At 73.0% G+C, this 57,671-nt stretch carries 41 protein-coding genes and 2 pseudogenes (1 of these 43 running past the window's edge); 21 read left to right on the forward strand and 22 right to left on the reverse strand.

What is annotated here, in order from left to right; genetic code table 11:
* Positions 1 to 454: 454 nt before the first annotated feature.
* Positions 455 to 1,000, reverse strand: coding sequence for a DUF4920 domain-containing protein (locus WME83_RS42985; RefSeq protein ID WP_437315500.1), 546 nt, complete (start codon positions 998 to 1,000; stop codon positions 455 to 457).
* A gap of 190 nt (positions 1,001 to 1,190) precedes the next feature.
* Between WME83_RS42985 and WME83_RS42990 the strand changes: the two genes are divergently transcribed.
* Positions 1,191 to 2,021, forward strand: a complete 831-nt coding sequence (locus WME83_RS42990; protein WP_437315501.1) for a hypothetical protein — start codon at positions 1,191 to 1,193, stop codon at positions 2,019 to 2,021.
* A gap of 8 nt (positions 2,022 to 2,029) precedes the next feature.
* Positions 2,030 to 2,620 carry a hypothetical protein gene (locus WME83_RS42995; protein WP_437315502.1) on the forward strand — a complete coding sequence of 197 codons (591 nt, stop codon included), beginning with the start codon at positions 2,030 to 2,032 and terminating at the stop codon, positions 2,618 to 2,620.
* A gap of 14 nt (positions 2,621 to 2,634) precedes the next feature.
* Here WME83_RS42995 and nadA read toward each other — a convergent pair whose 3' ends face one another.
* Positions 2,635 to 3,594, reverse strand: a complete 960-nt coding sequence (gene nadA, locus WME83_RS43000; protein WP_437315503.1) for a quinolinate synthase NadA — start codon at positions 3,592 to 3,594, stop codon at positions 2,635 to 2,637.
* A gap of 193 nt (positions 3,595 to 3,787) precedes the next feature.
* Here nadA and WME83_RS43005 point away from each other — a divergent pair, with 193 nt between their 5' ends.
* The 4 genes from WME83_RS43005 to WME83_RS43020 all read left to right on the forward strand — a co-directional run bounded on the left by WME83_RS43005 (position 3,788) and on the right by WME83_RS43020 (position 9,616).
* Complete coding sequence (locus tag WME83_RS43005) at positions 3,788 to 4,126, forward strand: DUF3634 family protein (protein WP_020740483.1); 339 nt, start codon at positions 3,788 to 3,790, stop codon at positions 4,124 to 4,126.
* Positions 4,127 to 4,168: 42 nt separating this feature from the next.
* Positions 4,169 to 5,560 (forward strand): ABC1 kinase family protein, encoded by a 1,392-nt coding sequence (locus WME83_RS43010; protein WP_437315504.1) that lies wholly within the window; start codon positions 4,169 to 4,171, stop codon positions 5,558 to 5,560.
* Positions 5,561 to 5,678: 118 nt separating this feature from the next.
* The gene (locus WME83_RS43015) at positions 5,679 to 7,721 is read left to right on the forward strand and encodes a protein kinase domain-containing protein (RefSeq protein ID WP_437315505.1); all 2,043 of its coding nucleotides are present in this window, start codon (positions 5,679 to 5,681) and stop codon (positions 7,719 to 7,721) included.
* Positions 7,722 to 7,738: 17 nt separating this feature from the next.
* Entirely contained in the window at positions 7,739 to 9,616 is a 1,878-nt protein-coding gene (locus tag WME83_RS43020; RefSeq protein ID WP_437315506.1) for a hypothetical protein, read from the forward strand.
* A gap of 78 nt (positions 9,617 to 9,694) precedes the next feature.
* Here WME83_RS43020 and WME83_RS43025 read toward each other — a convergent pair whose 3' ends face one another.
* Positions 9,695 to 11,632: a ribonuclease R family protein gene (locus WME83_RS43025; RefSeq protein WP_437315507.1), complete on the reverse strand. Its 1,938-nt coding sequence runs from the start codon at positions 11,630 to 11,632 to the stop codon at positions 9,695 to 9,697.
* Positions 11,633 to 11,968: 336 nt separating this feature from the next.
* Between WME83_RS43025 and WME83_RS43030 the strand changes: the two genes are divergently transcribed.
* Positions 11,969 to 12,460, forward strand: coding sequence for an FHA domain-containing protein (locus WME83_RS43030; protein ID WP_437315508.1), 492 nt, complete (start codon positions 11,969 to 11,971; stop codon positions 12,458 to 12,460).
* 19 nt (positions 12,461 to 12,479) lie between these two features.
* Here WME83_RS43030 and WME83_RS43035 read toward each other — a convergent pair whose 3' ends face one another.
* Positions 12,480 to 14,423, reverse strand: coding sequence for a PEGA domain-containing protein (locus WME83_RS43035; protein WP_437315509.1), 1,944 nt, complete (start codon positions 14,421 to 14,423; stop codon positions 12,480 to 12,482).
* Positions 14,417 to 17,185, reverse strand: coding sequence for a serine/threonine-protein kinase (locus WME83_RS43040; RefSeq protein ID WP_437315510.1), 2,769 nt, complete (start codon positions 17,183 to 17,185; stop codon positions 14,417 to 14,419). The genes WME83_RS43035 and WME83_RS43040 overlap by 7 nt, the downstream gene beginning before the upstream one ends.
* Positions 17,186 to 17,617: 432 nt before the next feature.
* On the opposite strand from WME83_RS43040, the gene WME83_RS43045 reads away from it, so the two are divergent.
* On the forward strand, positions 17,618 to 19,015 hold the full coding sequence (locus tag WME83_RS43045; protein ID WP_437315511.1) for a cytochrome-c peroxidase: 1,398 nt from the start codon (positions 17,618 to 17,620) through the stop codon (positions 19,013 to 19,015).
* 51 nt (positions 19,016 to 19,066) lie between these two features.
* Here WME83_RS43045 and WME83_RS43050 read toward each other — a convergent pair whose 3' ends face one another.
* Together WME83_RS43050 and WME83_RS43055 are read right to left on the reverse strand one after the other, a co-directional pair.
* Positions 19,067 to 19,393, reverse strand: a complete 327-nt coding sequence (locus WME83_RS43050) for a hypothetical protein (protein ID WP_437315512.1) — start codon at positions 19,391 to 19,393, stop codon at positions 19,067 to 19,069.
* Positions 19,394 to 19,511: 118 nt separating this feature from the next.
* Entirely contained in the window at positions 19,512 to 20,021 is a 510-nt protein-coding gene (locus tag WME83_RS43055) for a hypothetical protein (RefSeq protein WP_437315513.1), read from the reverse strand.
* Positions 20,022 to 20,591: 570 nt separating this feature from the next.
* Here WME83_RS43055 and WME83_RS43060 point away from each other — a divergent pair.
* Both WME83_RS43060 and WME83_RS43065 read left to right on the forward strand, forming a co-directional pair.
* The gene (locus WME83_RS43060) at positions 20,592 to 21,317 is read left to right on the forward strand and encodes a caleosin family protein (RefSeq protein WP_437315514.1); all 726 of its coding nucleotides are present in this window, start codon (positions 20,592 to 20,594) and stop codon (positions 21,315 to 21,317) included.
* Positions 21,318 to 21,396: 79 nt separating this feature from the next.
* Positions 21,397 to 22,734: a glycosyltransferase family 87 protein gene (locus WME83_RS43065; RefSeq protein WP_437315515.1), complete on the forward strand. Its 1,338-nt coding sequence runs from the start codon at positions 21,397 to 21,399 to the stop codon at positions 22,732 to 22,734.
* A gap of 124 nt (positions 22,735 to 22,858) precedes the next feature.
* Here WME83_RS43065 and WME83_RS43070 read toward each other — a convergent pair.
* Together WME83_RS43070 and WME83_RS43075 are read right to left on the reverse strand one after the other, a co-directional pair.
* Positions 22,859 to 22,945 (reverse strand): annotated as a pseudogene (locus WME83_RS43070) (hypothetical protein); the annotation flags it as partial.
* Between the two features lie 63 nt (positions 22,946 to 23,008).
* Entirely contained in the window at positions 23,009 to 24,406 is a 1,398-nt protein-coding gene (locus WME83_RS43075; protein WP_437315516.1) for a hypothetical protein, read from the reverse strand.
* Between the two features lie 115 nt (positions 24,407 to 24,521).
* Between WME83_RS43075 and WME83_RS43080 the strand changes: the two genes are divergently transcribed.
* On the forward strand, positions 24,522 to 24,977 hold the full coding sequence (locus WME83_RS43080) for a PIN domain-containing protein (RefSeq protein WP_061623091.1): 456 nt from the start codon (positions 24,522 to 24,524) through the stop codon (positions 24,975 to 24,977).
* Positions 24,978 to 25,271: 294 nt separating this feature from the next.
* On the forward strand, positions 25,272 to 26,573 hold the full coding sequence (locus tag WME83_RS43085; protein ID WP_437315517.1) for a putative metal-binding motif-containing protein: 1,302 nt from the start codon (positions 25,272 to 25,274) through the stop codon (positions 26,571 to 26,573).
* Here the strand turns inward: WME83_RS43085 and WME83_RS43090 are convergent.
* Positions 26,533 to 27,093, reverse strand: coding sequence for a hypothetical protein (locus WME83_RS43090; protein ID WP_437315518.1), 561 nt, complete (start codon positions 27,091 to 27,093; stop codon positions 26,533 to 26,535). The genes WME83_RS43085 and WME83_RS43090 overlap by 41 nt on opposite strands.
* A gap of 364 nt (positions 27,094 to 27,457) precedes the next feature.
* Between WME83_RS43090 and WME83_RS43095 the strand changes: the two genes are divergently transcribed.
* Entirely contained in the window at positions 27,458 to 27,628 is a 171-nt protein-coding gene (locus tag WME83_RS43095; RefSeq protein ID WP_437315519.1) for a hypothetical protein, read from the forward strand.
* A gap of 30 nt (positions 27,629 to 27,658) precedes the next feature.
* Positions 27,659 to 28,843: an aldo/keto reductase gene (locus WME83_RS43100; RefSeq protein ID WP_437315520.1), complete on the forward strand. Its 1,185-nt coding sequence runs from the start codon at positions 27,659 to 27,661 to the stop codon at positions 28,841 to 28,843.
* Between the two features lie 40 nt (positions 28,844 to 28,883).
* Here WME83_RS43100 and WME83_RS43105 read toward each other — a convergent pair whose 3' ends face one another.
* The 6 genes and pseudogenes from WME83_RS43105 to WME83_RS43130 all read right to left on the reverse strand — a co-directional run bounded on the left by WME83_RS43105 (position 28,884) and on the right by WME83_RS43130 (position 38,355).
* Positions 28,884 to 31,073, reverse strand: coding sequence for a sensor histidine kinase (locus tag WME83_RS43105; RefSeq protein ID WP_437315521.1), 2,190 nt, complete (start codon positions 31,071 to 31,073; stop codon positions 28,884 to 28,886).
* A 177-nt stretch (positions 31,074 to 31,250) separates the two neighbouring features.
* A complete protein-coding gene (locus WME83_RS43110) occupies positions 31,251 to 32,849 on the reverse strand; it encodes an FAD-dependent oxidoreductase (RefSeq protein WP_437315522.1) in 1,599 nt (532 codons plus the stop codon).
* A 215-nt stretch (positions 32,850 to 33,064) separates the two neighbouring features.
* Positions 33,065 to 34,018, reverse strand: a complete 954-nt coding sequence (locus tag WME83_RS43115; protein WP_437315523.1) for an ABC transporter substrate-binding protein — start codon at positions 34,016 to 34,018, stop codon at positions 33,065 to 33,067.
* 81 nt (positions 34,019 to 34,099) lie between these two features.
* The gene (locus WME83_RS43120; protein WP_437322109.1) at positions 34,100 to 37,390 is read right to left on the reverse strand and encodes a metallophosphoesterase; all 3,291 of its coding nucleotides are present in this window, start codon (positions 37,388 to 37,390) and stop codon (positions 34,100 to 34,102) included.
* A 126-nt stretch (positions 37,391 to 37,516) separates the two neighbouring features.
* A pseudogene (locus WME83_RS43125) lies at positions 37,517 to 37,840 on the reverse strand (WD40 repeat domain-containing protein); the annotation flags it as partial.
* Positions 37,741 to 38,355: a hypothetical protein gene (locus tag WME83_RS43130; protein WP_437315524.1), complete on the reverse strand. Its 615-nt coding sequence runs from the start codon at positions 38,353 to 38,355 to the stop codon at positions 37,741 to 37,743. The gene WME83_RS43130 and the pseudogene WME83_RS43125, both read right to left, overlap by 100 nt.
* 267 nt (positions 38,356 to 38,622) lie before the next feature.
* Between WME83_RS43130 and WME83_RS43135 the strand changes: the two genes are divergently transcribed.
* From WME83_RS43135 to WME83_RS43160, 6 genes are all read left to right on the forward strand, one after another.
* Positions 38,623 to 39,390, forward strand: coding sequence for an SDR family NAD(P)-dependent oxidoreductase (locus WME83_RS43135; RefSeq protein WP_437315525.1), 768 nt, complete (start codon positions 38,623 to 38,625; stop codon positions 39,388 to 39,390).
* A gap of 246 nt (positions 39,391 to 39,636) precedes the next feature.
* Positions 39,637 to 39,999: a GFA family protein gene (locus WME83_RS43140; protein ID WP_044989406.1), complete on the forward strand. Its 363-nt coding sequence runs from the start codon at positions 39,637 to 39,639 to the stop codon at positions 39,997 to 39,999.
* Between the two features lie 178 nt (positions 40,000 to 40,177).
* Positions 40,178 to 40,936, forward strand: coding sequence for an NAD-dependent deacylase (locus WME83_RS43145; protein ID WP_437315526.1), 759 nt, complete (start codon positions 40,178 to 40,180; stop codon positions 40,934 to 40,936).
* Positions 40,937 to 41,117: 181 nt separating this feature from the next.
* Entirely contained in the window at positions 41,118 to 42,191 is a 1,074-nt protein-coding gene (gene ada, locus WME83_RS43150; RefSeq protein WP_437315527.1) for a bifunctional DNA-binding transcriptional regulator/O6-methylguanine-DNA methyltransferase Ada, read from the forward strand.
* Between the two features lie 80 nt (positions 42,192 to 42,271).
* Positions 42,272 to 42,952, forward strand: coding sequence for a 2OG-Fe(II) oxygenase (locus WME83_RS43155; protein WP_437322110.1), 681 nt, complete (start codon positions 42,272 to 42,274; stop codon positions 42,950 to 42,952).
* A 148-nt stretch (positions 42,953 to 43,100) separates the two neighbouring features.
* The gene (locus tag WME83_RS43160) at positions 43,101 to 43,907 is read left to right on the forward strand and encodes a hypothetical protein (RefSeq protein ID WP_437315528.1); all 807 of its coding nucleotides are present in this window, start codon (positions 43,101 to 43,103) and stop codon (positions 43,905 to 43,907) included.
* Positions 43,908 to 43,958: 51 nt separating this feature from the next.
* Here the strand turns inward: WME83_RS43160 and WME83_RS43165 are convergent, their stop codons facing one another.
* The 3 genes from WME83_RS43165 to ypfJ all read right to left on the reverse strand — a co-directional run bounded on the left by WME83_RS43165 (position 43,959) and on the right by ypfJ (position 50,574).
* Positions 43,959 to 44,546, reverse strand: a complete 588-nt coding sequence (locus WME83_RS43165; protein WP_437315529.1) for a Uma2 family endonuclease — start codon at positions 44,544 to 44,546, stop codon at positions 43,959 to 43,961.
* A gap of 185 nt (positions 44,547 to 44,731) precedes the next feature.
* Positions 44,732 to 49,369, reverse strand: coding sequence for a capsule biosynthesis protein CapB (locus WME83_RS43170; protein WP_437315530.1), 4,638 nt, complete (start codon positions 49,367 to 49,369; stop codon positions 44,732 to 44,734).
* A gap of 368 nt (positions 49,370 to 49,737) precedes the next feature.
* On the reverse strand, positions 49,738 to 50,574 hold the full coding sequence (gene ypfJ, locus WME83_RS43175) for a KPN_02809 family neutral zinc metallopeptidase (protein WP_437315531.1): 837 nt from the start codon (positions 50,572 to 50,574) through the stop codon (positions 49,738 to 49,740).
* 417 nt (positions 50,575 to 50,991) lie between these two features.
* Here ypfJ and WME83_RS43180 point away from each other — a divergent pair, with 417 nt between their 5' ends.
* Positions 50,992 to 51,576 (forward strand): peroxiredoxin, encoded by a 585-nt coding sequence (locus WME83_RS43180; RefSeq protein ID WP_437315532.1) that lies wholly within the window; start codon positions 50,992 to 50,994, stop codon positions 51,574 to 51,576.
* Positions 51,577 to 51,888: 312 nt separating this feature from the next.
* Here the strand turns inward: WME83_RS43180 and WME83_RS43185 are convergent, their stop codons facing one another.
* The 3 genes from WME83_RS43185 to WME83_RS43195 all read right to left on the reverse strand — a co-directional run.
* Complete coding sequence (locus WME83_RS43185) at positions 51,889 to 52,899, reverse strand: ADYC domain-containing protein (RefSeq protein ID WP_437315533.1); 1,011 nt, start codon at positions 52,897 to 52,899, stop codon at positions 51,889 to 51,891.
* Between the two features lie 137 nt (positions 52,900 to 53,036).
* Positions 53,037 to 56,978: an nSTAND1 domain-containing NTPase gene (locus tag WME83_RS43190; protein ID WP_437315534.1), complete on the reverse strand. Its 3,942-nt coding sequence runs from the start codon at positions 56,976 to 56,978 to the stop codon at positions 53,037 to 53,039.
* Positions 56,979 to 57,163: 185 nt separating this feature from the next.
* A protein-coding gene (locus WME83_RS43195; RefSeq protein WP_437315535.1) for a monooxygenase crosses the window boundary here: on the reverse strand, positions 57,164 to 57,671 show its end. 824 nt of this gene lie beyond the right edge of the window; 508 of the gene's 1,332 nt are visible here — the last part of the coding sequence; the start codon falls outside the window, past its right edge; its stop codon occupies positions 57,164 to 57,166.

Here is a 57,671-nt window from a genome sequence, read left to right on the forward strand (position 1 = left end):
CGGCTTCCGTCCGGAGAACGGGGCGGTATATGCTACCACTTCCGTCCTTCGTCAACCCGTCATCGAAGTTTCTTTGAAGCGTCGCTTCGCTGAAACTCCCCGCCTGGCAGAGATCGCCGGTAACGGGGTGACGGACGGCCCCGGTCGCTCAGCCCGCATGACGAGCCGCTCTCCCGGAGCTTTCCCGTCGGGCCGCCGCCGAAGCAGCGCGTCCCGAACAGGGCGCGCTTTCTACGTCCCCTCGCCGAGATGCGCAAGCACTTTTTTCGAGAGGGCGACCGGCTTCGTTGGCAGGGCTCTTCGAAGGCCTCGTCCGGCGGCGGTTTCGGCGCGCTTTCGACGAGCTGGGCGGCGCGCTTTCGACGAGCTGGGCGACGCGTTGGGCGCGCGCACCGCGCGCAGGGATCGTCGCGGCGGCCGGAGCGCCGCGACGAGCAGCCGCGCCCGCCCGCCGTCAGTCCAGGAACTGCACGCCGGTCGCCTCGAGCTCGATCTTCGCGACCCGTCCCGTCTGCTTCTCCGCCTCGCCCCGGCAGTTGTCCTTGGCGCCGCACGCGGCGCCCTCCTCGGCCTCGCCGGTGACCATCGTGCCCTGGACGACCGCCCGGTGGCCGGAGGCGTCCTTCGGAACGAAGAAGCTGTGCCCCGCCATCTTGATGTGCGCGCTGCCGGACTCGTCGGCGATCTCCATCCAGCAGCCCATCGATTTGCACACGGCGGAGACGACGCCCTCGGTCCGCACCGTCTTGCCGCTGAACTTGGCCGGATCCTCGAGCAGCGCCGGCAGGGGCGTGGTCGAGGTCTCCGTGATGGGCGCGCCGAACTGCTTCTTCTGGAGCGGCGAGATCCCCGACGCCGACGCCTGCATCGGCGAGGCGCCCTCGGCGGCAGGCGCGGGCGCAGCCGCGGGAGCCGGCTCGCTGTCGGGCTTGCGCTCGGCGGAACAGCCGAGCTGCGCGAGGACCAGGACTGACAGGGAGACGAGGAGCTTTGCACGCATGAACGCGAGTTTGCCCGACCCGGCGGGCCCCTGCCACCCGCCCGAGGGCGAGCGCCGCCGGGGGCGCCGGCGCGCGGCGGCCCCGCGGGAGCGGGCCGCGGGGCGCGCGGCTCCGCGGCATCGAGCCGCGGGGCGCGCGGCTCCGCAGCTCGGGGACCGGCCGCCGCCAAAGCCTGCTACAAGGGCGGGCATGCGAACCGCTCGCGCCCTCGTGCAACGAGGCATGGCGGCGGGCGCGGTCGCGCTCGCCTGCGCCGCGACCGCGCGCGCCGAGGAGCCGGAGACCGCCGGGCCCGCCCAGGACGCCGGCGCCGAGGAGCCCGCGAAGCCGCCGCGGCCGCCGCTGCCGCCCGCGCCCCCGCCGCCGCGCCTGCCGTGGGGCCGGCACGTCGAGATCGGGGCGGACGCGGCCCTCGTCAGCTGGCTCGGGACGCGCGACGACGCCGGCCGCCTGTCGCGCGTCCGCCTGGAGCCCGCGATCGGGCTCGGGATCCACGCGCGCTGGGAGATCGTCGAGCACCTGCGCTTCTCCGCCTTCGTCGTGCTCGCCCGGCACGAGCTCGCCATGCAGCAAGGCGCGCTCGGGCAGCCCGGCGCGATCACGGCAGAGCCGCGCGAGGACGGCGCGCCCGCGGCGAGCGCCCTCGCGCTCGGCGCGCGCCTCGCGCCGACGCTGCCGCTCGGCGAGCGCGCCCGCTCGTGGATCTCGGTCGGCGTCGGCTACGACAGGTTCGACTTCGATCGCATGCGGGTCTCCGATCCCGGGGGCGAGTTCACGATCCGCGAGCGCGGCGGCTCCTACGTCGCCATCCCGCTGGGGCTCGGGGTGTCGTTCGACCTCATCCGCAACTGGCTCACGATCGAGCTGGAGAGCTCGGGGGCCTTCCTCCTCGGCCGGGGCGGCGACGCCACGCGCGAGGCCCAGGCCATCGACGGCCTGGGGCGGCGGCGCACCATCGGCGGGCTGCCGCAGGCGCGGGGCTCGTTCATCCATACCCTCGGCCTCTCCCTGGTGCTGTGATCGCCGCGGTGAGCGAGCGCGCGAGGCGCCTCCTGCTCACCGCCGCGCTCTCCCTCGCGGCGTGCGGCGATCCGGCCCCGGGGCGCCCGCCGGCGCCGCCGCGAGCGCCCGCGGCGCCGGCGGCGCGCTCGCCTGCGCCGGCGCCGCGCTCGCAGCGCGACGGCGTCGGGACGGCGCGCGCCGCGAGCGCGGAAGGCCAGAGCGACGACCCGGCGGCGGCCAGGGCGGGCGACGACGCCGCGCAGCCCCGGGAGCAGGCGTTCCCGACCACGTGCGCGGTCGACGCGGACTGCGGCTACGACCCCGCGAGCGAGCGCTGCGGCGCCGATCCCCGGCTGAACCGGCAGCCGCCCGTCACGGACCAGGGGATCGTCTGCTACTGCGACGCCGGCGCGTGCGCGCTGCTCCGCGTGCTGCCCGTGCCGTGCGAGGGGGACCACGACTGCGCCGTGGCCCACGAGCCGCGCCCGCACCCGGTCCGCGCGACGCGGGAGCGGCCCCACGAGAAGGGGCGCCCCTGCCGCGATCTCACGATGTCGACGGCGTGCGAGCGGACCAACATCTGCACCCTGCACCGCCACGCGTGCCCGAGGCGGTGAGGCGCGCGGCGGGCTCAGCTGAGGGCCAGCATGCGATCGATCGGGATGCGCGCGCGCTCGCGCAGCTCGGGCGCCATCTCGAGGCGCGGGGCGAGGTCGCGCAGCGCGAGATAGACCTTCTCGAGCGTATTGAGCCGCATGAAGGGGCACTCGTTGCAGGCGCAGTTGCCCTCGGGCGGCCCCTCGATGAACTCCTTCTGCGGCGACGCCTTGCGCATCTGGTGCACGATGCCGCTCTCGGTCGCGACGATGTACTTCGCCGCATCGTCCGCGACCGTGTACTTGAGCAGCGCGGTCGTCGATCCGATGTAGTCGGCCATCCGGAGGATCGGCTCCTCGCACTCCGGGTGCGCGATGAGCTTCGCGTCCGGGTGGCGCTCGCGCAGCGCGATGATCTTGCGCAGGCTGAACGTCTCGTGCACGACGCAGCTGCCCTGCCACAGGCGCATCGGGCGGCCCGTCCGCTCGATGAGCCAGCGCCCGAGGTTCTTGTCGGGCGCGAAGAGGATCTCCTGCCCCTCGGGGATCGCGCGGACGATCTTCTCGGCGTTCGACGACGTGCAGATGTAGTCGCTCTCCGCCTTCACCTCGGCGGAGCAGTTGATGTACGAGATCGCGACCGCGCCGGGGTACCGGGCGCGCCAGGCGCGGAAGCGGTCGACGGGGCAGCCGTCGGCGAGCGAGCAGCCGGCCTGCAGGTCGGGCACCACGACGATGCGCTCGGGGTTCAGGATCTTCGCCGTCTCGGCCATGAAGTGCACGCCGGCGAACAGGATGACGTCCGCGGTGGTCTTCTTCGCCTGCTGGGCGAGCTGGAGCGAGTCGCCGAGGAAATCTGCGAGGTCCTGGATCTCGCCGTCCTGGTAGTAGTGGGCCAGGAGGACGGCGTTCCTCTCCCGCTTCAGGCGGCTGATCTCGTCGTGGAGATCCAGGCGCGGGTCGATGGAGGCAGGCTGGGGCGCGGCGCTCGTCATGGGGTCCTAAGGTAGGCACCGCGCGCCGCCCTGACCAGGGCCCCCGGCCCGGACCGCGCCCGCAGGCGCGCTCGCGGGCGCGCGGGCGCCGAGAGCCCACCGCGGCCAGCGTTGACAACGGCCGGCGCGGGCTCACGATCCGGACGCCGCGGGTGAGCCTGGGGGGAGGCGCTCTCGTCGTGGGCGGCCCGCCATGTCCTTCCTGATCCCCCTCGCCCTGCTCGCCGTCGTCGTGCCGCTCGCCGTGGCCCTCCTCCGCGCGAACGAGCTATTTTACGTGCGCGTCGAGGGGCGCAACGTCCGGCTGCTCCGGGGCCGGCTGCCCCAGCGCCTGCTCGACGACATCACGGACGTCCTCCGCGCGGCGCCGGTCGGACGGGGCGCGGTGCGGGTCGTGGTCGAGGACCGGAAGGCCCGGGTCCACGTGGAGGGGGACATCTCCCCGGAGCAGGCTCAGCAGCTGAGGAACACCGTGTCCCTGTGGCCGGTTCCGAAGATCCGCGCGGCCCCGAGGCGCCGCGTCGGCGCATGACCGCTCCGCGCCGACCAACGCTACCCTAACGAGTCAGTCCGCATGGCCGACGACAAGCCCAGAGACAAACCGCCGACCTCCAAGCTCGGGCGCCTCGCGCGCCTCGCCGGCCTCGCGCCCCGCACCCTCCCGTTCGCCATCGAGGGCGCGAAGCGCGCCCTCGGCGGGCCGCGGACCGAAGAGGAAGAGGCCGAGGCGCGGCGGAAGATGACCCAGGAGGTGAAGAAGACCGCCGAGGCGATGCTGAAGACGCTCGGCGAGATGAAGGGCCTGCCGCTCAAGTTCGGGCAGATGGCGAGCTACATCGACGGGCTCGCGCCGCCGGGGTACGAGGAGAAGTTCCAGGCCACGCTGAAGAAGCTGCTCGACAAGGCGCCGCCCCTGTCGCCCGAGGCCGCGGAGCAGATGGTCATCCAGGAGCTCGGCACGCCGCCCCACGAGGTGTTCGCGGCCTGGGAGCGCGAGCCGTTCGCCGCGGCGAGCATCGGGCAGGTGCACCGGGCGACGACGAAGGCGGGGGAGCGGGTCGCCGTCAAGGTGCAGTACCCGGGCATGGACAGGGCCATCGAGAACGACCTGAAGAGCGTCTCGATGCTCGAGGCGATGATGGCGCCCATCGCCAAGAAGCTGCACGCCCGGCAGACCGTCGACGAGCTCCGCAAGGTCTTCCTGTCCGAGCTCGACTACGCGCGCGAGGCCGAGATGGCGGACCTGTTCCGCCGCATGAACGCCGGGGACGAGGACGTCTACATCCCCCGGATCCACCACAGCCTCACCACGCGGCGGATCATCACGCTCGAGTTCGTCGACGGCATGAGCTACGCCGAGTTCTGCGAGCGCGGCAGCCAGGAGGCGAAGAACCGCGCGGGCCTCTCCATCTGGCGCTTCACCTTCCGCTCGATGCTGCGGTACGGCTGGCTCTACGCCGATCCGCACCCCGGCAACTACCGCTTCTACGAGGACGGCCGGGTCGCGATCCTCGATTTCGGCTGCGTGAAGCAGCTCCCGCCCGACCTCGTGGCGGGCATGAAGCGCTACATGCGCGCCGCGATGGACGCGGACTGGAAGGAGTTCGACCGCGCCTGCGTGGAGGTGCTCGGCTACGATCCGAACGACGAGAGCTGGGATCTCTACCGGAGCTACACGATGGAGCTCATGGTCCCGCTGTGCACGCACGGGACCTGGAAGTGCTCCCCGGAGAAGGCGCGCGAGACCGTGGCCTACCTGACCCGCGGCATCCGGGGGCTCACCTTCAAGGAAGGAGAGAAGATGCCCACCATCCCCCACGTGCCGAAGATGCCGCAGGACTTCACGTTCGTGAATCGGCTGCAGTGGGGGCTCGCGTCCGTGCTGGCGGGGCTCCGGACCGAGGCGGCGTTCCGGCCGACCATCGATCCCTGGGTGCGCGACGGGGTGTACCCGATCCCCGATTGAGCCAGGGCCGGTGGCAGGCTCGTCGGCGCCGGGAAGGCACGGGAAGTGAACCGATGTCGCCCCCGCCGCGGCTCTCACCTTGACCTCGATCCCGCGCGCTGTGACATTCGATCGGGGCATGGACGACGAGCGGGCGGCCTGCGAGAGGCGCGTAGGGACGACCCTGCGGGGCAAATGGACGATCGATCGCCTCCTCGGGATCGGCGGGATGGCCGCCGTCTACGCCGCGACCCACAAGATCGGGCGGCGCGAGGCGATCAAGATCCTCCACCCCGAGGTGGCGCGCTCGAAGGACCTGCGCGCCCGGTTCGAGCGGGAGGCGCAGGCGGTCAATCGCTTTCGGCACCCCGGCGTGGTCGAGATCCGCGACATCGACATGACCGAGGACGGCGCGCCGTTCCTCGTCATGGAGCTCCTCGATGGCGAGTCGCTCGCCGACAGGCTCCAGCGGCTCGGCCACGTCGAGACGGGCGAGATGCTGCGCCTCATGGACGAGCTGCTCGACGTGCTCGGGGCGGCGCACGAGCAGGGGATCATCCACCGCGACATCAAGCTCGACAACCTCTTCGTCGAGCGGACCGGGCGCCTCAAGGTGCTCGATTTCGGCATCGCCCGCATGCGCGACGGCGTGAAGACGGCGATGCGGACCCGGACGGGCGCGACGCTCGGGACCGTGTCGTACATGGCCCCGGAGCAGGTGCGCGGCATCTCGGTCGACCACCGGGCGGACCTCTTCGCCGCGGGCGCGACGATGTTCCGGCTGATCGCGAAGCGGCGCATCCACGAGGCGCGCACGGAGTCCGAGCTGCTCGTGAAGATGGCGACCATGGCGGCGCCGCCGCTCGCGAGCGTCGCGCCGGAGGCGCCGCCGGGGCTGTGCGCGCTCGTGGACAGGGCGCTCGCGTTCGATCGCGACCGGCGCTACCCGGACGCCCGCACGATGCAGGCGGACATGCGGGCGCTCCTGCGCGGAGAGCCGCCGCCGTTCGCGTCGGCGCGGCTCGCGGCGGGGGACTCGCCGTCGGCGGGCGCGCCGCAGCCCTCGCCGATGCTCGCGGCGCCCGCCGCCATGGAGGCGCCGGCCGAGCCGCCGCCGCGGCCGGCGGCCCCCTCGGGCGCGAGGTGGAACGAGATGGGGTCGGCGCCCGCGATCGGGCCGGATCCCGGCCCCGGCGGAGCGACGACCTCGTGGGAGGCCGCCACGGTGGCGGCGCCCGGGGCCCAGGGCGCGAGCGCCATGGATGCCGCCCAGGCGCGCGGCGTCCATCCGAGCCTCGCGCAGATCGGCCCCGGCGCTCCGAACGGGCCGCCGTCGGCCCTGCACAACACCGGAGCAGGCCACGCCGGAATGCACGGCGCGCCGGCGTCGCTCCACGGCGCCAGCGCGCCCCACAGCGCGCCCGCCGCGCTCCACAGCACCGGCGCCTCCTACGGCGCCCCCGCCGCGCTCCACAGCACCGGCGCCTCCTACGGCGCCCCCGCCTCGCTCCACAACACCGGCGCCTCCTACGGCGCCCCCGCCTCGCTCCACAACACCGGCGCCTCCTACGGCGCCCCCGCCTCGCTCCACAACACCGGCGCTTCCTACGGCGCCCCCGCCGCGCCGCACGCCCCGAGCGCCCCGCACGGCGCGCCCGCGTCGCTCCACAACACCGGCGCCTCCTACGGCGCCCCCGCCGCGTCGCACGCCGCCAGCATGCCCCACAGCGCGCCGGCCTCGCTGCACAGCACCGGCGCGTCCTACGGCGCGCCCGCGTCGCAGCACGCCCCGAGCGCCCCCTACGGCGAGCAGCCGGCCGCCGGATGGGCGCCGCGCCGCGCTCCGCCGACGCAGCCGCCGAAGCTCGTGATCCTGCTCGCGATCGGCGGCGTGGCGCTGGTGATCGCGAGCGTGGTCGCGGTGTGGATGGCGCTCCGCGACGAGCCCAAGGGCGACGCGGTCCAGCAGCACGACCTGCTCCCCGCGCAGAGCGCGAGCGTCAAGCCCACCCAGCTCTCCCCCTCCGAGATCGCCGACGAGCCGCCGCGCGCCCTCGAGGCGCCGGAGGAGACGATGCGCCCGGACCCGCCCGGCGCCTCACCGAGCGCGCCGCCGCCCGTCAGCACGATCGTCATCGACTTGAAGAAGAAGCGCCAGACGAAAAAGCCACATCAGGACTGACGTCAACATCGCCGAACATGGAGCTCCATCCCCTGCTGGTCACGAGGACAACCCTGCGCGCTCGATCGATGCTCGTCGGGTCTGCGCTCGTGCTCATGCTCCCTGGCGCGTGCTCGGACCCGGTGCCCTTCAACCCGAGGCCCGACGCCGGCGGCGGCGGCGGCGGCAGCGGCGGTGGCACCGGAGGCGCGCCGCTCTGCAGCGCCGGTGAGGAGCAGGCTTGCTATCCCGGCCCTGCAGACACCGAGGGCGTCGGCGTGTGCGCGGCCGGCGTGCGGAGGTGCCTGCCGGACGGCCAGGGCTTCGGCGACTGCGAGGGCGCCGTGGTCCCGAAGCTCGAGGACTGCAGCACCACCCTGGACGACGACTGCGACGGCGAGACGAACGAGGCCGACGCGGGGTGCGTGTGCACCCCGGGCCAGATCGAGACCTGCTACAGCGGCTCGGACGACACGAAGGGCGTCGGGCTCTGCGCGCCGGGGCTCCAGATGTGCGACATCACGGGGACGTCGTGGCGGCCGTGCGTCGGCGAGGTCACCCCGGCGACCGAGACGTGCGCGGACGACACCGACGAGGACTGCGACGGCTTCGCCTGCAGCGCGCCGCTCTGGTCGGCCCTCTACGGCGACCCGAACATCCAGAGCGCGACCGGCGTCGGCGTCGACGCGGACGGGAACATCTATATCGGCGGCACCTTCTCGGGGACGATCAAGTTCGGCGACGATACGCTGGTGAGCATCGGCACCGCCGACGTGTACGTCGCGAGCTTCGACGCGACCGGAGCCCACCGCTGGAGCGCGAGGTTCGGCGGCAGCGGCGCCGAGACGCTCAACGGGCTCGCGGTGACGCCCGACGGCAAGCTCGTCATCGGCGGGACGTTCTACGGGTCGTTCACGTTCGGCGGCGCGACGCTGAGCAGCGTCAACGCGCTCGACAGCTTCGTGGCCACGCTGGACAGAGACGGCACCCCCGGCTGGGCGCGCCAGATCGGGGACAGCGCGGATCAGACGCTGCGCTCCATCGCGGTGGACACGGCCGGCAACGTCGTGATCGCCGGCTACTTCAGCGGATCGCTGCTCTGCTCGGCGCCGCCCCTCCCGGTCTGCGCCAGCAGCGAGGGCGGCACCGACATCTTCGTGCGGAAGTACGATCCGCTCGGCGCCGTCCTGTGGACCAGGATCTACGGGGACACCTCGAACCAGTTCGCCACCAGCGTGGCCGTCGACGCCGAGGGCAGCGTGTTCCTCACCGGCCGGTACAACGGCACGCTGATCGTCGGGAGCCGGCAGGTGCGCAACACCGGGCTCGGGCCGAACCTGTTCGTCCTCAAGCTCGACAGCAGCGGAAACGGCGTCTGGCTCTCGGACTACGGGGACACGGCCTCGCAGGCGGGCTCCGGGATCGCCGTCACCCCGTCCGGCGCGGTGGTCGTGACGGGGACGTACCTGGGCGAGCTCGACTTCGGCCCCGAGCTGAGCCTCCACGCCAACGACGCACAGACGGCGTTCGTGGTGTCGCTCGCCCCCGACGGCACGCCCACGTGGGCGCGGTCGTTCGCCGGCGACGGCTCGCAGGAGAGCATGGCGATCGCCGCGGACGCAGCCGGCAACGTGGTGGTCACCGGCGCGGCGCAGGGCGTGATCGCCCTCGGCGACGAGCCGCTCCGGAGCGGCGGTGGCTTCGACGCCTTCGTCGCGAAGCTCGACCCGCAGGGCAAGACGCTCTGGGGGAAGGTGCTCGGCGCCGCCGGCAACCAGAAGTCGAACGCGGCGGCCATCTCGCCCGTGAACCGCGCCATCGTGCTCTGCGGCACGGCCGAAGGGCGGATCGACTTCGGCCTCGGTGAGCACGCGGCGAACGGCACCGACGCGTTCGTCGTGAGCCTGTCGCCGTAGCCGCCGGGGGCCGCGGCCGCGAGCGGCGGCGGCGCGCGCGCCGTGAGCCGCGGCCGCGGGCGCGCGCCGCGGCCCGGGTCACGCGGCGCCGCGGGCGCCCGCGGGGACCAGGTCGACGCGGCCGAGCTCCTCGTTCGTCGACGCGATGGCGGCGCGGATCGGCTCGCCGACGCCGTAGCGGCGGCTCGCGCCGACGAGCGCCTGGGCGGCGGCGTCGAGCCGGTACGGGCCGTCCGGCAGCGCCTCCACCGCGATCGTGCCCGTCGCGCCGGACTCGACCATCTGGACGACGAGGCCGAACGGCTTGATGGACACGATGTTGCCCTCGATCTCCTCGCCGATCCGGGAGGCGAACAGGCGCGCCACGAGCATGCGGTGCCGCTCCGTCTCGGCCTTGCCGGCGCTGCGCGCCCGCGCGTTCAGGTGGTGGGCGAGCGACGCCAGCGCCTCGGCGTCCACGCGCTGATCGCGGCGGCCCTGGAGGTAGCCCTTGATGACGCGGTGCACGGCGAGGTCGGCATAGCGGCGGATCGGGGACGTGAAGTGCAGGTACAGCGGGGCGCCGAGGCCGAAATGCAGGCCCCCGGCGGCCGTGTAGCGGGCCGGGCCGAGCGCCTTGCCGAGCACGGTGCGGATGGCGGGCGCGAGCTCCGAGCCGCGGTACTGCGCCTCGAACGCCGCGAGGCCGAGGGGGCTCAGGCGCGGGCCGAACCCGGCCTCGACGCCGAAGTTGTGGGCGAAGTGCTCGAGCGCTCGGACGCGCTCCTCGGTGGGCTCGTCGTGGACGCGGAAGACGCACGGGAGCCCGCGCGCCACGAGCCAGCTGGCCACGGCCTCGTTCGCCGCCACCATCAGCCGCTCGACGAGGCGGTGCGCGCCCGTGTCCGAGCGCGGCGAGACGCCGGTCGGCTCGCGCGTCTCGGCGTCCAGCGTCACGTAGGCCTCATCGCGGTCGAGCTCGACGCCGCCGCGCGCGGCGCGGACCGTCGACAGCCGCGCGGCCGCGGTGCGGAGCCAGCGCACGACCGGCCACGCCGCCTCGGGGATGCCGGTGGATCGGCCCGTCGTGAGGAACTCCTCGACGGCGTCGTACGAGAGGCGGGCGTGCGAGCGGATCACGCTCTCGTGGAGATCGATCGCGGTGACGCCGCCCTCGGGATCGACGCGCAGCTCGGCCGTGATCGCGAGCCGATCGACCCCCGGGAGCAGGCTCGCCGCCTCGCTGGAGATCGACTCGGGGAGCATCGGGATGACGCGCCCGGCGAGGTAGACGCTCGTGCCGCGGGCGCGGGCCTCGAGATCGAGCGGCGAGCCCTCCTGGACGAACGCGTCCACGTCGGCGATCGACACGAACACGCGGAGCGCGCCGTCGGGCCCGGCCGGCAGCACCGCGAGCGCGTCGTCGATGTCGGTGGTGACGGGCGCGTCGATGGTGACCGTGGTGAGCTCGCGCAGGTCGCGGCGGCCGCGCGCGAGCTCGCGCTCGATCGACACCGCCGCCGCCGCCGCGCGCGACGCCTCGACGACCTCGCCCGGGAACACGGCGCGCACGCCGTTGCGGGCGAGGCAGCGCTCGATGCCGAGATCGGCGCCCGGGGCGACGACCCGCGCCGGGACGACCGCCGCGCCCTCGATGACGGCGACCACCGCGGTGCCCTCGGCGAGGTCGTCGGCGGCGCCCGGCTTGAACGGCCAGTCCGTGTTGGAGACGAGGCGATCGACCCGGAGGTGCGGCCGCTTCGCGTGCGACACGACCGTCCCGAAGAGCTCGGCGCGATCGCGATGGACGAGGGCGAGCTGCGACGCGCTGTAGCGGCCCGGCTCCGCCTCGACGATGACCGCGTCCACGACGTCGCCGTCGAGGAACGGGTTCAGGTCGGGCGGCGTGATGAAGGCGGTCGCCGGGACCAAGGGCGGCCTGCCCGGCGCCCCTCCTTTCTCCGGAGAGGCCTCGATGTTCAGGAACCCGAAGCCGCGCGGGTTGACCGAGATGCGTCCACGAACCAGTGCGTGCATGGGCGCGGAAGGTACGCCAGGTCGCGGCGTTTTCGAGCGCGGTCTGCCCGGCGGGCCGCCGCATCGGTGCCGAGGCGCGACCGCGCCGCGAGAAACAGGGGTGGTGCGCCCCCAGGGCACCACGTGCGCTTACATCGGAACACCGATTCTGGCTCGAGGCGCCGCGCGGTGGAGACGCGATGTGCGCCAGCGCAATGGTGGCCGCGAGACCGCGCTGCAGAGATGTGGGCGTGTCGCTGCGGCAAAGTACGCTCACCCACGTTCCGCTCCTCGGGATCGGCTTATACTCGGCGCATCGTGGAAGAATCAGGGGACATCATCGAGCTAGCGCGTCTGATGCCTCGGGACCGCTTCGTCCGCAGGGTGACGAACCTGCTCCTCGTGGTGTCCGAGGCTGGTGTGGACAACCAGCAATTTGCCTTCCGGACGGTCGCCGCCTCGCCCGCGGCGCACCGCAAGCCGCCGCCTCCGCCCGGTCCGACCAGCGAGGTGTTCGAGGTCGTCAAGGCGAAGGGCAATCCGTATCCCGATCAGATCTCGGTGGGCCGCACGCGCAATTGCGATGTGGTGCTGCGCCACCCGTCGGTCTCGAAGCTGCACGCGCACTTCCGGCAGAACGCGCAGGGGCAGCTCGTGCTCATCGACAACGGCTCACAGAACGGGACCCGCGTGAACGGCAAGCTGCTCTCCGAGAACGAGCCGGCGGAGGTCGCGGTCGGCGATGTGATCCAGTTCGGCCGGCTCACGGCCTCGCTGCTCGACGCGGCGCGCCTCTTCGACGTCGTGCGGGAGCAGGCGCGCCACGAGAGGGACCAGGCGAGCCGCTGAGCGCCGTGGCCGGCGGCGCTCAGAACCGGTATCCCACGGCCACGTTCGGAAGGAACATCGTGAACGTGCCGTGGGCCAGCTCCTCGAACACGACCTTCTTGCCCGGCGCGCAGTCGACCGTCGGGTCCGCCTCGTCGCACTCGGCGCCGACGACGTAGGTATTGCCCGTCTCGAGCGGCGGACCGTCGACGAGGAAGAAGGCGACGCCGAGGCCGGCGCTGGCGGTGATTCGCCCGAGCTTCAGCCGCAGCCTGAGCTCCGGCATCGCGAACGGGGCGGCGGCGCGGACGCCGTTGCCCGCGTTCTGCACGGCCACGGCGACGGTCCGCCGCGCGTCGGACGCCGCGCCGGTCACCGCGTCGCGCATCTCGGCCAGCACCACGCCGAGCCCGAGCGCGCCGCCGACGTCGAACCAGGACGACAGCCCGTAATGATAGCTGCCGCCGACCATCACGGTCACGCCGGCGAGGTCGATGTCGTCCTGGAACGTGTACCGGATGGGGAGCCGCTCCGCGCCCCCGCCCGGCGCGAGGAACGTCGCGTCGAGGGAGCGCTCGAGCGCCGTGTGGAGGCTCAGGTACCCGGCCGTGAGCTCGATGGCGGCGCCGATCGGGAATTCGTAGCTGCCGCGCAGGCCGGCGAGGAAGCCGGAGGGGCGCGAGACGTTGGAGCAGCGGAAGCTGCCGCAGCTCCGCTCGGCGTCGCTCTCGAGCGACGAGGCGAAGGCGTAGCCGGAGGCCGCCTCCAGCCGGAAGACACCGACCCTCCGCCCCCAGCGCGGGTGGGCCTCGTCGATGGCGAGCGGCAGGACGATATCGCCCGTCGTCGTCCGATCGATCGCCGTGCGGAGCGTGCGCGCGAAATAGCCCGGCTCGTGCGCCTCGAAGGTGTGGCGCCCGAGCGGCAGCGCCCCCCGCCACTGCCCCTTGCCGACCGGGACGCCGTTGATGGTCAGATCCGCGCTGAGCGGCTGGGCGACGACGCGGACCTCCTCGCCGAGCGGGCCCGCCTCGACCGTGGCGACCGCGAGCTGCCCCGCGACGACGTTCGCCTCGCGCGGCGCGGAGCCGAGGTTGCCCTTGCGCACCGAATAGAAATGCGGGCCGGGCGCGAGCGAGCCCTCCCACGGCAGCTGACCGAGGAGCGTGCCGTCGATGAATAGATCCGCGCCGACGAGCCGCTCGTCCTCGATCTTCAGCCGCCCCGTGTTGGCGAGCGGCTCGAGCTTCGCGTCCACCGAGGTGGTCTCGGCGACCCGGACGGTCAGGATCGTCTCGAACGTGCGCCAGCCGTCCTTGACGACGCGGAGCGTGTGGCCCCCGGGGAGCAGCCGGATCGGGCCGGAGACGGGGAGGCGGCCGCGCGGCCTGCCGTCGATGAGCACCAGGCCGTCGACGTTCGACGAGACGAGGACGCTGCCGATCCGCGCCCTCAGCGCGGCGATCGTGGACGCGACGCTCTTGCGCTCCGGCTCGCCGAGCTCGGCGCGAAAATCGGTGAGCAGCGCCTCGTAGAGCTCGAGCGCCTCGTCGTAACGCCCGAGCTGATCGAGGCAGAACGCGGCGTTGAGGGTGTTGGGCACCGACGCGACGAGCCGGCGCGACCGGAGGTAGAGCTCGAGCGCGCGCTGGCAATCGCCGATCTTGCGCAGCTCGTTGCCCTCCTGAAAGAGCGCCTTGGCCCGGGCGAGCGCGTCGTCGGCCGACACGGGGGGCGCGGGCGCCGCGGTGGGCGCCGGCGGCGCCGCGGTGGGCGCGGGCGCCGCGGTGGGCGCGGGCGCCGTGGTAGGCGCAGCGGACGGCGAGGGCGCGGGCGCTGCGGACGGCGAGGGAGCCGCGGCAGGCGGCGTCCGCTCGGGCTGCGCGAGGGCCGGCGGCGCAGCCGCCGCGAGCGCCGCGGCGAGCGCGGACGCCGAGACGGAGCGCCGCGCGGCGCGAGGGGCGCGCGGCGTCCGGATCACCACCGGTCGACCGGCATCACCGCGGTCGGGGCCGGCGGGGCCGCGGGCGCCCCCGTGGAGGACGTGGACGCATCGGCCGGCGCGGAGGCGCCGCGCGGCGCGCGGCGCGGCCGGTCGCGGCGCGGGGCCGGCGCGGACGCCGCGGCCGCGGCAGAGGCCGGCGCGAGCGGCTGGAGCTCGATGCGATCGGGCAGGAGCCGGCCGTCGCTCAGCATGAACACCGTCTCCTTCGTGGTCGCGCCGCCGTGGCTCACCTCGACCTCGAACGTGTCGCCCGCCTGGCCGGTCAGGTCGAGCCGGCCATCGCTCACCGGGCGCTCCGCGCCGTCGACCCGCACCGTCGCCTCCTTCGGGAGCGTCACGACCGCGGTGAAGGACGCGGGCGTCGGCGCGGGCGCGGGCGTCGGCGCAGGCGCGGCGGGCGGTGTGGGCTCGCGCTGCGCCGCCGGCGGCGCGCGCACCTCGCCGCCGGTCGAGGCGCGCAGGGCGAGGCCACCGCCGACCGCGGCGAGGGCCACCGCCGTGATCGCCGCCCCGACGAAGCGCCGCCGCGCGGCGCCCGCGGGCGCCTGCGACGCCGTGAACGAGCTGCCGCCGATCGAGCGTTCCTCCCCCTCGGCGGAGCGGGCGAGCCTCGACTCGCTGCGCAGCGCGGACATCGGGGTGGCGCCGGCGCGCCGCTCCGCGTCGATGCCGCGCAGCTGATCCAGCGTGACGACCTCGGTGCCCTCCGCGTGCGGCTCGAGCGCGGCGATCAGCTGCTCCATGCTCTGCCAGCGCTCCCCGGCATCGCGCTTCAGGCCGCGGTGCACGACGGCGGCGAGGGCGGGATCGAGCCACGGCGCGGCCGCGGCGAGCGGCGGCACGCGCTCGGTGCAGATCGACAGCAGCAGCTCGGCGAGCGAGGCGTTCGGATCCCAGGGGCAGCTCCCGCAGAGCGCCTGGTAGAGCGAGACGGAGAGGCTCCAGACGTCGGAGCGGCGATCGACGTCCTTCGCCATCTTCGCCTGCTCGGGCGACATGTAGATCGGCGACCCGAGCACGCCGCCGGCGCGCGTGAGCTCGTGCGAGACGCCGTCGCCGGTGCGCTTGGCGATGCCGAAATCGCAGACCTTGACCACGAGCCGGCGGTCGCTCGAGGACGGCGGGCGGATCGAGCCGGACGGGCGGCGCGTCGACGGCGGCGGCCGGATCGAGCCGGAGAGGCGCTGGCCGGAGGGCGGCGGCCTGACCGAGCTCGAGCCGCGGCGGGTCGACGGCGGCGGCGCCGCCGCGAGGGCGCCGCGCTGGGTGGACGGCGGCGGCGCGATCGAGCTCGACGCCCGGCTCATCGCGCCCTCGAACGGCGCGTGCAGGAAGAGGTTCGCCGGCTTGATGTCGCGGTGCACGATCCCCTCGGCGTGCGCCGCCGCGAGCCCGCGCGCCGCCTGGATGAAGACGCGCACGACCGGCGCCGGCTCGAGCGGCCCGCGCATCCGGAGGAGCTTGGCGAGATCGACGCCGTGCAAGAGCTCCATGATGATGAACGGGGTGGCGAGCGTGAGATCCGTCCCGAGCTCGAACGTCTTGACCACGTGCGGGCTCTGGATCGCGGTCACCGCGCGCGCCTCGCGGATGAAGCGGCGCACGGCGTGGTCGTCCTGCCCGACGGCGCTCTTGAAGATGACCTTGGCCGCGACCCGCCGCCCCTCCGGCGACTCCGCCTCGTAGACGGCGCCCATGCCGCCGCGCCCGATCAGGCGGCGCACCGCGTACCGGCCGCCGAGCTCGCGGCCGACGAGCGGATCGGTCTCGGCGCCGGCGCGCTCGGCGATCGCCTCGCGCAGCTCGGGATCGAGCGGCCTCAGCAGGTCGATCGTGATCCGCTCCTCGCCGCCGGAGGCGGCGCGCAGCGCCTCGGCGAACGCCTCGATCGACGGGTAGCGCCGGTCCACGTCGCTGTGCAGCGCCAGCGAGAGCGCGGTCGCGAGGCGCGCCTCGATCCACGGGGCGCGGTCCTGGATCGACGGCAGCTGCGCGAGGGGCGACGGCGCGTCCGCCGCGGTGTCCGCCGGGCCGAAGTCGGCGGTGTCCGCCGTGACGTCGAGCTCGGCCCACGGCGAGACGCCGCAGAGCATCTCGTAGAGCGTCGCCGCCAGGCCGAACACGTCGCCCCGGACGTCCGCGGCGCGATCCCGCGGCCCCGACTCGTCGCGCTGAGGGCCGGTGCTCCTCGCCTTGCCCGGGTCGGAGGCGGCCGTGTCGTAGCCCTTCGAGAGCCCGAAGCCGAAGACGCGGACCAGGATCTCGCCGCTCGGGAGGTGCTCCAGGAAGAGGCGCGGCGGCCGGACGTCGCGGTAAACGAGGCCCGCGGCGTGGACCGCCGAGAGCCCCGCGGCGGCCTGGAGCGCGATCCGCACGGCGACCTCGGGCGCGAGCGGCCCCGTCTCGGCGAGGAGGGCGGCGACGTCGGTGCCGTCGAGCAGCGGCATCACGAGGTAGGCGAGATCTCGCTCGAGGTCGTGGCCGGCGTCGACGATCGGGACGACGTGGGCGTTGTCGAGCTTCGACGTGACGCTCGCCTCGCGGCTGAGCCGCGACAGCGTGTCCTCGGTGACGACCTCGGGCCGCAGGACCTTCAGCGCGACGCGGCGGCCGGAGGGGCTCCGGGCCTCGAACACGACGCCGAACCCCTGCGCGGAGAGGACGCGGACGACCCGATATCCCCCGGTGAGCGCGCCCCCCACGAGCGCCGTCGGATCCGCCAGAGTTGCTGTCCGGCCCATCACCTCAAGCATACGACGTCCCATCGCGACCCACAAAGCGTGAGTATCGGGCGACCTCGGAGGCGCGCTGCGCGGGGGCGCCGCACCGACGCGGAGCGCCGGTCACGCACCTACAACGACGCCACGTCGCCATGCGGCCCAGGCGGCCACGACGCGCCGCGAGCGGCCACGACGCGCCGCGAGCGGCCGCGCCGCGCCGCAGCGTCGCCGCCGAATGTAGGCGCGGCTACCGCAGATAACGCGATAACCGGACTCCGGAGACGCAGTAAGTCTATTGAATCATGGACGATTGTCCTTGCCGGTCGCCGACTCGCAACATTAGATTTCTCAGCATCCGATTCACCGCCGCTCGGCCAGGATCTGGGCAGGACTGGTTGATCTCACGGACGCGCACCGACGCGCGCCTCCCCCGCCGGGGGAGCTGGAGGCACCATGACCCTGCGATCTCTCGGGCCGGCGCTCGCCGCCCTGGCGGCATGTCTCGTTGTCACGCTCCTCCTCGCGCGCCCGGCGCTCGCCAAGGGCTCTCGCGTCGATGAGCAGCTCGAGGCGACGCTCGCCCGACACGGCTTCACCGGAGAGATCGAGTCCACGCTGGAGTCGCGCCTCGGGCGGAAGCTCGACCGGAAGCTGGCGAAGCTCGGGCGCGAGCTGTTCTTCGACAGCATCCTCGGCCTGAACGACGACAACTCGTGCTCAGGGTGCCACTCGCCCACCGCGGGCTTCGCCGACACACAGTCGATCGCCATCGGCATCGAGAACAACGGCGTCGTCGGGCCGCGCCGCGCGGGGCCGCGCAACCAGCGCCGCTCGCCCACCGTCATCAACACGGCCTTCTACCCCACCCTGATGTGGAACTCGCGGTTCTTCGCCGTGTCCGGGGACCCCTTCGACAACAGCGAGGGGTTCTCGTTCACCTCGCCGGAGGGCATGTCGCTCTCGTCCCTGCCCCACCTGCTCAACGCGCAGGCGTTCATCCCGCCGACCGAGATCACCGAGATGACCGGGTACGAGGCGCCGGCGTCGCACGATGTCGTGCGCGAGGAGGTCGCCGCGCGCGTGAACGACGTCGAGGCGTACCGCCGCCGGTTCGGCAAGCGGTTCGACGCGGTGAAGCGCGGGAAGCCCATCACCTACGAGATGATCGCCGCCGCCATCGCCGAGTTCGAGGTGTCGCTCACGTTCGCCGACGCGCCCATCGACCGGTTCGCCCGCGGCCGGCGGAGCGCGATGACGCTGGAGCAGAAGCGCGGCGCGCTGCTCTTCTTCGGCGAGGCGGGGTGCGTCCGCTGCCACGCGGTGTCGGGGCCGTCGAACGAGATGTTCAGCGACTTCCAGCAGCACGCCATCGGCGTCCCGCAGATCGCGCCGACCGACGATCCGGCGCTCTCGAACGTGGTCTTCGACGGCCCGAACGCCGATGAGGACTTCGGGCTGGAGCAGGTCACGGGCGACCCGGCCGACCGGTACAAGTTCAGGACCCCGCCGCTCCGCAACGTCGCCCTCCAGCCCACGTTCTTCCACAACGGGTCGTTCACGTCGCTGGAGGGCGCCATCCGCCACCACCTCGACGTCTACACGTCGGCCACGGAGTACACGAACGCTCACCTCGACCGGGACCTGCGGGGCGAGATGGGCCCGCTCGCGCCGGTGCTCGCCGCCGTCGACCCCCTGCTGGAGGCGCCGATCGAGCTGTCGGAGCAGGAGATCCGCTGGCTCACCGCCTTCGTCGGAGAGGCGCTGCTCGACCCGCGCGCGACGCCGAAGCAGCTCGGGAAGCTCATCCCGGACGAGGTCCCGAGCGGGCGCCCGGTCCACCTCTTCCAGTAGCCGCGGTCGCCCGCGCTCCGCCGGGCGCGCAGCTCGCGCCGTCGCCGGCGGCTAGCTGCGCTGGAGGCAGCTGTTCAGCGACTCCAGTTGGATGCTGCACTCCTCCTCGTACTTCGCCGGATCGCAGTTGTCCTCGGCGTGGTTCCGGCACTCGAGGTAGGACTCCCACGCGTCCTCGCAGCCAGCCTCCTCGGCCTCCTCCGTCTCGGCGCCGCAGGCGTCCAGGCAGCTGTCCTCGGTCACGGGATCGCCCGGGCACTCCACCGCTCGCTCGCAGAGCTCGGGACAGCCCTCCTCGCCGTGGCCGCTGCTGCAGGCGGCGAGGGCGAGCGCGGCGAGGGCGAGCGCCGCGAGCGCCATGCGTGTCATCACCTTCATCGGGCCATCGTACCATGAGCGCGGCGCCGCGCGCGCCGGCGCGGGCCCCGGAGGGAGGAGCCCCGCCGCCGGAGCCGCGCCGCGGGGCGCCGGCGCGCCGTCGCCGGAGGGGGCCGGCTCAGGGCAGGAGCCGGGAGATGAAGCTCCACTTCGTCGAGCGGCCGGACTTCATCGCGAGGACCGTGGTCACGCCGATGACCCCCGCCGTGAGGGCGATGTTGAGCGGCCCCATGACGTTGAGCAGCTGCTGCAGGCCCGCCGCCTTCGGGGGCGTGCGCGGCGACGGCGTGTCGCCGTCCCGGATCGGCACGGCGCGGCCGGGCGCCTGCTCGCTCATCTCACGTCCGCTCACCATGTTGACGAGGCTCGTCGCGAGCGTCGCGCCGAGCAGGACGTCCTTCAGGCGCACCAGATTACGGGTCTCCTCGTCGATCGATCGCCCCGAGATCATCGTCCGCCCGATAAACCAGGTGGCCGCGGCGGTGCCCAGCGAGATCGCGTTGACGAGGTTGTATCGTTGCCATGCGTCGGCGAGCACCTTGCCGCGCTCGGCCTCGGAATGGATATCCTTGACCGCCTGGTGCAGCGCCAGCCGGCCGAAGAGAGGGCCGCCGAACCCCGCGGCCAAACCGAGCTCATGCAGTACCCATGCAGACGTCGAGAGTGTTGCCATATCGTTCCACCTCGTCGCGACTCACCAAGCAAGATTGTGCCCAGCGCCGCACCGCGCTCCGTGATCCAGGCCGACGCAGGCGCGCCGACCCAGCAGCACGCGCGCCCGCGCGAGAGGACAAGGCGCGCGCACCAGGCGAGCGCGCCGGGTCGGCCGTGCTCCTCACGGCGAGCGGCCGACCCGGCGCGCGCCGCCCGCGCTGAGACATTCGCTCACGGCCGGGCGGGGCGGGACGTGGGACGGCTCCTTCACGAAGCCCTCTCCGGACGAACGCGCTGGAGCCCTCTCCGGACGAACGCGACCACCGCCCCACGCGGCGCCCCGCGGCCGAGTGCGCCAACCTGGGCCGCTTTTGCGACCGCTGGCCACTTCACGAGGCAATTTGCCTCACAGTGGGGTACCGGCCGCGACGCGAGCACAGCAGATTTCGACCCCCCCGCCCCGTTCCGCGCGACTCGGCCTGCATCGTGCTTCCGCGCCCGGCAGGCACGCGCGCCAGGGTCGCGGACGCGGGAGAGGTGCACGATGGACGAGCTGAACGGCGGACCGAGGACCTTCGAGCCGACCGAGCCAAGAGGGGAGCCCGGGAGCTCGGCGGACGGCGGACCGCCGCCGCGCGGCGCGGCCCAGGGCGAGGGGCGCGGGCCGGGAGCGTTCGTGTCGGCGTCGGCGACCGGGGACGTGCGCGGCGCGCAGCGGGCGGCGCTCGGCGACAGGACGGCGCTCGAGATGCACTCGGCCTTCTTCGACAGGAACCACGACGGGATCATCACGCTCCGCGAGACCTATGAAGGGCTCCGCGCGATCGGGATCGGGCGGGTGCTCTCCGCGTGGTTCGCGCTCGTCATCAACGGGGCGCTCGGGCTCCCGACGTCCCGATCGTTCGTCCCCACGCTCTCGATCACGCTCGAGAACATCCACCGAGCGAAGCACGCGAGCGACACGGGCGTCTACGACAAGGACGGCAGGTTCGATCCGCAGAAGTTCGACGAGCTGTTCGCGCGCTGGGACAAGGACCGCGACGGCGCCCTGAACGCGCGCGAGCTCGTGGCGCGCACGCTGGGAGATCGCGACCTGCTCGACGTGTTCGGGTTCCTCGCGTCGGCGGGCGAGTGGGCGGTGCTCTATGCGCTCGCCGGCAAAGGGGGGAAGCTGACGCGCGAGCAGCTGCGCCGGATGTACGACGGGACGCTCTTCTACGAGCTCGAGCGAGAGAAGCAGGCCGCCCGAAGCGCGAGCGCGCCGGCGTGATCCGCGGAGTCGGCGGCGCCGGAGCTCCGGCCAGGACACTTGACAACCCGGACGAACACGCCAGAACCTGCGCGCCGTAATGTCGTTCGCAGCCGCCGTCAAAAAGCGCCTCTCGGGCGAGCTCCCGAGTTACCTCGCCATCTTCGCGTTCGCCACGGGCGCCGCCTGGCTCTGCGTCCTCGATATCGTCCTCAAGCAGCCAGTCGCGATCGATTTCAAATCGTTCTACGCGGCCGCCGTCGCCGCCCGCCGGGGCCTGGACGTGTACGACGTCGAGGTCCTCGAGGCGATCGCGACGGAGCTGCGGCTCCCGCACGATCCGACGTTCCCTTATCTGTATCCGCCGTTCTTCGCGCACACCTTCTCGTGGCTCGCGCGCCTGCGCCCGAGCATCGCCCAGCAGACCTGGTCCAGCATCGCCGTGGTCAGCTACGGGCTCGCCGCGACGTTCACCGCCTTCGCTGCCCGCCGCGCGTCGCCGGACCCGCTCGGCGCGGCCCGCCGGAACGCGGTCCCGACGGTCCTCATCGCGCTCATCGCCTTTCTCGCGTGGGCGCTCAACCTGCGCAACAGCCTGGCCATGGGGCAGGTGAACCCGCTGGTCCTCGCGTTCATCTGCGCCGCGCTCGCGCTCTCGGTGGCGCGCAAGGACATCCCCGCGGGGCTCGCCCTCTCCGTCGCCGCGGGCATCAAGGTCACGCCGATCCTGCTCGCGATCCCCTGGGTCATCGAGCGGCGCTTCCGCGCGCTCGCCGGCCTCGCCGCCGGGTTCGCCGCCCTCGTCCTGATCAGCCTGCCGTTCGGCGCCGGGCCGGCGTGGCTCGAGTTCCTGCGGCGGCTGCCGCGCATGTCCCACGGGGCCAAGATCCCGGGCCTCTTCGACCCGGGGACGGTGCCGAATTTCTCGCTCGCCGGCTTCTACGCGCGGCTCTTCGACGGGGACGCGGCCGCCGTCAAGCTCGCGTCGGCGGTCACCGTCCTGCTCCTCCTCGGCGCCGCGCTCGCGCTGGCAGGCCGCTCCCCCCCGCCGGCGCGCTCGCTGCGGCTGCTCCTGCCGCTGCTCGTCACGATGGTCGTGGCGAGCCCGTTCACCTACGTGCACCACGTGCTCTACCTCTTCCCGGCCGCGCTCTACGCGCTCGACCGCGCGGCCGCGCAGGAGCGCCGGCTCGAGATGGGCGCGCTCGTGGTCCTGCTGTCGCTCGCCACCATCGATTTTCCTTACGTCTACGACCGCTTCAAGGGGCGGTTGCCGGAGCTCGCGCTGTCGGTGAACCTGTATGTGCTGCTCGCGATCTACGCGCTCGGCATGTTCCTGCTCTGGCGGGAGCGGCGCGACGACGCGGCGGCGCGGGAGTCGCCCGTGCCGGAGAGCGACCGCGAGATGGCGAGCGGCCTGGCCACCGCGCGCCGGTAGAGCGGATTTCGCTCGGGTTTGGTGCAGACGTCTCTCGGCTCTCGTCTTCCGTGCGCGTTCTTCGTGCGCGATTCCCCGGAATCAGCGCGCACGCGCACGCGCACGCGCACGAAGAGGCGCACGGAAGACGGAAGACGGAAGACGGAAGACGGAAGACGGAAGACGGAAGACGGAAGACGGAAGACGGAAGACGGAAGATGGACGACGGGAGAGGAGAACGAGAGACGGAGGACGGGGTCTCAGTCCCAGCCGAGAACCGCGATAGAGCACCAACTCACGTCGACAGGTACGCCGTGGTGGAGCTCAGGATGACGTTCCCGCTGGCGCCGTTGAACTCGCGCTCTTCCGCCGGAGCGCGCGCGCTGACGAGCGCCGCGGCGGCGGGGCGGAGCACGTCGGTGAGGGCCTGCTGCCGGAGCCGGTGGAGCTCGTCGGCGGGCAGGAAGCCGTGGGAGGGCGGGAGCTCGCCGCCGACGCTGCCGGGCGACTCGGAGACCAGGTGGTCGAGCGCGCGCGCGAAGGCCGCGGCGACGCGCGCCCGCAGGCCCGCGCCGCCGGCGGCGATGGCCCAGCGGACGAACGCCCAGGCGAGCTCGGCGTGGCGCGCCTCGTCGCGCGCGATCGAGAGGAGCGCCATGCGCACCGCCGGCGGCTGCGCGGCCTGGGCGGCGACCTCCGCCTCGATCGCCGAGAGGGTCTCACCGATGCAGCCCTCCACGACGGTGGCGAGGGTGAGGGCCTCGAGCGAGCCGAGGTCGTCGAGCGCGCCGCCCAGCGGCAGCGGGCCGACGCCCACCGGCTCGCCCGCGTAGGCCGAAGCGATCGCCAGCGCGAGGCGCGCGTGCCGCACCTCGTCGACCGCGGCGCGGTGCGCCGCCTCGAGCAGCTGGGGAGGCGCGCCGATCGCCATCAGCCCGAGCGCGAAGCGGCCGAAGGAGGCCACCGAGGCGTGCTCGTTCTGGCCCCGCTCGGCCCAGCGCCGGGCGAGCTCGCGGCGCTCGGCGGGCGCGAGCTCCCCCAGGTCGGTGTCGGCGAGCGCGCGCTCGAAGCGCCGCACGTCGGTCTGCGACCAGGCGCTCGGGGCGCGCGCGAGCGGCGCGACGCGAGGCTCACCCCGGACCAAGAGCGGGCGCCCCTCGCAGGCGATGGACCCGACGAGGTAGCAGCAGCTCGCGGGATCCGACGCCGTGCGGTTCGCGTAGGGGCCCTGGATCGACTCGTCGCCATCCGCGCCGTCGCCGTCGCACATGCACGTCCCCGAGCCAGGCGGGAGGTCATCGATGTGCGGCGCCGCGGCGGAGGCCGCGGGGCAGGCGCCGTCGACCGGCGCCGTGCAGTGCACCTCGTAACAGCACTGGCCCATATAGCCGCCGTCGTGGAACGGTCCAACGCAGGTCGGATCCGGATAGGGATCGAGCGGCGCCGAGGCGTCGGGAGGGCCGGCCTCGCCGCCGCCCCCGGAGGACGACGCGCCTCCCGACGAGGCCGAGCTCCCGCCGGACTGCGACGATGCGCCTCCCGACGAGGCCGAGCTCCCGCCGGACTGCGACGATGCGCCTCCCGACGTGGTCGAGTCCCCGCCAGAATCGATGTTTGGGCCGCAGGCGGATGCCAGAGCGAGGCTCGCGCCCCACTGGGACGCGACGAGAAGACGGCGCAGCAAGGTTCGCATGTCCGGTGATAGGCAAGGCATGTACCGCGCAGAATCAGCGGATTTCCCACCGCCGGGGCGCCCCGCCGTGCCAGCCTGTGCCATTATGGCCCTCGCCGCCGCCCGGTGAGGTCTCATGCGGTTCGTGCTCGATAGCTCCGTTGCCATCGCCTCGATGAAGCCCGCCGAGCCCGGGCACGCGGACGCGCTCGCGTTTCTCGAGCGCGCCCGCGCGGCCGTGGCCGCGGGCGCGGCGCGCGTGCTCGCGCCGCCCGAGCTGTGGCTGGAGGTGTACGTGGCCGAGCAACGGCTCGCGACGTCGCGCCGGGGCGCGCCCGCGGCCGCGAGCGCGCTGGGAGGCCTCGCCGTCGAGCTGGTGGCGCCCGAGGACGAGGGCGCCATCGCCGAGTTCCTCGCCCTGCTGACGAAGCGCATGCGCGGCCGCAGGCCCTTCGCCAACGCGACCGACCTCGTGTACCTGTGGGCCGCCCACCGCACCGACGCCACCGTCGTGACCCTCGATGAGGGCCTGCTCAAGTACCACGGCGTGGTTTGCGACGTCACACGGCCGCAACACGCGCGGCTCGCCTGACGCGCCAACGCACCGCGCCGAGCGGCGAGCCGCTCCTCAACACCCGCCGTCCCGGCAGCGCGAACGCCGCGCGAACGCCGCACGAACGCCGCACAAATAACCGAGAGCCGGCGCTGCCCGGGTGGCCGCAGCACAATGTTTCGCTCTGCGCATACCCGCTTGTCGCATCCATCGCGTGCGGCTATCCCTGAGCGTCGCAGCGGCGCGCGCGGAGCTCGCGAGCCCGAGCTGCGCGCGAGGCGCATGCGAAGTACATCGCTTTCTTCACCGGCCCTCTCGGTGAGCTTTGCCCTCTTGACCACGCTGGTCGCATCGGAGGCCCATGCGCGCCGCGGCGGGACGGCGGTGGAGGGGTGCAACGGCTGCCACACCGGCGGCGCCGCGCCCACGATCACCATCGATCATAGCCCCGCGAGCCCGGCGGCCGGCGAGGCGGTGACTCTGCAGGTCACGATCCAGTCCGCCAACATCAACGCCGGCGGCGTCTATCTCCGCACCGGGACAGGCCGCCTCGCGCCCATCGACGGACAGGGCACTCACCTCATCGACGACCGCCAGCTCGTCCACTCCGCGCCGAAGCGGGCGAGCGGCGGGGTCGTCCGCTTCGACGCGCAGTGGATCGCGCCGGGGGCGCCGGGCGGGGTCGTGGTCGAGGTGTGGGCCGTCGCGGCCAACGGCGACAACGGCCCTCGCGGAGACGGCGCGTCGGCCGCCAACACCGCGTTTGCCTACGGGTGCGAGGGAACGACGTATTACCTCGACCGCGACGGAGACGGATTCGGCGACTCCGGCGTGCCCAGGGTCGACTGCGCCCAGCCCGCCGACCACGCGCCGCGCGGCGGGGATTGCGACGACTACAGCGTCAACATCCACCCCGATCAGGGCGAGGCCTGCAATGGGCGCGACGACGACTGCGACGGTCAGATCGACGAGGATCTCGCGGTGACCACGCAGTACGAGGACGCCGACGGCGACGGGTACGGGTCGCTCTTCGGCGCGACGGTCGAGGCGAAGTGCCCCCCCGACGGCTACGCGCCGAGCTCGAACGATTGCAACGACAGGTCCCCTGACGTCCACCCGGATGCGGTCGAGACGTGCAATCTGGCCGACGACGACTGCGACGGCCGGGTGGACGAGGGCGTGCGCGAGGTGTGCGGCGTCGGGATGTGCGCGCGAGAGGCGATCGCGTGCACCCCCGGGTCGTGCACGCCCGGCGAGCCGAGCCCCGAGACGTGCAACGCGCTCGACGACGATTGCGACGGCGAGACCGACGAGGATCCCGGCCTCTGCGCGCCCGGCGAGGGCTGCCCGAACGGCACGTGCAGCAGCGGGACCGGCGGCGGCACCCCCGGGAGCACGAGCGCCGGCAGCGCCGGCGCCGGGGCCTCCGGGGCCTCCGGGGCAGCCACGGGCGGCGGGGCGCCCGACGAGGGGGGCGACGGCGGCGGCGGCTGCGCGGTGGATCCCCGGGGCGGGTCTCCGTGGCGGCTCCTCCCGCTCCTCTCGCCGCTCGTCCTCCTCGCCTTACGGCGCCGGCGGAGGGCTCTCACCGACGTCAAAGCGTACCGTAGCTCTCGGGGAAGTCGCGCTGAATGACGGCATCCCGGTCGAACAGGGCGTGGAGCATGGCGCAGCGGTAGGGGTCGCTCGCGGCGTCACAAGGCTGCACCTCCGACCGCAGCTCGTCGACGCTGACCACCGCCCTGTCGTCCGGGCGGAGCGCCACCGACTCGAAGGCTCGGGCGAACGGGACGTCGGGCGCGCGCGTCTCGCCGGCGTGGCAAAAAGCGCAGGTCGAGTTCTGCTCATTGAAGACGACATGCTCGAACGGCGCTTCCGGTGCGAGCTCGCTCTCCACCGGAAACGCGATTTCCCCCTTCAACGATCGCGCGTCGCCTCGGCGCTCGCCGAACTCGAGCAGGTCGCGCCCCGGCCCCTCCGGCACGACGGTGAAGACGAGCGGATCCAGGAACACGAAGATCCGCGGGCTGCGACGATCGAACGACGGCTGGGCGCTGGTGGCGCTGAGGGCGGCGGTCATCTGCAGCGGACCTGCGAGGTGCGCGAGAAAGCACGGGAGCTCGAGCGGCTTCTCCAGCGTATTCACCATTCGCACGACCTCCGCGATGCTGCGCGGGTTCTGCGCGAAAGGTGCGGGCGCGCAACCGGCTGCGCTGCTGCCATCGAGCATCGTCGCTCCACCGGCGGCGGCGTCGGAGCCGTCCGAGCTGCAGGCGATCAGCCCAGCGCCGAGGCCAATCACGAGCGAGGCACGGGCGCTGGCCCAAAGGGCTTGGCTCGCTCGAGGCCTCAGCGCTTCGGAGGCTCGTCGGTGGTGTCGGGGGCGGCGGCTGAACGCCTGGTCGCACGAAGTGCGCGGTGCCCAGCTCCGAGGCTGTGGTTTCGCTCGCATTGGGGGATCAGACCGAAGCAAAGGGAGAACCCTCACATCGATGTGAGCGCTCACATCGACTGTGTCAATGCAAATCGACCCGCTCGCGGGGAGCGTCGAGCCCGAGGGAGGCGCGAACGGCGGCGGCGCCGTCGACCCCCGAGGCGGCTCGCCGTGGCGGCGCCGCCGGCTCCTTTCGCCGCCGCCGCTCGCGCTCCTCGCGTTGCGGCGCCTGCCGAGGGCTGTCACGGTGCGGTAGATTCCCCCGCCCGAGCCTGAGGTGACACGCATGCTTTATCGCCGCTTCGGTCGCACCGAGATCCAGATGCCCGTCCTCTCGTGTGGAGGGATGCGGTACCAGCACTCCTGGAACGACAAGGACCGCATCTCGCCGGAGAGCCAGCGCAACGTCGAGGCGTGCATCGCGCGGGCCCTCGAGCTCGGCATCAACCACATCGAGACCGCCCGAGGCTATGGCACGAGCGAGGAGCAGCTCGGGCACATCCTGCCGAAGCTGCCGCGCGACCGGATCATCGTCCAGACGAAGGTCGTCCCCGAGGCAGAGCCGAAGAGGTTCCTCGAGACGTTCGAGCGCTCGATGAAGCTCCTCCGCCTCGATCATGTCGACCTGTTCGCGCTCCACGGCGTGAACGACGAGACGCGCGTCGCGTGGTCGCTGCGCAAAGGGGGCTGCCTCGACGCCGCGCTCGAGCTGAAGCGGCAGGGGCGCGTGCGCGCGGTGGGCTTCTCGACGCACGCGCCGCTGCGCGTGATCATGGCCATGGTGCAGGACGGCCGCCTCGATTACATGAACCTGCACTGGTACTACGTGAACCAGACCGCCTGGCCGGCCATCCAGGCCGCGGCCGAGCGCGACATGGGGGTCTTCATCATCAGCCCCACCGACAAGGGGGGCAAGCTGCACGAGCCGAGCGACAAGCTCGTGCGGCTCTGCGAGCCCCTCTCGCCGATCGTGTTCAACGATCTCTTCTGCCTCGCCCGCCCCGAGGTCCACACGATCAGCGTCGGAGCGGCGCGCCCGTCCGACTTCGACGAGCACATGAAGGTCCTGCCGTTCCTGGAACGCGAGGGCGCCGCGGAGGACGCGCTCGCGCCGATCCTGCGCCGGCTCGACGAGGAGCTCGCGCGGGTGCTCGGCCGCGCGTGGGTCGACACATGGCACGTCGGGCTGCCCGAGTGGGAGGCCGTCCCGGGGCACGTGAACGTCCGCGAGATCCTGCGGCTGTACAACTACGTCAGGGCGTTCGACATGACCGCCTACGGCAAGGCGCGGTACAACCTGCTCGGGAGCGGCGACCACTGGTTCCCCGGCAACCGCGCCGAGCGTGTTCGGGAGCTCGACCTGGCGCAGGCCCTCGCCGGCGCGGCGCAGCGGCACCGCATCCCCGAGGTGCTGGCGGAGGCGCACGCGCTGCTCGCAGGACAAGAGATCAAGCGCCTCGGCAAACACTGAGTCTGGACCGGCGAACGGCTGAGCGCAGCCGCCGCGCCGGTCACGAGGCCGCCTTCGGGCGCTTCGGCCAGAAGACGTGGAAGGTCGCGCCGGCATACGGCTCCGACTCGAGCGCCACGCGGCCGCCGCGCGTCTCGACGATCTTCTTCACCACCGACAGGCCGATCCCGGTGCCCTCGACCTTGTCGCGCGCCTCCAGCGTCTGGAAGATGCCCCAGATGCGCTCCTGGAACTGCGGCGGGATCCCGGGGCCGTTGTCCTTCACCGTGAAATCGTAGAACTCTCCCGCGTCGGCGCACGCGACCTCGACGACGGCGTCCGCGCGGCGCGCGTGCTTCAGGGCGTTACCGATGAGGTGCATGAACACCTGCTGCACCGGCACGCGCTCGGCGAGGATCGTCGGCATGCCCTCGCCGACGGCGATTCGCGCCTCGGGCGGCGGCGCGAGGAGCTCGACGCACTCGGCGACGACCGCGCCCACGTCCACGGGCGAGAGCCTGTCGCGGATGCGCCCCGCGCGCGAGTAGCTGAGGATGCCCTCGATGAGCGCCTCGAGGCGGTGCACGCGGCCGCGGAGCATGCGCATCTGCTGGCGCGCCTCGTCGTTCATCTTGTCGGCGAGCCCCTCCTCGATCCACTCCGACAGGCTCGCGATGCCCCGGAGGGGCGCCTTGAGGTCGTGGGACGCGACGTAGGCGAACTGGTCGAGATCCTGGTTCGTGATCGCGAGCGCGTGGGCGAGCTGCTCGGCCCGCCGCCGCGCGCGCACCTGGTCGGTCACCTCGAAGGCGAGCACGGCGATGCCCTCGACCCTGGCCATGGCGTCGTAGATGGGCTGGTAGATGAAGTTGAAGAAGCGCTCCTCGGGCTCGCCGCCGCGCGCGAGCATCACGGCGAACTCGTTGCCGAAGAACGGCTCGCCCGTCTGGTACACGCCGTCGAGCAGCGGCAGGACCGCCGGCGCGGTCTCGGGCAGCGCGTCGCAGAGGCGCTTGCCGAGGATGTCGCGATCGCCGACGAGCTCCAGGTACCGCGGGTTCGCGAGCTCGTAGACGTGCTCCGGCCCGCGCAGGACGCAGATGCCGGCCGGGGCCTGCATGAACAGCGTCTCGAGGCGCGACCTGTGCCGCTCGGCCTCGGCGAGCGCCGCCTGCTCGCGCGCGAGGAGCTCGGCCCGCTCCTCCGCGCGGAGCCGCTCTTCCTGGTAGGCCCGCGCGCCGGAGATCGTCGTGGCGATGTGGCCGGCCGCGAGCTCGAAGAAGTCGCTGTACGCGGCGTCGAGCGCGCGGCGCGGGCTGACGCCGACCACGAGGAAGCCCTGGAGCGCGGCGTGCCCGGACCGCGAGAGCGGCAGCACGACCGCCTCGCGGCACGGCTCGGGCCAGGCGCCGCCGGGCAGCGCGCCGAACCGCTCGGCGGGGGTGTCGACGCGCCGGCACGCGCGGCTCCGCGCGACGTCCGCGAGCGGCCAGATCCCGCCCCCGTCGGCGAGCGGGATGCGCTCGGGGCTCGCCGGGCCGCCTGGGGTGAGCCCCTCGGCGGCCGCGAGGCGGGCCTCCGCCCCGCCCGGCTCGATCATGTACGCGAGCGCGAACGGCACGTCGGCGGAGCTCTCGACGAGCGTGCTCACCGAGCGGGCGATGGTCTCCTCCGGGGAGACCATCGCCGCCGCGGCGGACTGGGCGCCGAGGGCGCGCAGCGCCCGGAGGCGGCGCTCGCTGAGCACGCGCCCCGTCGTCTCGGCGCACGCGCAGAAGATGCCTCCGACCGTGCCGTCCTCGACGAGGACAGGAGCATACGAGAACGTGAAATACGTCTCTTCCTGGTAGCCGTTGCGCGACAGGATCAGCTGGAAGTCCTCGGACCATGTCGCCTGCCCGGTGGCGCGCACCCCGTCGAGCATCGGGCCGATGACGTCCCATATCTCGCTCCAGCAGTCGCGCCCCGGGCGACCCAGGAACTGCGGGTGCTTCGTCGCGCCGAGGATGGGGCGGTATGCGTCGTTGTAAAAGCGAGCGTACTCGGGCCCCCACCAGATCTCGATGGGGTGCCGTGAAGCGAGGCAGATGCTGACCGCGGTGCGCAGGCTCTGCGGCCACCGGTCGACGGGGCCGACCGGGGTGCGCGACCAGTCGAGATCGCGCATGAGCTGCGCCATCTCGCCGTCGCCGGCGAGGAACGGCGCCTCGCCGGGCGGGGCGGCCGCCCCGGGCTTTTCGCTCTCCTGCATGGCTCTCCGTATCCTGGACACGCCGCCGTGTCACACTTCCTCACCTACCGCGACGAGCGCGGGAGCCTCTGGACAGCCCGCCCGCCCGCGCCGGCGCCGCCGATGCGCTGCCGGGCGGGCGCCTCCGCGGCAGGCCGCGCCGGGGCGAGCGCGGTGTTCCGGGGGGCGACGGCGCGCTCATCCGGTCCGGGCGAGCCGCTTGTCGGCGGGCGCCTCGGCCTCGCCCGGCGTGGCGGTCTCGACGGGCCTGAGGTCGCTCGTCGCCGGACCGTGGATGACGCGGCCGGTGCACTCGAAGCGCGACCCGTGGCAGGGGCAATCCCACGTCCGCTCGGCCGGGTTCCAGGCGACGATGCACCCGAGGTGGGTGCACACGGCCGACCGCTCGTGGACATGGCCCTGCGGATCGCGGTAGACGGCGAGCTTCGTGAGCCCCCGTCTCATGATGGCGCCCATCCCCGGGGGCAGCTTCTCCACGTCGTCGAGGTCTCCCCCCGTCAGCCAGTCGGCGTACTGCGCCGCCGTGTTCAGGTTCTCCTTGAGGTACTCCGACGCCGATTGCAGCGTGAGGTTGACGCGGCCCGGGTCGTAGAGCTCGGCCCACGCGTTCTCGCGGCCGTGGACGAGATCGTTCAACAAGAGGCCCGCGATGGTCCCGTGGGTCATGCCGTTGCCGCAGTCGCCGGTCACGAGCAGGATGCGGGACTCCTTCTTGAGGCGACCGATGAACGCGAGCCCGTCGGCCGTCTCCATGACCTCGCCGGACCAGCGGTGGACGACCTGGCCCGCCTGGGGGAAGCGCTCCCTCGCCCAGGCCTCGAGCCGGGCGTGGCGCTGATCCGCGTCGTCGGCCTGACCGGTCTTGTGGTCCTCGCCGCCGACGATGAGGAGCTCGTCCGGGCCGTCCGCGCCGTCGAGGTTGCTGAGCCTGACGTAGTGAAACGGATCCTCGGTGTCCCAGTAAAGGCCAGCAGGGATGGAGCCCCGCGGCACGCGCAGGGCGATGACGTACGTCCTGTAGCCCGCCTGCTTCATGTGCACCGAGATCCACGGCAAGAACGGGGAGTTCGTGGCGAGCACGACCTCGTTGGCGACGATGTTCACGCCGCGGTCCGTCTTGACGACCACGTGGTCGGGCTCGGCTTGCTCGTCCACGTCGACCACGTGGGCCCTCGTGTAGATTTTGCCCCCGTACCGCTCGACGGCGCGGGCGAGGCCCGCGAGGTAGCGGAGGATGTGGAACTGGGCTTGATCGGGGAACCTCGCCGCGATGCCGGTGTTGAAGTCCTGGAGGGGCGCCCGGTCGACCCCGTGCACGCGCTCGAGGCCGGCCTGGTGAGCCGCCTTGATCTCGTCCTCGATGGTGCTCGACGGCTGCCCCGGCGCCGCGAACAGGTACCCTGGCACCCGGCGGAAATCGCAGTCGATGCCCTCGTCCTGCACGATCCGCTCGATCGTGTCGATCGCGGTGGTGTGGCTCTCGGCGGCCAGCCGGAGGCGCTCCGGCGCGTGGAGCTTCGCGAGCTCGGTCCAGCGGCGGTCGAGCGCGTTCACGATGTGGGCTGTCGTGAAGCCGCTCTCGCCCCCGCCGATCACGCCGTCATCGAGGACGATGACGCCGCGGCCCTCCTTGGCCAGCATGTACGCGGTCGTGAGCCCGGCGATCCCCGCGCCCACCACGCACACCGTCGCTCTGTGCTCGGCGGCGAGAGGGGCGATGGGCGGGAGCACTGCGTTGGTCCAGGCCGTGTCTTTGTCGTACGCGCGATCGGTCATGGAGCGCCTCCGGTCGGGGCGAGCCGACCGTGCCGGGCGGCTCCCTCTCCCTCGCGCCCTGCAAGCGGTTTGCCATCGATTTGAGCCGAGAGCGGCGCGTTCTGCGCGCGATGGGGCCCGGCTGCGTGGCAATTTGCGACAGCGCGCGTGGCGGATGGCACGGCTCGCACGCTCGGACGGTATGCGGGGGCGACGGCGCTCGCGGCTCGCCTGGCTCACTCCTCATCGAACGGGCGCGGCCGGAGCTCCGCGTCGAGCCGCACCACCGACCGCGCGTGCGCGCGGCGCGCGGCGGCGAACAGGGCCGGGTGCGAGCACGCCGCGAGGATCTCGAGCGACTCGACGATGCGGGGGCCAGGGCGGTTGAAGAAGGCGTTGCCGTCGGCGACGTACACGCGCCCTCGCGCCACGGCGCGGTAGCGCGCCCACGGGAGGGCGCGGGGCAGGACGTCGAGCTCCTCGAGCGTGCGCTCCAGGGTGAAGCCGCACGGCTTGATCAGGACCACGTCGGGGTCGAGCGCGGCGAGGTCGGCCGGCGAGAGGGTGGGCGCGTGCTCGCCGGGGCGCGTCACGAGGGGTTCTCCGCCCGCGAGGGCGATGAGCTCCGGCATCCACACGCCGCCGATCATGACCGGATCGATCCACTCGACCGCGAGCACGCGCGGCCTGTCCGGCGCCGCGGCCGCGCGCGCGGCGACGGCGGCGACGCGCGCGCGCAGCTGCGCGACGAGCGCCTCGCCGGCTTCGGCGCGGCCGATCGCCCCGGCGACGCGGCGGATATCCGCCCAGATGTCGTCGAGCCGCGTCGGGTGCAGGTTGACGATGCGCACGTCCTGCCGCGCCAGCCGGGCGACGGCCGCGCGGACGTCGTCGAGTGAGACCGCGCAGACGTCGCAGAGGTCCTGCGTCACGATCACGTCCGGCCGCGCCTCGCGGAGGGCGCCTTCGTCGATGTCGTAGACCGCGAGCGCGTCCCGGAGCACGTCGCGGACCGCGGCGTCGATTTCCCCGCTGGAGCGCGCCGGGGCGAGCCGGGCGCGCGTCAGCACCGGGAGGCCGCCGAGGCCCTCGGGGAAGTCGCACTCGTGAGAGACGCCGACGAGCTCGCCTTGCGCGCCCAGCGCGCAGACGATCTCGGTCGCGGACGGCAGCAGGGAGGCGATGCGCATGCGCGCCATCTTAATCGCTGCAAAGGGCGCCCGCGCGCCTCGAGGTACCAAGACGCCGCCCGGATGGCTCGTCCGTCGCCGTCAGACGAGCGGGACATCGTAATAGGTGCGCCGCTCGCCCGGGCCCGCGCCCGGCCACACGGCCCAGCCTTCCCATGCGCCCGTCTGCCTCTTCAAGCAGCGCGTGTGCACACGGAGCCGCGCGTGGTCCCGCGACAGCTCGACGACGTTGTAGAGGCGCGGGATCGCCTCCGGTCGTTCGCGCATCGAGGCGCCGAAGGAGCCGGCGCCCGCGACGCGCACGCTCCGCGTCGGATGCAGATAACCGATGTGATCGGCGCGGTCCTCGTGCACGTGACCGTGCAGACACAGGCGCACGCCGGCCTTCTGGAGGTTGCCGACGAAGGCGTCGTCCTGGATCTTCTCGTTCCCGGTGACGGGGTGGTGCCACACCGCGATCCGCAGCACCGCGGCGTCCGGCGCGAGCCGGCCGTCTTGCCGGGCGCGCTTCTGCTGGAGATCGGCCTCCGCTATCCCGCGCGCGAGGGCGCCCGGGCAGATGCCGGAGCGCTCGGGCCAGTACTCGTCGATCTCCCACGCCGAGTTCAACGCGAAGAACTGGAGCCCCGCATCTGGGAACAGCAGCGGCACGCACTGCTGCTCGGGCGCGAGCGGATAGGGCTGCTGCAGCAGCGGGTGATAGAGGTACTGCGAGAAGTTCCGGAAGCGGTTCGGGTACAGCGACTCCTCGCGGAGCTCGTAGAGGTCGCCCTGCTCCTTGTACCGGCCCGGCACGAGCTCCCCCGGGTCGACCAGGCGCCGCTTGACGGTGCGGTAGACGGGCTCGTTCCAGTCGAGGTCGTGGTTTCCCGGCACGAGGATGCAACGCTCGGCCGTGAGGTCGAAGCGAGCGATGATGCCGGAGATGAGCTCTCGCGCCTTCTCGAACTCCGAGGGGGAGGCGCGGTTCGTCACGTCGCCCGAGACCACGAGGAAGTCGAGCCTCTCGACGCCAAGGCCGTCGACGCGGTCCTCGAGATCGGCGGCGAGCGGCTGGAGGAGCGCCACGGGGTCGGCGTCGCCGCGCACGTGAAGATCGGACAGGTGCAGGATGCGTATGGGCTGTTCTGGCGCGCCGCTGGCCGCGACCTGCGCGCGTTGGATCTGGTTCACGCTCACCTTCGTCTCCGTGACGGTCTTCGTTCGTTCGTCGAGCACCGTCGTCTTCAGCGCCTGGATCCGGCGAGCGAGCTCGTGGCTCCGCGCCCGGGCCTCGGCCGCGCCGAACGTCAGCGGCTGGCGCGCTTCGCACTCCGGGCATCCGATGTCGCCGAGCCCCCTTTCGAGCCGCGCGCGCACCGCCTTCTCGGGCATCTCGCAGCCGCAAGCGCACGTCATCGTCAGCTGCTCCACGATGTCGACGCCGTGCTCGCGGAGGTGGTCTTCGACGTAGCCGACGAACAGCTGGCGCGTCGCGTCGACGGCGCCCTCATCGAAGTACACGTCGAGCCGAGCGATCCCCCGCGCGCCGGCCCCGCCGCGCTGTGAACGGCGCACGCCCGCGGTGCCCTGGCCGGCGCGCGAGAACTCGGCGCGGTCGTCCCAGAGGCGCATCGGCCCGAAGGCGCGGCCCACCGCGAGCGAGGTGACGACCGAGGCGTAGATGTTGTCCACGGCGCCGGCGAACTCGTAATACAGCGCCACGGAGTGAGGGAAAGCCGGATTGTGCTCGTTCGGCTGGAAGAGTGAGGGGAAGACGAGCAAGCCCTCGTGCCGGATGCAGATGCCGTGCTGGAGGAGGAGCTCCACCACACAGTCGAGGACCACGAGCTCCTGGTCGCGGCGGAGTCGCTCGCCGTCGTCGAGGCGCGGTAGCTTCACGGACGGCGAGAACAGCGCGGCGAGGTCGATGGCGGCGATGCCGCGGGGGTGGCTCCGCGCGAGGACGATGAGCGAGCCGGCGTAGCGCTCGATCTGCTCCACCTGGAGGACGAGCGCCCGCGTACCGTCGGCGAGGCGGCTGTCCGCGAGCGCGCCCCGGCGCGCGAGCTGCTGGACCACGGCGCGGATCGCCTCGGGATCATAGCTCCCGGGGTCCTCGTCGCGCAGCATCTGCTCGAGTTCGCCGAGCGGCAGGACCACGCGCTTCGCTGCCGTCTGAGCCTCGATCGCGCCGCGGATGCGTCGAAAGAGCTCGGGCTGGCTGGTCCTGCCGAGCTCGGACCAGTCGATGCCGCGAGCGATGGCCCGCCTCAGCGCGTCGATCCCCAGGCCCTCTTTCGCGCTCGTCGGCACGTACTCCTGGAAGCCCAGGCGGCAGGCGAGGCGCTCGATGGCCTCGCGATCGGCCGGAGCGTGCTCGTCGTCCAGCTTGGTGCCGACGAGGATCTTCCGGATGGATCGGGCTTGATGATGTCGCTCGAGCCGCCTGTCCCATGCCTCGATCTCGTCGAGCGCCGCCTGCCCTCGGCGGGGCTCGATCGCCATGAGCGCCACCGAGGTATCGCCGAGAAAGAGCTGATGCACGAGCCGGTACTCGCTCTGGCCGCCGAGGTCCCAGAGGACGACCTCGCGCTCCTCGCCGTGGGGCGGCGGGTCATGCGCGCCGTGGGGCGGCGGGTCATGCGCCGCGTCCTCGGGGAGGACCGCGCCGAGGCGCTCGGCCGGCAAGGACCAGAAGCGCATGCCGTGCGTGGAGCCGAGCTCCTCGTAGCGATCCTCGGCGAGGCGAAGCGCGAGGCAGGATTTGCCGGCGCTCCCCTCGCCCACGAGGACGACCTTGGCGCTCACCGAGTGAGCGGTGCGCGGCTGCGTGGAGGCGCTCAATAGCAATGCATCGATGTCGAGATCCCAGATGCGGAGATTCCAGCCGCCGAGCGTCGCGAGCGCGGGCGCGACGGGGGAAAAGGCGATGCCGGCGTGGAACTGGCGCGAGGTGGCCTCGGGGATCGTCGCGACAGCGTCCCAGCGGTCCGTGCGCCAGATCTTCACGGTTCCGTCGTGAGACTTGGTGGCGAGGAGCCGGCTGTCGTACGAAAACGAGACGCTCGTCACCGCGTCGGCGTGGGCGACGAGGGTGACGGCGGGCTCAGGGCTTTCTCGCTCGGTGTCGTAGATGGCCACGGCGCCGTCCCAGGAGGCGGCGGCGAGAAAGCGGCCGCTCGGCATCCAGGCGAGATCGAGCACCCCGCTGTTCGGCCCCTTCAGCGTTCGTTCAATGGTCTCCGTCGCCGCGTCCCATAAGTCGATGGTCCAGTGACGAAAGGATGCGGTGGCAAGGCGGCCGCCGTCGGGTGACCACGTGAAGGCGTGGACGTTGGAGGCATCACCGAACCTGATCGCCGCGGAACGGTCGCCCTGCCATAGATTCACATGATCGGTCCGATCGCGGAAGGCGAGGACATCGCCGGCAGGCCGCCATGCGACGCCCCAGCCGCCCTGGAGCGACGAGCCACGCACCCTGGTTGGAGGGCCACCGCGCTCCGCGTCCCAGATCAGGAGGCAGTCGTCTGCGATCGAAGCGAGGCGCCGCCTGTCCGGCGACCAGGCGACATCGAGGATATGGCTGACATGCGCCTTCGCCGACCACAGGGGAGCTCCGTGCGCGAAGTCCCGCGCGGTATCCCAGACGATCACGGTGCCGTCTGCGTGGCCGGAGGCGATGCGCGCTCCGTCGGGCGACCACGCGGGCCAAACGGTAGGCGCCCTGCTGCTTCGAGGACCTATCGAGCGAAGCGCGTGTCTACATCGAGAAAGCCAGCATGGTCGGAAGCGCCGAAATGAGCGTAGGCCGAGTTCAAGCCGAGCACGCCGAGGCGGCAGCCGTCCTTTTCGATGACGTGGACGAAGTCGCCCGGCACGAGCGGTACGGGGCCAGCCCAGCGCTCCGGGCAGCGACGCCTTTGCCATTCCGAGAACGGCTCAAACGCCGATGCCAGCCCTTCCCAGAACGGCCGCCCGGCGTGCGGGCTCCCGCCGCGCGGGGCGCGGAGTAACGCGCGAGCGGCCGGATCGCGCCAGGCTGTCGCAAGCTCGTCCGAGCGCGGCCATGACGCGTCCTGACCGCCTGGCACTGCCAGCACGACGGGCGTCGACCCCAGCTCCGCGAGGTAAGCGAGCATCGAGTCGAGGAAGGCATCCACGCGCTCGAACTCCCTGGGAAGGCCGTTCTCCGTGAGGTTGCCTGTGAGGATCAAGGCGTCCCACGGCCCCGCCTCCGCGTGCAGCTGGCGCAGGTCGCGCTCCAGGCCGTCACGAACATCCGGATGAAACAGCATCGTCGACTGGCCTGACCCCATCCGCAAGTCCGACACATGCAGCCAATTGATGCGCGCCACCGGCTCGTCTCCTCGCGGCCTTCGCCCGGCCGGTGACCGTGGAGCGTACGCGAAAACCTGACGACAAGCAGCCTCTCGGCCTCGGTCCTCGACGTCGACCCCTCAGGGCGAGCGGGTATGCTAGAAGGTGCCCGGTCGACGACACGCCTCGCCGGTACCGAACGACGTCGTCGAGGGTGCGGGCGGATGGTAGGAAACAGCCCCACCGGAGCAAAGGGGGCGGGCAGGCAGAGGGGACGACCCCCCTCGTGGACAGAGGAGGCCGCCATGAGATTGCAAGGCAAGATCGCGCTCGTCACAGGCAGCAGCCGGGGCATCGGCCGCAGCATCGCCGTTCGCTTCGCCCGCGAGGGCGCCGACGTGGCGCTCACGTACCACAAGAGCAAGGAGGGCGCCGAGGAAGCCCTGGCCGAGGTCGAGGCCGCCGGACGGCGAGGTCATCTGTTCTCCGTCGACGTCGCCTCCGTCCAGAGCGTGCAGGCGCTGATCCGGGACGTCGTCGCGCGCTTCGGCCGGCTGGACGTGCTGGTCAACAACGCGGGCATGGAGAAGCGGGCGCCGTTCTGGGAGGTGACCGAGGAGGACTACGATCGGGTCGTGAACACCAACCTCAAGGCGGTGTTCTTCGGGAGCCAGGCGATGGTCCGCCACCTGCGCGAGGCGGGGCGCCCCGGCAAGATCATCAATATCAGCTCGGTGCACGAGGATCTGCCGTTCCCCAACTTCGCGGCCTACTGCGCCAGCAAGGGCGGCGTCCGCATGCTGACGCGCACGCTCGCGGTCGAGCTGCGCGGCACCGGGATCACCGTGAACGCCATCGCGCCGGGCGCGATCGAGACCGAGATCAACGCCGACCTGCTCAAGGATCGCGACAAGCTGGGCGCGCTGCTCGGGCAGATCCCGCTCGGCCGCCTGGGGAAGCCGGAGGACGTGGCCGGGCTCGCCGTGTTCCTCGCCTCGGCGGACGCCGATTACGTGACCGGCTCGACGTACTTCGTCGATGGCGGGCTGACCTGGAACTACGAGGAGCAGTAGGCGACGCACACGGCCTGTGTCGGCCCCTCTCCGGGAGCCCGGCGCGCTCCACCAGCCTGAACGCTGGCAGCCTGAACGCTGAGAAAAGTTTCCGACAGAAGGCAATGCCTCGCCGCAGAACCCGGTGTCGGCGAGCTGCCGCTGCGGCGCGGGCACGTCCCCTTCCCGTGCATTCCCGTGCGCGAGGCGCCGCGGCGCCTCGCGTTTTTGCGTCACGCGGCCGGCTCGCTGTGGCACCATGCGCCCATGACGGAGCTCAAGACCCATACTGGTGGCTGTCACTGCGGAAAGGTTCGCTACGAGGTCAAGGTGGACCTGAGCGCTCCCGTGGGCGTGTGCAACTGCTCGCGCTGTTCGAAGCTGGGCGTGATGCTGGCCTTCGCGCCGGCGGACCAGTTCACGCTCAAGCAAGGTGGAGACGTCCTCACCGATTACCAGTTCAACAAGAAGGTCATTCACCACACGTTCTGCTCGGTCTGCGGCATCGAGTCGTTCGCGCGCGGAATCGGGCCTGACGGCAAAGAGATGTGCGCCATCAACGTCCGGTGTCTGGACGACGTCGACATCGAGTCGCTCAAGACGATGAAATTCGACGGCAAGAGCGCGTGATCGCGGCCGCGCCGGCCGGAGTCCGTGGCGGCGGACGCGGCCGGCGCGACCGAGCTTCGCGGGCCTGGGCGGTGGAGCCGCGGTCGGCCCTCGCCGGACCCGCGCCCGAGCGCCTCTCGCGCGCCCCGGGCCGATCCGCAGGCGCAAGCCCGGGCGAGGCGGGTAGACTGCGCCCCTGATGTCGATCGAGCAAGCAAGCGCGCTCCTGGCCTCGGCGCGGTCAGCCCTCTTCATCACCGGCGCGGGCGTGTCCGCGGCCTCCGGCATCCCGACCTACCGCGGGATCGGGGGGCTCTACAGCGAGAAGGGGACCGACGAGGGGCTCGCCATCGAGGATGCGCTCTCGGGCTGGATGTTCCAGCGGCGCCCCGAGGTCACGTGGAAGTACATCCACCAGATCGAGCGCGCGTGCCGGGGAGCGCGGTTCAACGCCGCGCACGCGGCGATCGCCCGGCTCGAGCGCCGCGTCCCGCGCTGCTGGGTGCTCACCCAGAACGTCGACGGGTTCCACCGGCTCGCCGGCTCCACGAACGTGATCGACATCCACGGCGATATCCGCCGCATCCTCTGCACGCGGTGCACGTACGAGGCGCACGTCGACGATTACGCGCACCTCGCCGCCTGCCCCAGCTGCCCGGAGTGCGCCGCGGTGCTCCGGCCCGATGTCGTCCTCTTCGGGGAGATGCTCCCCCTGGAGAAGGTCGAGATCCTCCGGCGCGAGCTCGCGCAGGGCTTCGATGTGGTCGTCTCGATCGGCACGTCGAGCCTCTTCCCCTACATCACCGGGCCCGTCCTCGAGGCCGCGCGAGCGGGGGTGCCGACCGTCGAGATCAACCCGGAGACGACCACGATCTCCACCGCCGTCTCGGTGCGGCTGCCGATGCGCGCGGTCGAGGCGCTGGAGGGGATCCTGTCCCGGATCGAGCCCAGCAGCTGACCGCCCCGCGTCCGGCGCGCAGATCCGAGGCGATCCCGGCGGCGCGCCGCGCGCGCTCGGCCTCGCTCGGGCGCCTCGCCGGCGCCCGTGGATTCGAGAGCAAGACCCGGAGTGCGGCGATCCGGGCGGGGGTTAAGCTCGCCTCGTGACCCGCAAGATGCGCCGGAAGGAGGCAGACGACATGTCGGGAAAGGCCCATGCCCTCGCCGCCGTGGTGGAGAGCGACCCTCGCTGGGCCGCCGTGATCGCCCGCGACGCGAGCGCCGATGGCAAGTTCTTCTATTCGGTCAAGACGACGGGCGTGTACTGCCGTCCGTCGTGCGGCGCGCGCCCCGCGAGGCCCGAGAACGTCGGCTTTCATCCGACCGCGGCCGCCGCGAAGCGGGCAGGCTTCCGGCCGTGCCTGCGCTGCAAGCCGGATCAACCCCCGCTGGCCGAGCGCCAGGCGGCCCAGGTGGCCGCGCTGTGCCGGCTCATCGAGCAGAGCGACGAGGCGCCGAGCCTCGAGGCGCTGGCGCGCCACGCGGGGCTGAGCGTCTTCCACACGCACCGCATCTTCAAGGCCGTCACCGGGGTGACGCCGAAGGCGTACGCGGCGGCGCACCGCGCCCGGCGGGTGAGGGCCGAGCTCGGCAGGAACGGCACCGTGACCGAGGCGATCTACGCGGCCGGGTACGGCTCGGGCGGGCGCTTCTACGAGCAGTCGAACCAGGTGCTGGGCATGACGCCCACGAGGTACCGCGCCGGAGGAGCGCAGATGGAGATCCGGTTCGCGATCGGGGAGTGCTCCCTCGGCGCGATCCTGGTCGCCGCCACCGCGCGCGGCGTGTGCGCCATCCTGCTCGGCGACGATCCGGAGGAGCTCTTGCACGATCTCGAGCGCCGATTCCCTCGAGCCCACCTGGTCGGCGGCGATGCCGGGTTCGAGCAGCTCGTCGCGAAGGTGGTGGGCCTCGTGGAGAGCCCCCGCGCCCCGGTCGAGCTGCCGCTCGACGTGCGCGGGACGGCGTTCCAGCAGCGCGTCTGGCAGGCGCTGCGGGACATCCCGGCGGGCACGACCGCGAGCTATGCGGAGATCGCCGGCGCCATCGGCGCTCCGAGCGCGGTCCGGGCCGTGGCGCGGGCGTGCGCGGCCAACGCGCTGGCCGTGGCGATCCCGTGCCATCGGGTGGTGCGGAACGACGGCGGGCTGTCGGGCTACCGCTGGGGCGTCGAGCGCAAGCGCGCGCTGCTCGACCGGGAGGCGGGCGCGTGAACGCGCCTCGCAGGGCCGTCCCCGCCGCGCGCGGCGTGGACGACGACGACGACGGCGACGGCGACGGGCGGGCGGCGTCGGTGGACTGGGCGCACGTGTCGCAGGACCTCGACGCGCACGGCTGCGCGGTGATCGAGGGCCTGCTCACCCGGGCCGAGTGCGGCGACCTGGCCGCGCTGTACGCGCGCGACGAGCTCTTCCGCAGCCGGGTGGTGATGGCGCGGCACGGGTTCGGGCGCGGGGAGTACAAGTACTTCGCGCGCCCGCTGCCCGCGCTGATCGACTCCCTGCGGACCGGCCTCTATCCGCGCCTCGTGCCCGTCGCGAACCGCTGGAGCGCGGCGATGGGCCTCGACGTGCGGTATCCGGAGGAGCTCGCGCGCTTCGTCGAGCGCTGCCATGCCGCGGGCCAGGTCCAGCCGACGCCGCTCCTCTTGCAGTATGGCGAGGGTGACTACAACTGCCTGCATCAAGATCTCTACGGTGAGCACGTCTTTCCGCTCCAGGTCGCGATCCTCCTCTCCGAGCCCGAGCGCGATTTCACGGGCGGCGAGCTCGTGATGACGGAGCAGCGCCCGCGGATGCAATCTCGACCGATGGTGGTGCCGCTGCGCCAGGGCGACGCGGCGGTCTTCGCCGTCCGTCATCGACCCGTGCAGGGCACGCGCGGCGTGTACCGGGTCAACATGCGGCACGGCGTCAGCCGTGTGCGCTCGGGGCACCGCCACACGGCGGGTATCATCTTTCACGACGCGGCGTGATCGCGCGCCGGGAGAGCGCGGGCGGCGATCTCGCGCCGTCACCTCACCGCCGTGGCCCGACGGTCACCTCGTTGCTGTAGCCTGCGACGGCTGATGTCCGGTCGGCTCTCGACGAGCCGGCGGGACAGGCGGGAGGCATCGAGGAGATATGGGCAAAAGCTGGTTGGCGGTGGGGGCTTGCGCGTGCGCCTTGCTCGTCGCGTGCGGCGGCGACGACACGGACGGGGGCGGCGGCGCAGGCGGGAGCGGCGGCGCGGGCGAGGGCGGCGGCGCAGGCCAAGGCGGCGCGGGTGAGGGCGGCGGCGGCGGCGCGGGCGGCGAGGCGAGCCTGCTCGAGCTGTACCACGCGGCCGTCGCCGACGCCGAGGTCGCCGAGGAGAGCGAGCGCGTGGACACGTTGACGGCGATCGACGACGAGACTGCCAGTCTCGTCCGCGACGCCGAGGATCGCGTGCTGATGCTCACCTGGACGTCCTACGCGGGCTATGACGAGCTCGTGGGCGAGGAGACGGAGCTCGGCGTCGAGGTCTGGAGCACGGCGGCGCCCGAGCTCCAGGCGTTCTGCCGCGCGAGCGGCCTCGAAGGAGCGGCGCTCTCGCTGCGGCTCGAGCAGCTGCTCGGCCTGCCGCCCGACAGCGGCAAGGACCGCGTCGTGGCGCTCTGGGTGCCGGCGGAGTCGATGTTCCGCCCGACGCCGGACCTGGAGATCGACGACACGACCGCCGATCTCGACTTCCCGGACGGCACGCCGCAAGAACACGAGGACTGGTTCAACGCCCTGAAGGCGACGTCCTATGGCGAGGACGGGTATCCGTGGACGCGCCTCGGCTACACGTACGACTGGAGCCCAGAGGGCCAGGAGGTCGGCCTGAGCGAGTTCGTGATCAGAAAGGGCACGACCGTCGTCGTGGAGTCGGTCACCCCGCAGGACGAGTACTGCCGTCCAGCGCAGTGACGCGCGCCGCCCCGGGCGCGATCGCGCCCGGGGCCTCGCGAGGACGGCCGCTCAGTCGAGCTCGGAGGGCGCGAGCGGCACCTTGCGATAGACGCGATCGACGTCGATGACGACGCCGACCGACTCGAGCTCGAGCTGCATGCCGGGGCCCAGGATGGCGAGCAGCCACCGGCCGTCCGGCTGCCGCTGGAAGTGCTCGATGCGCACCTCCTTCTGGGAGACGAGCACATACTCCACGATGGAGGGGACGCTCCGGTACTGCGCGAACTTGTCGCCGCGATCGTAGGCCTCCGATGAATCGGAGAGCACCTCGACGATCACGCTCGGATTGGTGAGCGTGTCGAGCTCCGCATCCTCGAACGCGGGATCGCCGCAGACCACGGAGGCGTCGGGATACACGTAACGCCCCGTGGACGAGATCTTGACGCGCAGGTCGGAGGTGTGGACCTCGCAGGCGCGGTCGAGCAGCGCGTTGCCGAGCTCGCGCTGGAGGTTCCCGGCCAGCAGGCTGTGCGCCCGGGTGCAGCCCGACATCGCGAAGATCTCGCCGTTCGCGTACTCGTGCTTCTGATCGGAGGCCCGCTCGAACGCGAGGTACTCCGCGGGCGAGAGCCCGGTGCGCCTGGCAGGATGTCCCATCGCGGACAGCGTACGGCATCCGCCTGCCGGAGGCGAGACGCCCGCCAGGCGAGACGCCCGCCCCCCTTTCCGCCCAGAAGGTCCGAAGCGGCCCACCGCCGCGCTCCCCTCCTCCCCGCCCGGCCTCTACTCCGCTGGCTGCTCTTCCCCCAGCCGGTCGAGCTCGCCCCCGTTCCCCACCCGCGTCACCCCTGCTCCGTCGCCGGCGCCCCCGGCGGCGCGGCCGCCTCGGCCTTCTTCGGCTTCTTCCGCCGGCTCTCCAGCCACGCCCTGCGCTTCTCGACCCACTTGGCGAGGTCTTTCGCCAGCCAGCCGCCCTTCTGCCGCCCGACGATCTCCCGCAGCAGCAGCGCGGCCTGGCCGTGGCCGATGCGCATCGCGAACAGATCGTCCATCACGATCTTCGCCCACCGCGTCCGGCGCACCGAGTCCATGTGATCCACGAACTGCTCTATCCGGAGCAGCACCTTCGTCCCCACCCCCGTCTTGCCCGTCACCACGAGCGCCGCCGTCTTCTCCTTGTCGAGCGCCTCGAGCCTGCGGATCGCCCCGTCGATGAGGTTCGCGTGCTCCGCCCACCCGGCGCCGCCCTGCTCCTTGGCCACGCGCACCGCCGCGAGCGCCTCGCGCAGATCGATGAGGCCGAAATCCGAGTACGACAGGAAGAACGTCAGCACCTCGCGCCGCGCCGAGGGGTTGCTCTGCATCCGCTCGATCGCGGTCCGCACCCGGTCCATCGACAGCCACCGATAAACGAAGTCGAGCCCGGTGCCCTTGATGTTCTGCGACCCCATCAGCCGCGCGTCGAACCCCGGCGGGATCTCGCGCGTGATGAAGTCGATCACCTTGTCCCCCTTGGCGTCGGCGTTCCACAGGACCGCGATGCGCTCGAGGAACAGCTCGCGGAACGCCGCCCGGAACGCCTGGTTGGCCTCGGCGTCGGCGCCCCGCGACAGCGCCGCCTCGACCTCCGCGCGCGCCTTGTCGCGCCGGGCCAGCCGCCGCGACAGCCGCGCCGCGTGGTGGACGATGTCGGGGCGGATGTCGTCCTCGCCCGCGGGCGGCGCGTGCGCCTCCAGCGCCTTCTTCACCGCCGCCTCGATCGCCTCGGGCTCCCCCTTCTTGCCCGCTACCTCCGGGCCGCCCACGATCGCCGCCGCCGCCGCCTCGTCGATCGTCGGCAGCGCGCGCAGCATCCGGGTGAGATCGTCCTCGAACGCGCCCGCGCGCGCCGGGACGCCGACCTTCTTCATCTGCTCGTCGAAGCGCTCGAGCGCGCGCTCCTTGCCCCCGTCGCCCGTGATCACCATGTCGCGCAGGCGCGCGTCGAGCCCCTCCGTGATGAACTGCATCATCCCGCCGAGGTTCGAGTTGATCAGCACCACGTGATCGACCCCGATGTCCTCGACGATGATCTGCGCGAACACGCGCGACCGCGCGACCCGATCCGCGCGGTTGTTCACCACCATCACCGTCGCCTTGCCGGGCGTCGCGTCCATGTCGTGCTTGTCGAACGCGAGCCGCGTCCAGTTCGACATGAACCCGGCGCGCTCGTTCGCGCTCATCCCGTTCGAGAACGTCAGCTTCCGCCCCCGGTACTGCACCGTCGGGTACGTCTTCAGCACGCCGAGGTCGAGGATCACGTGATCCGCGATCTCGACCAGCGCGAACTCGCGATCGACCCCGAAGTGATCCGCGAGCGCCAGCACCAGCGCGACGTTGCGCGGGTGCTCCTGGTACGGGAGCCGATCGAGGAGGTCGACCGGCAAGAGATCCGCGTCGATCGGCGGGATCGCGACGAGGTTCGTCCCCTTGCGCTGCGCCTGGTCCTTGAGCAGCGGGAGCATCTGCTCCTCGGTCGTGAACGACAGCCCGTCCGTGGGCATGAAGCGCGCGATCACCCGCGCGACGTCCTCGCCCCCGGGGCCCTGGATGTCCTCGTGATCCGGGTACGCGTTCGTCAGCGTCGTGATCTCGTCGCGCATCCACTCCGAGCAGAGCGTGTCCACGAAGAGCGGCTGGAGCGCCATGCACTCCCACAGGAACACCTGCGCGCGGAGGTTCCTCCCGGCGGCGAGGATGTTCCGCTGCTCCCAGATGGTCGCCTTGTCGTAGGGGCGGTAGATGAAGATCTCCTGCGCGGGCAGGTCGCGCATCGCGTGGATGAACATCGCCTCGCAGCCGGTCGTCTTCACGACGACGTCGTACCGGAGCGCGTGGAACAGCGCGGCCTTGAGCCGCTCCGAGCCGCTCTTGCCGCGCGTGCCCCAGCCGCCGATGGTGAGCGGGATGCCCCGGCGCGCGCGCTCGATCTGCGTCATGATCCACGCGGCGCGCAGCACCATGTACGCGAGGACGAGGAACACGATCCACGCGAGCTGCGTCGGGACGTTGCCCGCGGGCGACACGAGGTACGAGAGGAAGCTGTCGATCCAGACGGGCACCGACGGGCCGACGAGCCAGTCGCGGCCGAGCTGGAGCGCCGAGGGCAGCGCGACGGCGAGGTACTTGCTCGGCAGGTGCGGCTCGAGCGCGAACGGGCGGCCGTCGACCTCGCCCCCGGTGTCGCCGAGCGCGACCGTGAAGCCGAGCTCGCCGGTCATCAGCGTGAACTTCTTCTGCTCGGCCGGCTCCTGCGCCACGAGCGCGCGCATGCGGGCCTGCGCGTAGCGGTCGTAGCGCCACGTCAGCAGGGCGCGCGCGCGCAGCCGGTGCGCGAGCTTGGCCGGCGCGCGCACCGTGACCGTCCCGCGCGCCGTGATGAGGCGGATCTCGCGCTGGGTCAGGCTGGCCGCGGCGAGCAGATCGTCGATGCGGGGGACGAACGGCCCCCAGCCGCCGACGGGGGGGTAGACGTGGCGCTCGCCCGGCACGCGCGTGGGCGTGACCTCCGCCATGCCGACCGGCGGCGCGACGAGCTCGCCCGCGAATAGGCGGCCGCTCGTGTGGATCCACCCCTTGCGCTTGTCCGGCATCGGGGTGCGCATCTCGTGGATGAGCCGCCAGAGGCGGAAGCCGCGCGGCTCGCCGCGCGTGAGCACGTACCGGCCCCGGCCGCGGCGCCGGAGCGTGTAGGTCATGTCGCCGCGCGAGGCGACCAGGAGCGCGCGCTCGATGTCCCGGGGCTCGGCGTCGGCCGGGATCTCGACCGGCGCGCTCTCGCCCTCGAGGAGCTCCGAGGCCGCGGCCACGAGCGCCTGCCGGACGTGCTCGGCGACCGGGCGGCTCTCGACCTCGAGCAGCCGCAGCGCCGCGGCCGCCTCGTCGGACAGATCCGGCGAGATCGCCGGGCGGCTCGCGAACTCGGCGAGCAGGTCGACGAACGTCGCCGGCGGCAGCGGGGCGTAGGGCCCGGCGCAGAGCGTGCGCACCGCCTCGAGGGCCGCGCGGGACGCGAGCGGCGGGCCGGGCTTGGTGAGGGCGAAGCGGACGACGCGCTCGGCGTACGGGACGGCGTCCGCGTGCTCGGTCGCGAAGCGCGAGAGCTCCCGCATGGCGTAGCCGCGGACGCGCGGCGACCCGTCGGCCTCGGCGACCTCGGTGAGCGCCGTGAGGGCCTCGGGGCTGCCGAGCGCGAGGAGCTGGCGCACGAGCTCCTGGCGGACGTGCTCGCTCGGGTCGTCGCGGGCGAGGAGCGCGATGGCGAGCGGGTCCGCGCTCGCGGAGGCCGCGCGCGCGGGCGGCGCGCTCACGGCGGTCTCCGCGCTGAGCCGGGGCGCCGAGTCGGGCGCGGGCGCGTCGGGCAGCTCGGCGCCGCCCGGGCCCTCGAGGGCGCCCCCGGAGGAGGCTGCCTCCGGCGCGGCGCTCGGCGTGCTGCCGCGGCCGGCCTGCGCGCCGCTCCGGCGGCGCGGGTCCTGGGCTGCGCCGGCGGGCCGCGCCGCGCTCGGCGCGCGCGCGTCGCCGAGCGGGATCACCGGGGCGGACGGGCGCGCGGCCGCGCCGAGGAGGCGCAGGGCGTTGCGGCGGAGGATGGGGCCGTCCTTGTCCGCCGGGTCGCGCGCGCGGATGCGCTCGGCGAGCAGCGAGAACGCCTCGTCGGGGAAGAGGAGGACGCCGATCTCGAGGGCGGCGATCTGCACCCAGCGGGACGCGCCCACGCCGCGCGACCACGCCAGCACCGAGCGGGCCGCGTCGAGCCCGAGGTGGCCGAGCCGCTCGCGCGCCGGGATGCGGTGCAGGAGGGCGACGGCCGCGAGCATGGCGGCCCGGCGGACGGGCGCGGGGCGGCTCGGCTCGGCGTGCGCGATGGCGAGCCGGAGGACGCCGCCGTCGCGGACGACGTGCAGCGCGTCGGGCGGGTCGAGGTGCTGCGCGAGGTGGGTGAGCGCGTGGTAGGCGACCTCGATCTCGTCGAGGCGGTCGGCGATGGCCGTGGCGAAGCGCTCCTGGGCCGCCTCGAGGTCGAGGTTGCGGGCGAGCGCCGAGAGGTCGCCGGCCTGCTCGACGCGCGCGGCGGCCCAGCCGAGCGGGGAGGCGTCGCCGCTCTTCTTGCGCTCGCGCGCCCAGACGCGGAGCTGCCGGGCGAGGAGCTCGCGCCGCTCGGCCGGGGTGGCGGCCGACTGATAGGCGACCACGAGCGCGGACTCGGCGCTGCGCAGCCGGTCGACCTCGGCGGCCGCGCCGTCGGCGCACCGGGCGAGCGCGGCGAGCAGCGCGGGCCGCGGGGGATCCTCGTCGCCCAGGTCGGCCGTGACGCGGGCGACGACCGTGGCGATGGCCCGCGGGCGGCAGCGCACCTCGATCTGGGGGAGGCTGTCCTCGACGACCTCCGCGATCGAACGCGGCGCCGCGGTCCAGGGGTCGGTCGCCTCGCGCAGGCTCACGGCGCCACCGGGCGGGATCGACCGCGCAGGGAGCGGCCTTGCGGCGGGAAGCGAGGAGCACCGTACGGCGAGACCATCGGCGGACGAGCAGGGTACACCGTCGCGCGGAGCTGTCGCGAGCCGCTCTTCAGGCGCTCTCGCTTCATGCGCGCTCGGCGCTGCCGGCCCGGACGAGGCGCCGCGGGCTCAGCCGGCTGCCTTCGCGGTCGTCTCGAACGCACCCCTCCGGGCGGCGGCCGCCGGCGGCCGCCCGAAGCGCGCGGGCCCTGGGCGGGATCGGCGGCCGTCGGCGGCGGAGCGGCGCCGCTCAGCGCCGGCGCCGCCCGGCGCGGGGGACGACCCGGCCGCCTCGGACGCGCGCCGCGCCTTCAGGGCGAGGCCTCCGCGAACGTGTCGCAGTCCTCGATGCGGCCGCCGCGCATGCCGCGCTTGAACCAGGCGACCCGCTGCGCGGACGAGCCGTGCGTCCACGTCTCCGGGTTGACCCTGCCGGTCGCGCTCTTCTGCAGCCGGTCGTCGCCGATCGCGGACGCGGCCTGGAGCGCCTCGTCGGCGTCGCCCTCCTCGAGCAGATCGCGCTTCGCCGTGGAGTTGGCCCAAACGCCGGCGAAGCAGTCCGCCTGGAGCTCCATGCGCACGGAGAGGGCGTTCCGCTCGCTCGGGCGCGCCGCTTGCTGCTGGCGCATTTTTCGCTCGATGCCGAGCACGTTCTGCACGTGGTGGCCGATCTCGTGGGCGAGCACGTACGCTTGGGCGAAGTCGCCCGGCGCGCCGAACCGCGCCTTGAGCTCGCGGTAGAAGCCGAGGTCGATGTACGCCGTGCGATCCGCCGGGCAGTAGAACGGCCCCATGGCCGCCTCGCCGACGCCGCAGCCCGACCTCACGGAGTCGGTGAACAGCGTCAGCTGCGGCGCCGGATAGGTCTGCCCCATCCGGCTGAACACCTGCTTCCACACGGCCTCGGTGTCATCGAGGACGAACGAGACGAAGTCGACGAGCCGCTCCTCCTCGGGCGAGCTCGCGCGCTCGCTCTGCGCGCCGGGGAGCGAGACGCCCTGGCCGAGCCCCGAGGAGAGGAGATCTTTCCCGAAGACGAGGGAGAGCACGAGCAGGATCACCGTCCCGCCGACGCCGAGCTTCGCTCCGCCGGAGGCGCCGCGGAGATCTCGGAGGTTCGCACTGCGTTTCCCAGGTGTCCAGCGCATGGCAAACGCAGATATAGCGTGGAGCGCGCCTCGGGCGCCACCTTAGCTTTTCGTCAGGACGTTTTGCATTGCTCGCCTGCTGCCGGCGCCTGCTGTCGGCGCCGGGGCGCGAGCGGGTCGCCGCCTGCGCCGGCCCGCGGCGGCCCTGAGCAGCGAGGCGCGGTGTGGACAACGAGCCTGACGCTCACCCCTTCAATCGCCGGAGACACCGAGTCAGCTCACCAGTTCTCCTGACGAGCTGACGATGTCTCTCCTCGACGCTCTCGCGCGCTCGCGAGCGCCCCCGATCCCCTGCCAACGTCCGCATGGCCCTGGCAACCTCAGCGGCGGCGCGCGCCACCGCCGCCGCCGCCGCCGCCGCCGCCGCCTGACGCGCGCTTGCCGTTGGCGGAGGCCGGTGGAACGATGCACGCCATCATGACGCGCACGACGCACCTCGCCTCCACCCTCGCCATCGCGCTCGCCGCGCTGGCCCTCGCCGCCGGCTGCGACGAGCCCTCCGGCGCGTCCGGCAAGGCCGCCGAGAAGCCCTCCGAGACGACGAGCGCCTCCGCCCAGCCCGCCGCGCTCAAGCCCGGCGACGCCGCGCCCGACGTGACCTTCAAGCTGCACGACGGCCGAGAGGTGAAGCTCTCCAGCCTGCAAGGCAAGCAGGTGCTCGTCTATTTCTACCCGAAGGACGACACGCCGGGCTGCACCATCCAGGCCAAGGGCCTGCGCGACGGCTGGGCCGATCTCCAGGGCGCCGGGCTCGAGGTCTACGGTGTCTCGACCCAGGACGCGCAGAGCCACCAGGCCTTCATCCAGAAATACGAGCTCCCGTTCCCGCTCGTCGTCGACGAAGGCGGCGCGATCTCCAGCGCGTTCCACGTGCCGATGCGCAACGACCTCGCCGCGCGCCAGTCCTTCCTCATCGGAAAGGACGGCAAGATCAAGCAGGTCTGGCTCGATGTGGATCCGAAGGAGCACGCAGCGGCGATCCTCGCCGCTGCGAAGAGCTGAGCGCCGCCGCGCCGGATCCATCGCGCGCCCTGGCCCCGCAGCGCCGGCCTCGGCCGGTCGGCCGGCTCGACAAGACGTCCGCGCGGACGGCGGCGTCCTCGGCGCGGGCGCGCTGCTCCGCCGCGATCAGCGCGGCCACGGTCTCGCCGACGCAGCCTTCCTCCGCGGGGCTCCGTCACGTGGGGATCGGCGAGATCCGTGAGGCGCGCGGCGCGCTCCCCTCGATCGTCGCGTCGCATCGCTGACGCGCTCCGGCGCTCCGCTGCCCGGGCGCGACCGTGCCCGCGCGTCCGGCCTGGCGCCGCGGCGCGCCTACAGCGGGCTCACGTTCGTCGTGAACGACGCGTTCCGCAGGAGGCGCCGCTCGGCGAGCGGCGTCGCGAAGCCGCTCTCCTTGTTGAACGTCGAGCCGGGCCCGCCGCAGCTCGGATCGGCCCCGGCCCACCGCTCCGGGCAATGCGCCATGACGTAGTCGCGGTCCGGGTTGCCGACGGCGCCCCGCCACCGCGTGCGCCGGATGCAGGCGGCGCCGTCCACCGTCCACTCGGCCTCGAGGCTCATGCCAGAGCCCCCCGTCTCGCGCTGGATGCCGAGCGCATCCCAGACGTCGATCGCCGTCCCGGCCCGCGTGTGCGGCGCGCCGTCGCCGCAGTAGTCCGCGCGCACCATGCGGACGCACGCCTTGTGGAAGTACGAGAGATCCCTGCTCTCGCAGCGCTTCCCGTCGCACTCCGCCGTGGTCTGCCAGTCCCTGTAGCCCCACTCGGCGCACTTCGCGATCGCCGCGCCCTGGCAGGCGAACGTGAACTGGCTCCCGTCGTCCGAGAAGGCGCCGGTCACCGGATCCCAGATCCCCTTCACCGCGATCGCGTCGAGGCCCTCGCCGCAGACGTTCGCCCAGACCGCGCCGCCGGCGTCGTACTTCACCGTGTAATAGGCGATCCCGTCGCGCTCGACGACGTTCGTGATGCGGACGATCACGGTCGATCGATCGTCCAGGACCGCCTCGGCCTCCGCGCCGATGAAGTCGACCCCGCGGACGGGCTTGCCGTCGCTCGCGCGCGTCCCGACCAGCGTCGCCCCTTCCAGCGAAACCCCGTTGAAGCGCACCCCGTTGAAGCGGACCCCGTTGAAGCGCACCCCGTTGAGCTGGGTGCCGTTCAGGTAGGTGCCGTTGAAGGTGAGATCGTTGAGCGCCCGCAGCTCGAGCGCGCCCTCCGCCGGCGCCTCGTCGCCCTCGCCGCCCTCGACCTCCGCGACGCAACCGACACCCACGGAGATGAGCCCGACCATCGCCCCTGCCAGGAACCCTCGCTGAAACATGATCGCCTCCGAACGCTGACGCTCAAGCCATGACGCCCTGCGCGCCGACGATCTTCCTCCCGGCTGTCGGGCTCCGCTCCCGCGAGGGGCGCGGCATCTCTCGGCGCTGCCCGGGCGCCGCGGATCCTCGTCACCCTTTACGGAGGTGGAGGAAAGGAAGCACAGATGCGTAGCCCAATCACCGGATCGAGGAAGGTGCCGTCAACGACGGTCCGGTTGTCACTCCGGACCGATGTTTGATCGTAGAGGTAAGCCCCGCCGCGCAAAAGTACTTTGTCGACCTCAATCGACGAAATGGCCCACTCGAGGACGTTCCCCGCCATGTCGTCGACCCCGAAGGGACTACGTGAGGCGGGGTGCGAGCCCACCTCATCTGGACCCATCGTGGAGCTCTCCTTGCCATAGGTCTCATCGAAGTTGGCGTCGCCGGGAGAGAGCGTGTCCCCGTGCGGGAAGATCCGGCTGTCAGCGCCCCTCGCCGCGCGCTCCCACTCGTGATCGGTGCACAGCCGGGCCCCGCGGACACGGCCCGTCCTGTGGAGCCACGCGGCATACTCGGTCGCCTGCGCGAACGAGATGCCCGTGACCGGGAAACGAAGCCAGTCCTGCTGCGCACGGACCGCCCGCGAGGGGTAGACGAGCGGCTCGCCGGCGCGCGCCGTGTAGGCCTGCACCGTGGGCTGAATCGTCAGCTGCCACACGCCGCTGGGCAGACGGCGCAGCCCGAGGGCGCCCGTCATGGCGCCGTTGCCCGCCTGGATGGACGACCGCTCGCGGGACTCTCTCGGGAGCGTCTGGACGTAGTCGAGCCACTCCTGAAACGTCGTCTCGTGCCGCGCGATGAGGTAGGCGCCCGTGCTGATCTCGTGAAGGGGAACGGTCGAGAGGAACGCCCACCGGTACATGTCGTCCAGGGCGGCGCCGAAGAGGAATCGTCCGGGCGGAATGTAGATGAACCCGGGAGGGACGTCCCCCGCGGGCGGCAGCGGGATGGAGAGGCGCCGCGGCTCGCCGCGGCGGACCAGGAACGGATACCGCACGATGGTGCGGTTCCGCGCCTCGCACGTGAGCAGGTAAGAGCCCTGCGCGAGCGCGATGCCCGAGAGCGGCGTCGACCCGCGGACCCGCAGGTCGACAAGCTGCCGGCGCCCGTCCGCGTCCGTCTCGTACCGCTCCAGCGTGACGTCGGCGCCGGGGGGGTCGGTCTCGATGGCCACCTCGACGGGCGCGCTCCACCGCTGCCGGCGCACGCCGTCGGGATCGTACGTGGTCATGCGCTGGAGCAGCTCGTCGCGCAGCGAGGGGTGGCCCCGGCTGTCCGCGGCGAGCGCGCGCTCGTAGAGCACGTCGCCGAGCAGATCGCGCGCGTCGCGGCGGGCGCCGTCGAGCGTGAGCACCGCCTCCAGCTTCTGGCTCGCCTGCAGGTGGAGCCGCTCGGCCTCGGCGGCGCGCCTGCGCGCGCGCTCCCAGAGCGCCTCCCCCTCGTCGCGGCGCCGGCCGTCGAACGCCGCGAGCGCCTCGGCGCGGAGCGCCTCGGCCGCGGCGCCCTCGCGCGACGCGGCGGCCGAGATGTCCGCGGCCTCCTGGATCTTCCGGTCCGCCCGCGCGGCGAGCTGGCGCGACGCCCTGAGCTCCAGCGCGCCGTAGAGCAGCGCCGCGACGAGCGGGACCCCCACGGCGAGCGCCCACCGGGCCACGCGCTGCGTCAGGACGGCGCGCCGCGACGCCCGGAGGAACGCCGCCTCGCGCGGCGGCAGATCGCCCGGCTCGAGGCCCTTCGCCTCCAGCAGCTGGCGCGCGCTGAAGAGCGCGTCGCGGCGCCGGCCGAGCCGCTCCCACTCGGCGGCGGAGGCGTCGAGGCGCTGGCGCGTCGCCCGCTGCTCGCGCTGCTCCTCGAGCCAGTGGCGCAGCGTCCCCCACCCGTGGATCAACGCCTCGTGGGCGATCTCGTAGACCGTCCCCTGCTCGCCCTCGCGGGCGAACAGGAGGCGGCCCTGCACGAGCGCCTCGAGCGCCGCGCGCGCCGCCTCGTCGCCGCCCGGCCCCGCGAGCTCGACCTCCGCGCGCCGCGCCCGCGTGCCCTGCGGCGTGATGAGCTCGCCGAGCAGCCGCCGCGCCGCCGCGTGGACCGCGGGCGGCATGCGGCCGAGCACGCGATCGGCGTGGCGGGCGAGCGCGCCCTCGACCCCGCCGATCTGAGCGAGATCCGCGCTGCTGAGGGGCGCGTCGGGCGCGGCGCGGGCGTCCCAGAGCTCGGCGAGCGCGAACTGGAGGAGAGGCAGCCCGCCCTCGGCGCGGGCCGTGGACTCGACGAGGGCGTCGACGACCGCGTCCGACTCGAACGCGACGCCCTTGGCCCGCGCCGGCCCGGTGATCGCCTCCCGGAGCTTGTCCGCGGACATCGGGCGGAGCAGGTAGAGCGCGCGCTCGATCTCGTCGCCCAGGCCGGAGATGCCGGCGACGCGCGCGAGGAAGTCGCCGCGCACCGTGGCGAGCAGGCGCAGCGACGGCGAGCGCGCCGCGAAGGCGCTGAGGACGTCGCCGACGAGCGCCGCCTCGGCCGGGCTGCTGAGGGTCGCGAGCTCCTCCAGCTGGTCGATGAACAGCACGAGCCCTCCGCGCTCGCCGAGGCGCGCGCGGAGGTCGCGGACGAGCGAGCCCGGGGCCGCGCGCACGGCCTCGGCGATGCGCTCGGCGGGCGCGCCGAGGACCGGCTCGAGGGCGGCGGCCAGCGCGGCGAGCGGGCGCCGGCCGGGCACCATCATCGCCGCCTGGAAGGCGCGCCCGCCGCCGAGGGCGCCCTCGAGCACGAGCGAGAGCACGCCGGCCCGGCAGAGCGACGACTTGCCCGAGCCCGAGTCGCCGGCCACGACGAGCATGGGCTCGGAGCGCAGCCGGTCGAGGATCGTCCCCGTCTCGGAGCTGCGCCCGTAAAACACCGCGCGGTGCTCGACGTCGAAGACGAGCAGCCCGCGGTAGGGGTTGCCCTCCGGCGCGATCGAGGCGTGCCGGCTCCGCGCGAGCAGCTGCTCGAGCGCGTCGCGCAGCTCGTCGCCCGAGGCGAAGCGGGCGGCGGGGTCGATCTCGAGGCACCGCTCGATGACCGCCGCGAGCCGCGCGTCGACGCCCGGCGCGAGCGCGGCGAGGGGCCGGGGCCGCTCGCACTGGACGACGCGCGGGAGCTCGAGCATCGGCACGTCGTCGTGCGGCGGGACGCCGGCGCAGAGCTCGAAGAGCAGCGCGCCGAGCGAGTACACGTCGGAGCGGCGGGTCGCCAGCTCGCCGCGCCACAGCTCGGGCGGCAGGTAGTGGGGCGTGCCGCCGTCGACGCCCCTCGTCGCGTCGAGCAGCCGCGCCGCCATCTCGGCCGCCTCGCGGATGCCGCCGTCGAGCGGCTCGTCGCCGTGCGCGAGCGCGGCGTCGTCGCCGTGCGCCCCGGGCGGCGCCGCGACGCCGCGGATCGCGGGCGCCTGCACCGCGGCCGGGTCGAGGAGCTTGGCGAGGCCGAAGTCGAGGAGCTTCGCCTCGCCGTCGAAGGTGAGCACCGCGTTGGCCGGCTTGATGTCGAGGTGCAGCACCCCCCGGCGGTGCGCGGCCGCGAGGCCCCGCGCGAGCCCTGCCCCGAGCTCGAGCACGCGCTGCGAGGGCATCGGCACGGTCACGCGGTCGAGGCTCTGGCCGCGGACGAACTCCGACACGATGTACAGCTGTCCCCGGAGCTCGCCCACGCGGTAGATGGCGACCACGTTCGGGTGCTGGATGCGCGCGGCGGCGCGCGCCTCGGCGAGCAGCCGCGCGCGCACCTCGGCGTCCGCCGTCTCCGCGCGGATGAGCTTCACCGCGACCATGCGGTCGAGCAGCGTGTCGTGCGCGAGGTAGACGTCCCCCATGCCGCCGCTGCCGAGCTTCTGGACGAGCCGGTACTCCTCGAAGCGGCTCGGCGGGCTGAAGCTCGACGGGCCCGCGCTCGACGGCATCGCGCTCGACGGCGGCGGCGCGTCGGACGCCCGCGGCAGCGTCTCCGCCCCGCCGGGGCGCAGGGCGGCCTGCGAGAGGGTCGAAGCGGTTTTCTCTTTCACGAGGGCGCGCCTGGCTCAGCGGTGGCCTGACGAATATACCCGTTGCGGCGGGAGGGACTCCGTATCGACGCCGCCGGGGACGCCCGAAGCGACGGCGCAGGGCGCCACATCCAGCGCTCGGGAGGTGACGCGCTGTCGCCGCAGCGCGTGATCGGACTCGATGGCTCGACGCTCCGCGGCGGAGATCAGAGCTCGGTCATGTAGAAGGTGCTGAGACACATCTCATCGTTCGTGCCCTCTCCCCACACGACATCGCCGGGGACCCGCGGCTTACCGTCGATGATCGGCTGGTTCTCGGGCGTGTTGTCCCAGTGACACTCGACCGACAGCTTGTCGCCCGGGTGGAGCACCTTGGGCTGGGCGAGCGTGTAGCTCCCCTGCCAGTGGAAATCCCAGCGCGGGATGTCGAGAACGCACTCCGTGCTGCCGTCCGCTCGCTCGATCTCGAGGCGCGCGCGCTTGCCGAGCGTGTGCATGTGGAGCCCCGCGATGTGCAGCTCGATCGGCGCGCCGCCCGCGAGCGCCCGGGTGGGCTGCGCCCCCCAGCGGTGGCCGACGTCGGCCTCGAAGGCGGGGATGAGCATGGCGTCGCCGGTGAGCCAGGCCGGGTTGGTCCACGGCTGCGTGGAGCCCTCCCGCTCGACCGAGCTCTCCAGCATCACGTCGATCGCGGAGCGATCCGGCAGCTTCCCC

Source organism: Sorangium sp. So ce385 (genome assembly GCF_051474135.1).
GTDB lineage: Bacteria > Myxococcota_A > Polyangia > Polyangiales > Polyangiaceae > Sorangium > Sorangium cellulosum_D.

Excerpts from the sequence above, each read along its gene's own strand:
- WME83_RS43185 (WP_437315533.1), bottom strand. The coding sequence starts at position 52,899 with ATGTTTCAGCGAGGGTTCCTGGCAGGGGCGATGGTCGGGCTCATCTCC.
- WME83_RS43005 (WP_020740483.1), top strand. The coding sequence starts at position 3,788 with ATGTCCTTCCTGATCCCCCTCGCCCTGCTCGCCGTCGTCGTGCCGCTC.
- WME83_RS43100 (WP_437315520.1), top strand. The coding sequence starts at position 27,659 with ATGCTTTATCGCCGCTTCGGTCGCACCGAGATCCAGATGCCCGTCCTC.
- WME83_RS43010 (WP_437315504.1), top strand. The coding sequence starts at position 4,169 with ATGGCCGACGACAAGCCCAGAGACAAACCGCCGACCTCCAAGCTCGGG.
- WME83_RS43075 (WP_437315516.1), bottom strand. The coding sequence starts at position 24,406 with ATGCGAACCTTGCTGCGCCGTCTTCTCGTCGCGTCCCAGTGGGGCGCG.
- WME83_RS43080 (WP_061623091.1), top strand. The coding sequence starts at position 24,522 with ATGCGGTTCGTGCTCGATAGCTCCGTTGCCATCGCCTCGATGAAGCCC.
- WME83_RS43115 (WP_437315523.1), bottom strand. The coding sequence starts at position 34,018 with ATGCGCATCGCCTCCCTGCTGCCGTCCGCGACCGAGATCGTCTGCGCG.
- WME83_RS43135 (WP_437315525.1), top strand. The coding sequence starts at position 38,623 with ATGAGATTGCAAGGCAAGATCGCGCTCGTCACAGGCAGCAGCCGGGGC.
- WME83_RS43020 (WP_437315506.1), top strand. The coding sequence starts at position 7,739 with ATGGAGCTCCATCCCCTGCTGGTCACGAGGACAACCCTGCGCGCTCGA.
- WME83_RS43110 (WP_437315522.1), bottom strand. The coding sequence starts at position 32,849 with ATGACCGATCGCGCGTACGACAAAGACACGGCCTGGACCAACGCAGTG.
- WME83_RS43030 (WP_437315508.1), top strand. The coding sequence starts at position 11,969 with ATGCCTCGGGACCGCTTCGTCCGCAGGGTGACGAACCTGCTCCTCGTG.
- WME83_RS43015 (WP_437315505.1), top strand. The coding sequence starts at position 5,679 with ATGGACGACGAGCGGGCGGCCTGCGAGAGGCGCGTAGGGACGACCCTG.
- WME83_RS43145 (WP_437315526.1), top strand. The coding sequence starts at position 40,178 with ATGTCGATCGAGCAAGCAAGCGCGCTCCTGGCCTCGGCGCGGTCAGCC.
- ypfJ (WP_437315531.1), bottom strand. The coding sequence starts at position 50,574 with ATGCGCTGGACACCTGGGAAACGCAGTGCGAACCTCCGAGATCTCCGC.
- WME83_RS43060 (WP_437315514.1), top strand. The coding sequence starts at position 20,592 with ATGGACGAGCTGAACGGCGGACCGAGGACCTTCGAGCCGACCGAGCCA.
- ada (WP_437315527.1), top strand. The coding sequence starts at position 41,118 with ATGTCGGGAAAGGCCCATGCCCTCGCCGCCGTGGTGGAGAGCGACCCT.
- WME83_RS43140 (WP_044989406.1), top strand. The coding sequence starts at position 39,637 with ATGACGGAGCTCAAGACCCATACTGGTGGCTGTCACTGCGGAAAGGTT.
- WME83_RS43105 (WP_437315521.1), bottom strand. The coding sequence starts at position 31,073 with ATGCAGGAGAGCGAAAAGCCCGGGGCGGCCGCCCCGCCCGGCGAGGCG.
- WME83_RS43025 (WP_437315507.1), bottom strand. The coding sequence starts at position 11,632 with ATGCACGCACTGGTTCGTGGACGCATCTCGGTCAACCCGCGCGGCTTC.
- nadA (WP_437315503.1), bottom strand. The coding sequence starts at position 3,594 with ATGACGAGCGCCGCGCCCCAGCCTGCCTCCATCGACCCGCGCCTGGAT.
- WME83_RS43160 (WP_437315528.1), top strand. The coding sequence starts at position 43,101 with ATGGGCAAAAGCTGGTTGGCGGTGGGGGCTTGCGCGTGCGCCTTGCTC.
- WME83_RS43040 (WP_437315510.1), bottom strand. The coding sequence starts at position 17,185 with ATGGGCCGGACAGCAACTCTGGCGGATCCGACGGCGCTCGTGGGGGGC.
- WME83_RS43050 (WP_437315512.1), bottom strand. The coding sequence starts at position 19,393 with ATGAAGGTGATGACACGCATGGCGCTCGCGGCGCTCGCCCTCGCCGCG.
- WME83_RS43165 (WP_437315529.1), bottom strand. The coding sequence starts at position 44,546 with ATGGGACATCCTGCCAGGCGCACCGGGCTCTCGCCCGCGGAGTACCTC.
- WME83_RS42990 (WP_437315501.1), top strand. The coding sequence starts at position 1,191 with ATGCGAACCGCTCGCGCCCTCGTGCAACGAGGCATGGCGGCGGGCGCG.
- WME83_RS43095 (WP_437315519.1), top strand. The coding sequence starts at position 27,458 with ATGCAAATCGACCCGCTCGCGGGGAGCGTCGAGCCCGAGGGAGGCGCG.
- WME83_RS43065 (WP_437315515.1), top strand. The coding sequence starts at position 21,397 with ATGTCGTTCGCAGCCGCCGTCAAAAAGCGCCTCTCGGGCGAGCTCCCG.
- WME83_RS43045 (WP_437315511.1), top strand. The coding sequence starts at position 17,618 with ATGACCCTGCGATCTCTCGGGCCGGCGCTCGCCGCCCTGGCGGCATGT.
- WME83_RS42985 (WP_437315500.1), bottom strand. The coding sequence starts at position 1,000 with ATGCGTGCAAAGCTCCTCGTCTCCCTGTCAGTCCTGGTCCTCGCGCAG.
- WME83_RS43180 (WP_437315532.1), top strand. The coding sequence starts at position 50,992 with ATGACGCGCACGACGCACCTCGCCTCCACCCTCGCCATCGCGCTCGCC.